The sequence below is a fragment of the Gammaproteobacteria bacterium genome, from assembly GCA_013696315.1.
Taxonomy (GTDB): Bacteria; Pseudomonadota; Gammaproteobacteria; order JACCYU01; family JACCYU01; genus JACCYU01.
Genome location: JACCYU010000092.1, coordinates 1 through 57,671, shown reverse-complemented (window position 1 = coordinate 57,671; position 57,671 = coordinate 1). Strand labels below are relative to the sequence as shown.

The 57,671-nt window shown below is 60.5% G+C and carries 38 protein-coding genes and 5 pseudogenes (1 of these 43 running past the window's edge); 29 read left to right on the top strand and 14 right to left on the bottom strand.

What is annotated here, in order from left to right; all coding sequences use genetic code 11:
* The 4 genes from H0V34_05375 to H0V34_05360 all read right to left on the bottom strand — a co-directional run.
* On the bottom strand, window positions 1-2,683 hold the 5' portion of the coding sequence (locus H0V34_05375) for an aconitate hydratase (GenBank protein MBA2491150.1). Its footprint begins 122 nt before the window's first position; only the first 2,683 of its 2,805 coding nucleotides appear in the window; its start codon is at window positions 2,681-2,683; its stop codon lies beyond the left edge, outside the window.
* A gap of 132 nt (window positions 2,684-2,815) precedes the next feature.
* Entirely contained in the window at window positions 2,816-3,427 is a 612-nt protein-coding gene (gene hflD / locus H0V34_05370; protein ID MBA2491149.1) for a high frequency lysogenization protein HflD, read from the bottom strand.
* 6 nt (window positions 3,428-3,433) lie between these two features.
* On the bottom strand, window positions 3,434-4,630 hold the full coding sequence (gene mnmA, locus H0V34_05365; GenBank protein ID MBA2491148.1) for a tRNA 2-thiouridine(34) synthase MnmA: 1,197 nt from the start codon (window positions 4,628-4,630) through the stop codon (window positions 3,434-3,436).
* Between the two features lie 2 nt (window positions 4,631-4,632).
* A complete protein-coding gene (locus H0V34_05360; GenBank protein ID MBA2491147.1) occupies window positions 4,633-5,079 on the bottom strand; it encodes an NUDIX hydrolase in 447 nt (148 codons plus the stop codon).
* Between the two features lie 321 nt (window positions 5,080-5,400).
* Between H0V34_05360 and clpS the strand changes: the two genes are divergently transcribed.
* Both clpS and clpA read left to right on the top strand, forming a co-directional pair.
* Window positions 5,401-5,724 (top strand): ATP-dependent Clp protease adapter ClpS, encoded by a 324-nt coding sequence (clpS, locus tag H0V34_05355; GenBank protein MBA2491146.1) that lies wholly within the window; start codon window positions 5,401-5,403, stop codon window positions 5,722-5,724.
* Between the two features lie 26 nt (window positions 5,725-5,750).
* On the top strand, window positions 5,751-8,006 hold the full coding sequence (clpA, locus tag H0V34_05350; GenBank protein ID MBA2491145.1) for an ATP-dependent Clp protease ATP-binding subunit ClpA: 2,256 nt from the start codon (window positions 5,751-5,753) through the stop codon (window positions 8,004-8,006).
* 31 nt (window positions 8,007-8,037) lie between these two features.
* On the opposite strand, the gene infA is transcribed toward clpA, so the two are convergent.
* The gene (infA, locus tag H0V34_05345) at window positions 8,038-8,259 is read right to left on the bottom strand and encodes a translation initiation factor IF-1 (protein ID MBA2491144.1); all 222 of its coding nucleotides are present in this window, start codon (window positions 8,257-8,259) and stop codon (window positions 8,038-8,040) included.
* 160 nt (window positions 8,260-8,419) lie between these two features.
* Between infA and fabD the strand changes: the two genes are divergently transcribed.
* The 12 genes and pseudogenes from fabD to lpdA all read left to right on the top strand — a co-directional run bounded on the left by fabD (window position 8,420) and on the right by lpdA (window position 22,053).
* Window positions 8,420-9,421 (top strand): ACP S-malonyltransferase, encoded by a 1,002-nt coding sequence (fabD, locus tag H0V34_05340; protein MBA2491143.1) that lies wholly within the window; start codon window positions 8,420-8,422, stop codon window positions 9,419-9,421.
* Window positions 9,422-9,428: 7 nt separating this feature from the next.
* Window positions 9,429-10,172, top strand: a complete 744-nt coding sequence (gene fabG, locus H0V34_05335; protein MBA2491142.1) for a 3-oxoacyl-ACP reductase FabG — start codon at window positions 9,429-9,431, stop codon at window positions 10,170-10,172.
* Window positions 10,173-10,555: 383 nt separating this feature from the next.
* Entirely contained in the window at window positions 10,556-10,792 is a 237-nt protein-coding gene (gene acpP, locus H0V34_05330) for an acyl carrier protein (protein MBA2491141.1), read from the top strand.
* A gap of 70 nt (window positions 10,793-10,862) precedes the next feature.
* Window positions 10,863-12,104, top strand: a complete 1,242-nt coding sequence (gene fabF, locus H0V34_05325) for a beta-ketoacyl-ACP synthase II (GenBank protein MBA2491140.1) — start codon at window positions 10,863-10,865, stop codon at window positions 12,102-12,104.
* 137 nt (window positions 12,105-12,241) lie between these two features.
* Window positions 12,242-13,045 carry an aminodeoxychorismate lyase gene (pabC, locus tag H0V34_05320; GenBank protein MBA2491139.1) on the top strand — a complete coding sequence of 268 codons (804 nt, stop codon included), beginning with the start codon at window positions 12,242-12,244 and terminating at the stop codon, window positions 13,043-13,045.
* The gene (mltG, locus tag H0V34_05315; GenBank protein ID MBA2491138.1) at window positions 13,042-14,067 is read left to right on the top strand and encodes an endolytic transglycosylase MltG; all 1,026 of its coding nucleotides are present in this window, start codon (window positions 13,042-13,044) and stop codon (window positions 14,065-14,067) included. The genes pabC and mltG overlap by 4 nt, the downstream gene beginning before the upstream one ends.
* On the top strand, window positions 14,064-14,687 hold the full coding sequence (locus H0V34_05310; protein ID MBA2491137.1) for a dTMP kinase: 624 nt from the start codon (window positions 14,064-14,066) through the stop codon (window positions 14,685-14,687). Before mltG ends, H0V34_05310 begins: the two co-directional genes overlap by 4 nt.
* Window positions 14,684-15,682: a DNA polymerase III subunit delta' gene (locus H0V34_05305; GenBank protein MBA2491136.1), complete on the top strand. Its 999-nt coding sequence runs from the start codon at window positions 14,684-14,686 to the stop codon at window positions 15,680-15,682. Before H0V34_05310 ends, H0V34_05305 begins: the two co-directional genes overlap by 4 nt.
* A 10-nt stretch (window positions 15,683-15,692) precedes the next feature.
* Window positions 15,693-16,037: pseudogene (locus H0V34_05300) on the top strand (PilZ domain-containing protein).
* Window positions 16,038-16,186: 149 nt separating this feature from the next.
* Window positions 16,187-19,036 carry a 2-oxoglutarate dehydrogenase E1 component gene (locus H0V34_05295; GenBank protein MBA2491135.1) on the top strand — a complete coding sequence of 950 codons (2,850 nt, stop codon included), beginning with the start codon at window positions 16,187-16,189 and terminating at the stop codon, window positions 19,034-19,036.
* A gap of 181 nt (window positions 19,037-19,217) precedes the next feature.
* On the top strand, window positions 19,218-20,564 hold the full coding sequence (gene odhB / locus H0V34_05290) for a 2-oxoglutarate dehydrogenase complex dihydrolipoyllysine-residue succinyltransferase (GenBank protein MBA2491134.1): 1,347 nt from the start codon (window positions 19,218-19,220) through the stop codon (window positions 20,562-20,564).
* 64 nt (window positions 20,565-20,628) lie between these two features.
* A complete protein-coding gene (gene lpdA, locus H0V34_05285) occupies window positions 20,629-22,053 on the top strand; it encodes a dihydrolipoyl dehydrogenase (protein MBA2491133.1) in 1,425 nt (474 codons plus the stop codon).
* A 95-nt stretch (window positions 22,054-22,148) separates the two neighbouring features.
* On the opposite strand, the gene H0V34_05280 is transcribed toward lpdA, so the two are convergent.
* The 5 genes from H0V34_05280 to H0V34_05260 form a co-directional block, all read right to left on the bottom strand.
* Window positions 22,149-23,039: a sulfotransferase gene (locus H0V34_05280; protein ID MBA2491132.1), complete on the bottom strand. Its 891-nt coding sequence runs from the start codon at window positions 23,037-23,039 to the stop codon at window positions 22,149-22,151.
* 86 nt (window positions 23,040-23,125) lie between these two features.
* On the bottom strand, window positions 23,126-25,135 hold the full coding sequence (locus H0V34_05275; GenBank protein MBA2491131.1) for an enoyl-CoA hydratase/isomerase family protein: 2,010 nt from the start codon (window positions 25,133-25,135) through the stop codon (window positions 23,126-23,128).
* Window positions 25,132-26,448: an acetyl-CoA C-acetyltransferase gene (locus tag H0V34_05270; GenBank protein MBA2491130.1), complete on the bottom strand. Its 1,317-nt coding sequence runs from the start codon at window positions 26,446-26,448 to the stop codon at window positions 25,132-25,134. The genes H0V34_05275 and H0V34_05270 overlap by 4 nt, the downstream gene beginning before the upstream one ends.
* An 89-nt stretch (window positions 26,449-26,537) precedes the next feature.
* Complete coding sequence (locus H0V34_05265; protein MBA2491129.1) at window positions 26,538-27,419, bottom strand: hypothetical protein; 882 nt, start codon at window positions 27,417-27,419, stop codon at window positions 26,538-26,540.
* Between the two features lie 127 nt (window positions 27,420-27,546).
* Complete coding sequence (locus H0V34_05260) at window positions 27,547-28,680, bottom strand: aminotransferase class V-fold PLP-dependent enzyme (GenBank protein MBA2491128.1); 1,134 nt, start codon at window positions 28,678-28,680, stop codon at window positions 27,547-27,549.
* 131 nt (window positions 28,681-28,811) lie between these two features.
* On the opposite strand from H0V34_05260, the gene H0V34_05255 reads away from it, so the two are divergent.
* The gene (locus H0V34_05255) at window positions 28,812-30,170 is read left to right on the top strand and encodes an adenosylmethionine--8-amino-7-oxononanoate transaminase (protein ID MBA2491127.1); all 1,359 of its coding nucleotides are present in this window, start codon (window positions 28,812-28,814) and stop codon (window positions 30,168-30,170) included.
* A 95-nt stretch (window positions 30,171-30,265) separates the two neighbouring features.
* Window positions 30,266-30,457 (top strand): hemin uptake protein HemP, encoded by a 192-nt coding sequence (locus H0V34_05250; GenBank protein MBA2491126.1) that lies wholly within the window; start codon window positions 30,266-30,268, stop codon window positions 30,455-30,457.
* 86 nt (window positions 30,458-30,543) lie between these two features.
* Here H0V34_05250 and H0V34_05245 read toward each other — a convergent pair whose 3' ends face one another.
* The 3 genes and pseudogenes from H0V34_05245 to H0V34_05235 form a co-directional block, all read right to left on the bottom strand.
* The gene (locus H0V34_05245; GenBank protein ID MBA2491125.1) at window positions 30,544-33,693 is read right to left on the bottom strand and encodes an efflux RND transporter permease subunit; all 3,150 of its coding nucleotides are present in this window, start codon (window positions 33,691-33,693) and stop codon (window positions 30,544-30,546) included.
* Window positions 33,694-33,780: 87 nt separating this feature from the next.
* Window positions 33,781-34,968, bottom strand: a complete 1,188-nt coding sequence (locus H0V34_05240) for an efflux RND transporter periplasmic adaptor subunit (protein ID MBA2491124.1) — start codon at window positions 34,966-34,968, stop codon at window positions 33,781-33,783.
* 34 nt (window positions 34,969-35,002) lie between these two features.
* Window positions 35,003-35,749: pseudogene (locus tag H0V34_05235) on the bottom strand (TetR/AcrR family transcriptional regulator).
* 529 nt (window positions 35,750-36,278) lie between these two features.
* Between H0V34_05235 and H0V34_05230 the strand changes: the two are divergent.
* The 13 genes and pseudogenes from H0V34_05230 to H0V34_05170 all read left to right on the top strand — a co-directional run bounded on the left by H0V34_05230 (window position 36,279) and on the right by H0V34_05170 (window position 55,842).
* On the top strand, window positions 36,279-37,001 hold the full coding sequence (locus H0V34_05230; protein ID MBA2491123.1) for a hypothetical protein: 723 nt from the start codon (window positions 36,279-36,281) through the stop codon (window positions 36,999-37,001).
* The gene (locus tag H0V34_05225; GenBank protein ID MBA2491122.1) at window positions 36,976-37,545 is read left to right on the top strand and encodes a DUF1788 domain-containing protein; all 570 of its coding nucleotides are present in this window, start codon (window positions 36,976-36,978) and stop codon (window positions 37,543-37,545) included. Before H0V34_05230 ends, H0V34_05225 begins: the two co-directional genes overlap by 26 nt.
* A pseudogene (brxC, locus tag H0V34_05220) lies at window positions 37,542-40,984 on the top strand (BREX system P-loop protein BrxC). The gene H0V34_05225 and the pseudogene brxC overlap by 4 nt, the downstream one beginning before the upstream one ends.
* Window positions 40,985-41,012: 28 nt before the next feature.
* A complete protein-coding gene (locus H0V34_05215) occupies window positions 41,013-41,234 on the top strand; it encodes a type II toxin-antitoxin system HicB family antitoxin (protein ID MBA2491121.1) in 222 nt (73 codons plus the stop codon).
* A 290-nt stretch (window positions 41,235-41,524) separates the two neighbouring features.
* A pseudogene (locus H0V34_05210) lies at window positions 41,525-44,928 on the top strand (N-6 DNA methylase).
* Window positions 44,925-47,722: pseudogene (locus tag H0V34_05205) on the top strand (AAA family ATPase). Before H0V34_05210 ends, H0V34_05205 begins: the two co-directional pseudogenes overlap by 4 nt.
* A 1-nt stretch (window position 47,723) precedes the next feature.
* Window positions 47,724-48,986, top strand: a complete 1,263-nt coding sequence (locus tag H0V34_05200) for a putative DNA binding domain-containing protein (protein ID MBA2491120.1) — start codon at window positions 47,724-47,726, stop codon at window positions 48,984-48,986.
* Window positions 48,976-51,351, top strand: coding sequence for a BREX-1 system phosphatase PglZ type B (gene pglZ / locus H0V34_05195; protein MBA2491119.1), 2,376 nt, complete (start codon window positions 48,976-48,978; stop codon window positions 51,349-51,351). Before H0V34_05200 ends, pglZ begins: the two co-directional genes overlap by 11 nt.
* 2 nt (window positions 51,352-51,353) lie before the next feature.
* Window positions 51,354-53,399 (top strand): protease Lon-related BREX system protein BrxL, encoded by a 2,046-nt coding sequence (gene brxL, locus H0V34_05190; GenBank protein ID MBA2491118.1) that lies wholly within the window; start codon window positions 51,354-51,356, stop codon window positions 53,397-53,399.
* Between the two features lie 466 nt (window positions 53,400-53,865).
* Window positions 53,866-54,381, top strand: a complete 516-nt coding sequence (locus H0V34_05185; protein MBA2491117.1) for a hypothetical protein — start codon at window positions 53,866-53,868, stop codon at window positions 54,379-54,381.
* Window positions 54,382-54,385: 4 nt separating this feature from the next.
* Window positions 54,386-54,730 carry a hypothetical protein gene (locus tag H0V34_05180; protein ID MBA2491116.1) on the top strand — a complete coding sequence of 115 codons (345 nt, stop codon included), beginning with the start codon at window positions 54,386-54,388 and terminating at the stop codon, window positions 54,728-54,730.
* Window positions 54,731-54,855: 125 nt separating this feature from the next.
* Window positions 54,856-55,572, top strand: a complete 717-nt coding sequence (locus tag H0V34_05175) for a hypothetical protein (protein ID MBA2491115.1) — start codon at window positions 54,856-54,858, stop codon at window positions 55,570-55,572.
* Between the two features lie 111 nt (window positions 55,573-55,683).
* Window positions 55,684-55,842: a YqaE/Pmp3 family membrane protein gene (locus H0V34_05170; GenBank protein MBA2491114.1), complete on the top strand. Its 159-nt coding sequence runs from the start codon at window positions 55,684-55,686 to the stop codon at window positions 55,840-55,842.
* Window positions 55,843-55,929: 87 nt separating this feature from the next.
* Here the strand turns inward: H0V34_05170 and glgA are convergent, their stop codons facing one another.
* Window positions 55,930-57,378 carry a glycogen synthase GlgA gene (glgA, locus tag H0V34_05165; GenBank protein ID MBA2491113.1) on the bottom strand — a complete coding sequence of 483 codons (1,449 nt, stop codon included), beginning with the start codon at window positions 57,376-57,378 and terminating at the stop codon, window positions 55,930-55,932.
* Window positions 57,379-57,671 lie beyond the last annotated feature (293 nt).

Sequence of the window (57,671 nt, the reverse complement as noted above, 5' to 3'; positions counted from 1 at the left end):
TGCTGGCGATCACCTTGACCGTCTTCGCCGTGCCGTGGCTTAAGCCCTCGATTGCAAACGTTTCGCGGCCGGTAAGCCCAAGACTCCCGGCGGTCTCGCTGTCCTGGAACTGCAGCGGCAGAATGCCCATGCCGACCAGGTTGGAACGGTGGATGCGCTCGTAGCTCTCGGCGATCACGGCGCGTACGCCCAGCAGCAACGGACCTTTGGCCGCCCAGTCGCGCGACGAGCCCGAGCCATATTCCTTGCCCGCCAGCACCACCAGCGGTACGCCCTCCTGTTCGTAACGAACGGCCGCCTCAAAGATGCTGAGCACCTCATCGGACGGGTAGTGCGTGGTCCAGCCGCCTTCAGTGTCCGGCGCCAGTTTGTTGCGCAGGCGCACGTTGGCGAAGGTGCCGCGCATCATGATTTCGTGATTGCCGCGGCGTGACCCGTAGGAGTTGAAGTCCGCGGGCTTCACCCCGCGCTCCTGTAAGTATTTGCCGGCCGGGCTGTCTTTCTTGATCGAACCGGCGGGCGAGATATGATCCGTGGTAATGCTGTCGCCAAGCATCGCCAGCACGCGCGCGCCGCTGATATCCGCAATGTCTTGCGGTTCCTTGTCCATGCCCTCGAAGTACGGCGGATTCTGTACGTACGTGGACTTGTCATCCCAGTCGAACTGTTCCGTATCGGGGATGTCCAGCGCATTCCAGCGGCTATCGCCGGCGAACACCTCGCCGTACGATTTGTGAAACATGTTGTCGTCGATGTTGGCCAGCACCGCCTCCTGGATTTCCTTAGCGCTCGGCCAGATGTCTTTCATGTACACGGGCTTGCCGTCCTTGCCTTTTCCCAGCGGCTGCTTGTAGAGGTCGATGTCCATGGTGCCGGCCAGCGCGTAGGCGACGACCAGCGGCGGCGACGCCAGATAATTCATCTGCACGTGCGGGTGAATGCGGCCCTCGAAGTTGCGGTTGCCGGACAACACTGCAGCGCAGACGATGCCGGCGTCCTCGATGGCTTGTTCGATGCTTTCGGGCAGCGGACCGGAGTTGCCGATACATGTGGTGCAACCGTAGCCGACCAGATAAAAGCCGATCGACTCGAGTTCCTTGAGCAGGCCCGATTTGGTGAGATATTCCGTGACGACCTTGGACCCGGGTGCGAGGCTGGTCTTGACCCAGGGTTTGCGGTTGAGGCCAAGTGCCCGCGCCTTCTTGGCCAGCAGACCGGCCGCGATCATGACCGAGGGATTGGAGGTGTTGGTGCAGGACGTAATGGCGGCGATGGCGATGGCGCCGTGGTCGAGTTCGCACTCGGTGCCATCCTCCAGTTTCACCCGGGTCGGCTTGCTGGGTCGGCCTTTAGAATCCGCAGCGGCGGAATGCACCTCTTCGCGCGGCGCCTCACTCTTCCTGGAGGAACTGCCATATGCCGGGGAATCGCTGGCGGGAAATGATTCTTCGGAGGCCTCGTCGACCGCATCGTCGTCATCGGATTCGACGTGCGCGATATAGTCGCTCAGTGACGCACGGAACGACTCTTTTGCCGACGACAAGGCCACGCGATCCTGCGGACGCTTGGGGCCCGCGATGCTCGGCTCCACGGCGCCCAAATCCAGCTCCAGCACGTCGCTGTAGTCCGCTTGCGTGTCGCCCGTCTCGCGGAACATGCCCTGTTCGCGGGCGTAGGCTTCGACCAGGGTGATCTGCTCCGGATTGCGGCCGGAGAGCTTCAAATACACCAGCGTCTCCTTGTCGATGGGGAAAATGCCGCAGGTAGCGCCATACTCGGGCGCCATATTGCCGATGGTGGCGCGGTCGGCCAGCGGCAGATGATCGAGCCCGTCGCCGAAGAATTCCACGAATTTACCCACCACGCCGCGCTTGCGCAGCATCTGCGTCACGGTCAGCACCAGATCGGTCGCGGTTGCGCCCTCGGCGAGTTTGCCGGTGAACTTGAAGCCCACAACTTGAGGAATCAGCATCGAAACGGGCTGTCCCAGCATGGCGGCTTCCGCTTCGATGCCGCCCACGCCCCAGCCGAGCACGCCCAGCCCGTTGATCATGGTGGTGTGGGAATCGGTGCCGACCAGCGTGTCGGGATACGCCTCCAGCACACCGTCGTGCTCGCAGGTAAACACCACTCGCGCCAAGTATTCGAGATTCACCTGATGGACGATGCCCGTGTTCGGCGGCACCACCTGGAAGTTCGAAAACGCCTGCTTGCCCCAGCGCAGAAAGGCGTAACGCTCCCGATTGCGCCCGAACTCCACCTTGGCATTGAGATCCATGGAGTCCGCCTTGCCGTAATGGTCGACCATCACGGAATGATCGATCACCAGCTCGGCTGGCGACAGTGGATTAATGCGTGCCGGGTCGCCGCCCAGCTCCCGCATCGCATCGCGCATGGCGGCCAGATCGACCACCGCCGGCACGCCGGTAAAATCCTGCATTAACACGCGCGCGGGTCGATACGCGATTTCCTGATCCGGCTCGGCCTTGGCGTCCCAGTTGAGCACCGCCTCGATATGTTTTTTGGTGACGCTGACGCCGTCTTCATGGCGCAGAAGATTTTCCAGCAGAATTTTCTGCGAGTATGGCAGCCGCGCCACGTTTTGCAGTTGTGCGATCTTGTTTATCCGGTACTCTTTGCCGTCGACCTTCAGAACGGTCTGGGTATCGAAGCTGTTGCTCATGGCCAATGATTCTCGTTGTTGTCCGCGCGTTGCGGTAAGGAAATAACAAGCCGATGTATCCCATCATTATCCTCAAATCCGCGCGCCTGTGGTAGCTCACGCTCACAGTAGATAACTCATGGGAGATCACAATCATGCACGCGGGCTCGCCGACTCCAGTTCGCGAAGCAGCGCATTGCGCCCGAACACAATCCGCCAGCGGTTGCCGCCGGCCTGCCGCCACAGCACGGCCGCGCGGATGCCGGCCAGCAGCAGCACGCGAATGCGGCTGGCGTTGTCGGGATTCGCAAGATACGACTGCTCACCCTTGACGATAATACGCGGCCGCAACCGGCTGATCGATCGCTGATAGGTGTCCGCAAGCTGGCTGATTACATTGATGTGCGTGGGCCCGAAATGCGCCAGTTGTTCGCGCGCCCGCTCCAGCCCCTCTCTCAGTGTGGCGGTCATCGACGCATCGCGAGAAAGTTTCTTCTCCAAAGAAAGCAGATTCACCACGTACCGCGTGCGCTCCAGTTGTGGTTTTTTGTCAATCTCGGTCAGTTGCGCGCGCAGCACTGCCAGCCCGGAGCGGATGCCCTCGGGTGCGCCGTAAACATCGGCATAGTTCGGGGCGTCGAGCTTGAAGAGACTGCCGACGCTGGCGTCAAAAGGCCGCGGCTCGGCGTTTCCGTGCCAGGCGATCTGGTGGACGAGATCCACGCTCTGATAAAGGCCGGCCAACGCGATTAAGCGATTCTTCACCGTGGTTCAGTCACTTACCGTGATCAGAACGCTCCGCGGTAGCGGCCCGATTCGCGATTCGCCAGCTATGCCGCGACGCCGCTCTGCGGGGGCCGAGCGCGGGTAGTCGGCGTTCGATCGCTGCGCGATGATGCCGCCGCCGAGGCATCGATTACCGCGGTAGAATACGACGGACTGGCCGGGTGTCACCGCGCGCTGCGGTTGTTCGAAACTCACCTGTACGTGATTTTGTGCACCGGTCAGCACACAGGTCTGATCCTGCTGCCGGTAGCGGATTTTAGCCGTACAGCGTAGCGGCAGAGCAGGCCCTGCGTCAGCGACCCAGTGCACTTGATTGGCCGTTAGTGTGTTGCTGAAAAGTCGCTCGTGATCATGGCCTTGCGCGACGATCAGCTGATTGGTCTCAGGATGTTTCTCCACCACGTACCAGGGTGATTCGGGCGTCCCGCGCCGCCCGCCTATGCCTAAGCCCTGGCGCTGACCTATCGTGTAGAACATCAGCCCTTGGTGCGCGCCGAGGGTGCGCCCGTCAGTGTCCACCACATCGCCAGGTTGCGCGGGCAGGAAGCGCGCCAGAAATTCGCCGAAACGCCGCTCGCCGATAAAGCACAAACCGGTGCTGTCTTTCTTGTCGTGCGTGACGAGTCCGGCCTGCTCGGCGATCGCCCTGACATCGCGCTTGCGCAGGTTGGCGAGCGGAAACAGCGCGCTAGCGAGCTGCCGCTGCCCCAGCATATAAAGAAAATATGTCTGGTCTTTCGCCTCATCGCGCGCCTTGACCAGATGCCGCCCGGTAGCCGTTTTTTCGATGCCCGTGTAGTGGCCGGTTGCAACTACTTCGGCGCCCAGCGCCTGCGCGTGCTCCAGAAACGCCTTGAACTTGATTTCGCGATTGCACAACACGTCTGGATTGGGCGTACGACCGGCACGGAATTCGTCCAGACACAGGCTGAACACTCTTTCCCAGTATTCGAACGAAAAATTAATCCGGTGCAATCGGATACCGAGCCGCTCGCAGACCGCGGTTGCATCTGCCAGGTCTTGCGCGGCGACACAGTGGCCACTCGCATCGTCCTCTTCCCAGTTCTTCATAAACAGGGCTTCGACGGCATAACCCTGCTGTAACAGCAGCAGCGCGGCCACCGACGAATCCACTCCGCCGGACATGCCGACAATGACCTGAGGCTTGCGATGCGTGGGCATGGCTAAACGATGTCGGACACGATAGACAATGAGTGACGCGCGCCGGAACGGTAATCGTCCACGCAGCGCAACACCATCGGACTGCGCAGGCGGTGCTTAGCACTTGCGAGCTGTGACGCCGTCATCCACACGCTCTTTATTATGCCCGCGTCCAGTTTGCGGTCGGGATCGTGCGCGGTGACTTCGCCGCTGAAAGCCACACGCAGAAAAGTGTGGCCACCGCCCGGCTGTCGCCAGCGATAAACGCCCACCAGCGCGCTGGGTCGGAAATGCCAGGCCGTCTCCTCCAGGGTTTCGCGGATCACCGCGTCGATAAGGGTTTCACCCTCATCGAGGTGCCCGGCCGGCTGATTCAACACACGGTTGCCGTCGACGACTTCGTCAACCAGCAGAAATTGGCCATCGCGTTCGATAATCGCGGCGACGGTTACATGAGGCGCCCAGTCCATGGGCGAAAATGTAACATATTGGAAAACGCACCGTGGCCGGACTTGCGCCTCGATCTTGTGGGTTGAACACATGGGTTGAAAAGCGGGCGACGCGTCGCAATCTCAGGTGTCCACTGGCGCTCTAGACCATGAGGCCACCAGGCGTATGTTTGTTTCCATCGGTGACCGCCCATGCCACCATAAACTTTCTCATTGGCCATGGTCGAAACTGATCGCGCAAGGCCGAGGAGTCCATGTTTCGGTCATGCGGACACCATACGGGGCGTATATACTATCTCATGTGGTTGAGCGAATTTCAGGTAGCAAACGAACTCATGCCAGATGAACGACGACGAACGGAAATCGCGTGAAAATGGCGAACTGGCCGTCGAGGAAACGCGACCCAGGACCAAAAAACCGCCGCTCTACAAAGTGGTGTTGATCAACGATGATTACACCCCCATGGAATTTGTCGTGCATGTGCTGGAAAGTTTTTTCAAATTGGACGCGGAGACCGCGGTGCGAATCATGTTGCACGTGCATACCAGCGGCAAAGGCGTGTGCGGGGTGTTCACGCGCGACATTGCGGAGACCAAGGTCGCGCAGGTCAACGATTACGCCCGCGCCAATCAGCATCCACTTTTGTGTGCCATGGAGGAGGCCTGATCTGACATGTTAAACCCGGGTGCATCATGCTGAACAAAGAACTTGAATTTACTCTCAACGTGGCGTTCAAGCTGGCGCGCGAGCGGCGTCATGAATTCATGACTGTCGAGAACCTGCTGCTGGCGCTACTGGATAATCCAACGGCCGTCGGCGTGCTGCGCGCGTGCGGGGTCAATTTGGTCAGCTTAAGTAAACAGCTGGCGGAATATATCGAGGAAAACACGCCGCTCCTGCCGGTCAATGACACCCGCGATACACAGACGACCCTAGGTTTTAATCGCGTGTTGCAACGCGCCGTGTTTCACGTGCAGTCGTCCGGCAAGAAAGAGGTCAACGGCGCCAACGTGCTGGTGGCGATTTTCGGCGAACAGGAATCCCACGCTGTGTTCCTGCTCAATCAGCACGACGTCGCGCGTCTGGACGTCGTCAATTACATCTCGCATGGGATTTCGAAGGTGCCCGAGGAGCAGGATGAAGAGAGCGGGGCGGGTCTGGAGCAGGAGGGCGGCGACGAGGCGGGCGGCAAGAAGCCGCTGGAAAGCTTTGCGAGCAACCTCAATGACATGGCGCGTCGCGGCAAGATCGACCCGCTTATCGGTCGGGATTTCGAAATCGAACGCACCGTGCAGATACTCTGTCGTCGGCGCAAGAACAACCCGTTGTTCGTGGGTGAGGCAGGCGTCGGCAAAACCGCCATAGCAGAAGGTCTCGCAAAGCGAATTGTGGACCGCGAAGTACCGGAAATTCTCGAGAAAAGCACAATTTACGCGCTTGATTTGGGCGCGCTCGTGGCGGGCACGAAGTATCGCGGAGATTTCGAAAAGCGCCTCAAGGCGGTACTGGCGCAGCTCAAGCGCCAGCCCGGGTCGATTTTGTTTATCGACGAGATTCACACCATCATCGGCGCCGGTTCCGCTTCCGGTGGCGTGATGGATGCGTCTAATCTCATCAAACCGGTACTCGCATCGGGTGATCTGAAGTGTATCGGTTCGACTACGTATCAGGAATACCGGGGCGTGTTCGAGAAAGACCGCGCGCTGGCGCGGCGTTTCCAGAAAATCGACATCAGCGAACCGTCGGTGGATGAAACCTATCGGATTCTGAAGGGCCTGAAGACGCGCTTCGAAGAGCATCATGAAGTTCGCTACACGGATAAGGCCCTGCAGGCGGCGGCCGATCTGGCGTCGCGATATATCAACGATCGCCATCTGCCCGACAAGGCCATCGACGTGATCGACGAGGCCGGCGCGCACCTGCGCCTCAAGCCGGCGTCCGCGCGCAAGAAAACCGTATCCGTGCGCGACGTGGAAAACATCATCGCCAAGATGGCGCGGATTCCGCCCAAAAGCGTGTCCGCCTCCGATGTGGAAACGCTCAAGAGCCTGGAGCGCAACCTCAAAGTTGTTGTGTTCGGCCAGAACGACGCCATCGAGTCGTTGTCCTCGGCCATCAAGATGTCGCGCTCAGGGCTGGGAGACACGCAGAAACCAATAGGCTCGTTCCTGTTCACTGGACCTACTGGTGTGGGCAAGACCGAAGTCACGCGGCAGTTGGCGATGATCATGGGTATCGAATTAATCCGTTTCGACATGTCCGAGTACATGGAGCGCCACACGGTGTCGCGCCTGATCGGTGCGCCGCCCGGCTATGTCGGTTTCGATCAAGGCGGGTTGCTCACCGATTCAGTGCTGAAGTCGCCGCATGCGGTGCTGCTGCTCGACGAGATCGAGAAGGCGCACCCAGATGTATTCAATCTGCTGTTGCAGGTGATGGATCACGGTACCTTGACCGATACCAACGGACGCAAGGTGGATTTTCGCAATATTATCGTTGTGATGACCACCAATGCCGGCGCGGAAGCGATCAGCCGTCCGAGCGTGGGCTTTACCACGCAGGATCACTCGTCCGACGCCATGGAAGTGCTGCGCCGCAGTTTCACGCCGGAATTCCGCAATCGCCTTGACGCGATCATCCAGTTCAAGTCGCTGGATCAGCGCACCATCGCGAACGTGGTGGACAAGTTCATCATCCAGCTGGAAGCGCAACTAGAAGAGAAAAAGGTCAGTTTGATCGTGGATGATGCAGCCCGTAGCTGGCTCGCGAAACGTGGCTACGATCCGAAGATGGGCGCGCGGCCCATGGCGCGTGTCATTCAGGAGCACATCAAGAAACCGCTCGCCGAGGACATCCTGTTCGGGCGGCTGATGCGTGGCGGAGAAGTGCGGGTCAGCGTGAGCGAAGGTGAACTGGTGCTGGAGTTTGCCGAGGAAACGGTGCTATGAGTCCCCGGGTGGAGAACGCGAAGCGGTCGCGCTATCCGCGTCCGCGATACGTGATGCGGCCCTTGCTCAGGTCATAAGGGGTTAGTTGCACCGTTACCTTATCGCCGGTCAGAATGCGTATATAATGCTTGCGCATGCGCCCGGAAATATGCGCGGTAACGACATGACCATTCTCCAGCTCTACACGGAACATCGTATTGGGCAGGGTTTCGATGACAGTGCCCTCCATTTCAATGTGATCTTCTTTCGGCATAAATTCTCGGGTTGTATCCAACGGGTCGTGTCAAACGCAGGATCGGCCATTATCGGCAATTGGTCTGCCAAGACAAGCTTTTTCGCGCTGAGTGGCGCGGCTTGAATTCGAACCCGTCCGATACACTTATGCCGGGCATTATCCTCAAACAATGTCAAATATGAGTTCGCTACCGACCGTTTCACAAGATTCAAAAGCCGATGCTGCCGATACGACGCTGCTTGGCGGCGTTTTCCCGGGGCAGGGCGCCCAGTCGATCGGCATGTTGAATGCGTTGGCGCAGGCTTATCCGATTGTGCGCGAGACTTTCGCGGAATTGTCGGACAGTCTTTCGTTCGATTTGTGGTCGCTGGTCACGGATGGCCCTGCAAGTGAACTCAATCGCACAGAGAACACACAGCCCGTAATGCTCGCCGCCGGCGTAGCCGTATGGCGGGCATGGCGGGCCGCGGGTGGCAGGGCGCCAGTCATCATGGCCGGCCACAGTTTTGGCGAGTATACCGCGCTGGTCTGCGGCGGAGCGCTGGACTTTCGGGAGGCCGCCATTCTGGTCAGAGAGCGCGGGCGCCTCATGCAGGCAGCGGTAAAGGAACGTGACGGCGCCATGGCCGCCGTGCTGGGCCTCGATGATGCGGAGGTCGCCGACATATGCGCGCAAGCGGCCGAAGATCTGATCGTAGCACCCGTCAATTTCAACGCGCCCGGCCAGGTCGTGATTGCCGGCGACAGCGCGGCAGTCTCGCGCGCGATGTCGCTCGCCACGGCATTGGGGGCCAGAAGAGTGCTGCGGCTCGCAGTCAGCGTGCCCGCGCACTGCAGTCTGATGATGCCTGCAGCACAAGCGCTGGCGCCGCGCCTGGCCAAAGCGCAACTGCGCTCGCCCGACATACCCGTACTGCATAATGTGGACGTTCGCCATCACGATGACGCCGACACTATCCGTGTCATGCTGGCCCGTCAGCTTTACAGCCCGGTACGCTGGGTGGAGACGATCAGGTCATTCGCGACACGCGGTGTCAGTGGCGTGCTCGAGTTCGGGCCGGGCAAAGTCCTGAGCGGCCTCAACAAACGCATAGATAAGTCGCTGCAATGTGCCTGCATATATGACCCGCAAAGCCTGGAACAGGCGCTGGTTCTAAGTCGCGCCGCGCGTGCATGCTGATACGCACATGACGTTAGCTAATCAGATCGCGCTGGTAACCGGCGCCAGCCGCGGCATCGGCCAGGCGATCGCGCGCTCGCTGGGCGCGCACGGCGCGATCGTGATCGGCACCGCAACATCGGCTGAAGGCGCAGACGCCATCAACCAATATCTTGCGAAACAGGATATTAGAGGCGCGGGGATGCGACTGGATGTCCGCGAGTCGGCAAACATCGAGACTGTCATTGGGAACATCAACACCCAGTTCGGTGCGGTGGGCATTCTGGTTAACAATGCCGGTATTACTCGCGACAGTCTTCTGATGCGCATGAAAGATGCGGACTGGGACGCCGTCATGAGCACGAATCTGAGCGCGGCCTATCGGTTGTGCAAAGCCTGTCTGCGTGGCATGATGCGCGCCCGCACGGGCCGCATCGTCAACATTGCCTCGGTGGTTGGCATTACCGGTAACGCGGGACAAGCCAATTACGCGGCAGCCAAGGCAGGCATCATTGGCTTTTCCAAGTCGCTAGCCCGCGAGACCGGCGGGCGAGGGATAACGGTTAATACCGTCGCGCCCGGTTTTATCGATACCGACATGACGCGCGCGATGCCGGAGGCGCGGCGCAATGCACTGCAACAGCAGATTCCGCTCGGCCGGCTCGGCGATGTAGACGATGTCGCGCAAGCCGTGCTGTTTCTGGCCTCGCCGGCAGCCGCGTACATCACGGGAGAAACACTCAACGTGAATGGTGGGTTGTACATGCCATGAGCGATAGCATGGTGTTTACATTGCGCGAAAACATGATGACGTTGTTCCAGTTGCGCCACAACGTTTTGATATTACGAAGAGTTCATCGTTGAAGTGCGGCTTGCGGGCAGGCGCGAAGACGGGTCGAGATTTGCGCCGACGAGTGGATTGGTCGATCCGTTTTCACTAGAATAACGCGCGTTGCAGTTCTCGCAGACGTTACTGACGGGCACAGGTCGAGTTTAAGCAAACGCAGAGTCTCTTTGAAGTGGCACCACAAATATCGACCCGCACAACGGCGAAACGGCATCATGTCCGACCATGCGTCCGCGCAAGCTAATCAATTATCAGCGAGTGCGGCCAAGCGCCGTGCATACACTCATGCAGGAGAGGATCAGTAAACTATGAACAAAATCCAGGAGCGCGTTAAGGCGATTGTCGTCGAGCAATTGGGTGTCAATGAAGAAGATGTTACGGACAGCGCCTCTTTTGTCGACGACCTTGGGGCCGACTCGCTCGATACGGTTGAACTGGTAATGGCGCTGGAGGAGGAGTTCGAGTGCGAAATACCGGACGAAGAAGCCGAGAAAATTACCACGGTTCAGCAGGCGATCGATTACATCAACGCGCACACTGAATAAGTCCTTAAGGTTTCAATGTGGTTTGTCCTATCGCTATCACCGTCCACGCACCGCAGGATACTGAATAGACATGTCCAGACGACGTGTCGTCATCACGGGGCTAGGCATCGTCTCCCCGGTCGGTTCAACCACTGAGTCAGCCTGGAAAAATATCGTTGCCGGCCGCAGTGGTATTAAGAGGATCGAGGTATTCGACGCCAGCAAGTTTTCAGTGCAGATCTCAGGGCCAGTCTGCGACTTTAACGCGGATGACTATATCGCGCCCAAAGAGCAGAAAAAAATGGATGCCTTCATCCATTATGGTATCGCTGCCGGCGTGCAGGCCATCAATGATGCCGGGCTCGAGGTCACGGAGGCAAACGACACGCGGATCGGCGTGGCAATCGGGTCGGGTATCGGCGGTCTGCCCGGCATCGAAAGAAACTACCTGGCCTTCATGAAAGGCGGCCCGCGCCGTATCTCGCCGTTTTTCGTACCGAGCAGCATCATCAACATGGCCTCCGGGCATCTGTCAATTATGTACGGCATGCGCGGGCCCAATATTTCGATCGTGTCAGCTTGCACGACGGGCACTCACAATATCGGCGACGCGGCCCGCATGATCGCCAATAACGACGCCGACGCGATGCTGGCCGGCGGCGCGGAGATGGCGACATGCCCACTCGGCATCGGCGGGTTCGCATCCGCCAGGGCGCTGTGCGCCAGCCATAACAATGATCCCGAGCGCGCCAGCCGCCCCTGGGATCTGTATCGTGACGGCTTCGTCCTGGGCGACGGGGCGGGGGTAATGGTGCTGGAAGAGTACGAGCAGGCGAGGGCGCGCGGCGCGAACATCTACTGCGAACTGGTTGGTTACGGGGTCAGCAGCGACGCTTATCACATGACGTCGCCCGCGCCGGGCGGCGCGGGTGCCGCCTTGTGCATGGCTAACGCACTGCGCGACGCCGGCATCAACCGGGAAGATGTGGATTACATCAACGCGCACGGTACGTCGACGCCGGCCGGTGATCGCGCCGAAACCGAGGGCGTAAAGAAAGCGTTCGGTGACCACGCCTACAAGCTCGCGTTAAGCTCCACGAAATCCATGATCGGACATCTGCTGGGCGCCGCCGGCGGCGTCGAAGCGGTTTTCTCGGTGCTCGCGATCAGGGATCAGATTGTCCCCCCGACCATCAATCTGGATACCCCTGATCCGGATTGCGATCTTGACTACGTTCCCAACACGGCGCGCGACAGCAAGCTTGCCGTGACCATGTCCAATTCATTCGGATTCGGGGGCACGAACGGCACGGTTGTATTCCGCAAGCTTTAATCCGCCTGTTACAGCAACGGCAAGGTTGAGCGTCAGCGATCAGGGCGCGGAAGATCGGTGCGCCCCGTCATTTTCGTTGCAGCCGCGGCATCGCCGCGCCTGAGACGCACTCGCACGGTACTGTGAAGGAGTACAGGATGGCGCTCGTCAATGGCTCGAACCAGCCCACAGTTCCGGTCGAGGATCGCGGCCTGCTGTACGGCGACGGGGTGTTCGAGACCATCGCGGTGCGGGATGCGGTTCCCGAACATCTGGACAGACATCTGCGGCGACTCCGCACCGGCTGCGGCCGGCTCGCGATCGATCCGCCCGCATTGTCACTGCTGGAGGCCGAGGCTTTGCTGCTGTGCGCGGGTGTCGAACGCGCGGTGCTTAAAATTATCATCACGCGAGGGCACGGCGGACGGGGCTATCGGCCGTCGGTCGAAACGCCGCCCACGCGTATTCTGATGATCAATCCCTGGCCGGAGCATTCGCCTGATTATCGTAACCACGGCATCGCGCTAACGCTCTGCCGTACGCGCCTGGCGCGCAATCCTTTGCTCGCGGGCATAAAACACCTGAATCGACTGGAGCAAGTCCTGGCGCGCGCTGAATGGCAGGACGAATATCAGGAGGGGTTACTGCTCGACACCGAAGGGCTGGTGGTCGAGGGGACCATGAGCAATGTTTTCGCGGTGCGCGCGGAAACATTGCACACGCCGGCTCTGGATTTTGCGGGTGTGGCCGGCATCATGCGCGAACGCATCATCGAGCACGCGACCCGCGCGCACACGCCGGTCACGATCGGCGAGCTTAGCCTGCCTGACCTAGCGCGCGCGGATGCCGTGTTTTTCTGCAATAGCCTCATCGGCATCTGGCCGGTGCGTCAGTTCGGTGCTTGCTTGTATTGCGCGCATCCGCTGGTGCGCGACTTCGTGCGCTGCCTGGACATCGCATGAAGCGAGGCGCGCTTGTTGCCACAATACTGGGTGTAATACTGTTCGGTGGCGCGATCATAGTCGCGGATGCCTATCTGTTCTTGAACCGACCGGCATTGGCGGCGGGCAGAACGGTTTTCTTCGATATTCCGGTCGGCGCCTCTTTCAATGAGATTGCGCAACGACTGGCGCGACGTGGTCTGCTCACACGCTACGCGTACTGGATTGGCATGGCCCGGCTACAGGGCAAGGCGCAGTCCCTCAAGGCGGGTGAATATCGCCTGCAAGGCCCCCTCACGCCCCAGAGGCTGCTGGATCATCTCGTAACCGGCACGACGCGCCAATTCAGCCTGACGCTCGTGGAAGGCTGGACATTCAAGCAGGTGATGGACGCGCTGGCGCGCCACCCGCGGATCGAAATGACGGTAAATGATCCCGCGGACGTGATGACAGCGCTGGGGGAGCCGGGCGCGCATCCGGAGGGCTGGTTTTTCCCCGACACTTATTATTTTCCACGCGGCACCACGGATATCGAATTCCTGCGCAGAAGTCATGAGAGCATGCGGCGGCAGCTTGCTGAATTATGGGACAAGCGCGATCCCGGCCTGCCGCTGAAAACGCCTTACGAAGCGCTGATTCTGGCCTCGATCGTGGAAAAGGAAACCGCGACGCGGGCGGAACGCCCAATAATCGCGGGTGTGTTTATCGCAAGGCTTGACATGGATATGCGTCTGCAAACCGACCCGACCATCGTTTACGGGCTAAGCGACAGTTATGGCGGCGACATTCGCTCGAGTGATTTGCGTGGGGATACGCCTTATAACACCTATATCCACAAGGGCCTCACGCCCACGCCCATCGCCATGCCCAGTGGCGCCTCGCTGGCCGCTGTGCTGCATCCGGCAACGACGGACGCCCTGTTCTTCGTTGCCAAACCCGACGGCAGTCATCATTTCTCCGCGACCTACGACGAACACCGCGCAGCGGTGATCGAGTATCAAGTTGGCGGCGACGCCAGCCGCTATGGGGCAGGCACGAAGTGAAAGCGCCTCGGTTCATCACTGTTGAAGGCATCGAGGGGGTAGGTAAGTCTACGCATATCAGTACCTTGTGTGAGCTTTTGCGCGTGCATGGTATCGACGTTGTCGCCACGCGCGAGCCTGGCGGCACCGAGCTGGGTGATCGTCTTCGCGGCTTATTGCTCGCTAACGGAATGCCGGCCATGGGTCCGGACACCGAACTGTTGCTGATCTTCGCGGCGCGCGCGCAGCATCTGAGTGAGGTCGTCTGGCCCGCGCTGGCGACGGGCCGCTGGGTCGTGAGCGACCGTTTTACCGATGCGACCTACGCCTATCAGGGCGCCGGCCGAGGCATTGCCGACCAACGCATCGCCGACCTGGAGCAGTGGGTGCAAAACGATTTCAGGCCGGATCACACCTTGCTGCTGCAAGCCGGGATCGAGACGGCGCGGTCGCGAATCCGATCGCGGGGGCCCGCGGACCGTTTCGAGCGTGAGGATGCGGATTTTTTTGTCCGCGTGCAGCAGGCGTACCTTGAGCGCGCGACGCGCGAGCCCCGACGATTCCATGTCATCGACGCCAATGGCGGCCTGGATGACGTTCGCCGCCGGATCGCCGGCGTGATAGAAACGTTATTCACGTGATTGCAGCGCTCCCGGAATCCTACCCCTGGCATGCGGCGCAGTGGGCGCAATATGCGCGCCGTGCGCAAGAGGCGACGCTCCCGCATGCCCTGCTGCTGAGCGGGCCGGCGGGTCTTGGCAAACTGAGTTTCGCGCACAGATTCGCGCGTTTTCTGCTGTGCGACGCACCTGTAGGGTCGAATGCCTGCTCGTGTTGTCGAGCGTGTCACCTGCTTTCCGTCGGCAATCATGCAGATTTTCTGCACACCGCGCCGGAAGGCGATAGTCAGCAGATCAGGATCGATCAGATACGCGCACTGAGCCATTTTGTCAGCCTGAGCCGTGACTCCGGACGTTACAAGGTCGCATTGATCTCGAATGCCGACACGATCAATCGCAACGCTGCCAACAGTTTGCTGAAGACGCTTGAAGAACCGCCGCCATTTTCAGTCATCCTGCTGGTGACCGCGCGGGCGGCGTCATTGCCCGCAACCTTGCTGAGCCGTTGTCAACGGATCGAGTTTAGGTGTCCGGCGCGCGCCATGGCGCTCGAATGGCTGGTAGCGAAGGCGCCCGACGTCGATGCCGAAACCTCCCTTGCGCTCGCGCGCGGCGCGCCGCTGGCCGCGCTGGCATGGAGCCGCAATGATCTGCTCAGCGCGCGGCGCGCCGTATTTTCCGATATCCAGTGCCTGGCTGAAGCGCGCGATACGCCGGTTAACGTGGCGGAACGCTGGCGTCAATACGCGCCCGAAATGATCGTGGCCTGGCTGCTGTCATGGCTGGTCGACGTAGTAAAAATACGGTCGAACGGTACGCTTGGCGGGTTAAATAACCCGGATGTCGTACAAAGCTTGCAGGCTGTCACCCAGCGCCTAGACTTGGGCGCCTCGTTCGCACTCTACGACGTATTGATCGATTATCGCCGGATGCGGCAGGTGCCGCTTAGCCCCCAGCTTGTGCTGGAGGATACGCTGATCGCCCTGACCGGCCTGTTCAACGCTACGAAGGCATGAGGAGACACGCATGACGGACAACAGTCGGGGCATTCTATCGTTGTCGATCCAGGACAAGCCATCCCTGGAGGCAGCATTCATGCCGTTTGTGAAGAACGGTGGTGTTTTCGTTCCCACCAAGAAAGTTTACAAGCTGGGCGAAGATGTTTTCATGCTCCTGACCCTGATCGATGATTAAGAACGCATACCGATAGCGGGGCGTGTTGTGTGGATTACGCCACAAGGTGCGCAGGGCAATCGCACGCCGGGCATCGGGATGCAGTTCAACGATCAGGACCACGGCGCAACCCGCAATCGCATTGAAGGATTACTGGCGGGCACGGCGCAAAGCGACAGTGTCGGGCAGATGATGTAGTTTTAGTTCGCGAGCGTGACTGGCATGAATTATTTGTACGACGGCATTGTTGTAAGAGTGTAACCTTGTGTTGTGATTAATCCCATCGTGCGTTAGCATTTAAGTGTCATTGAATTCAGACATATTTTGTCTTTGCGGCCGGGTTAATTATGACTGATACAGGACATTCCCACCTTTTCAGCGGGAATGCATCCTTCATTGAGGGCCTTTACGAGGCATATCTTGACGATCGAAACTCTGTTCATCCTCGATGGCAAGAGTATTTCGATCAGATCGCGAGTGCGGATTCGAATACGCCACGCGACGTCCCGCATGCACCAATCAGTCAAGCCTTCCGGCAAGTTGCGACAAAACATCAGAGCGTTGCAAATACCGCAAATGGCCGCGAGCATTCTGACTTTGACGCCAAGCAGGTTGCTGTACTGCAGTTAATTAACACCTACCGTTTCCGCGGTCACCGGCAGGCCGACCTCGATCCACTCGATCAATATGACCGGCCACCGGTCGCCGACCTGAATCCGGAGTTCCATGGCCTCACGTCAGCGGATATGGAAACCGTGTTCAACACCGGGTCGTTGTTCGGTCCCCGTCAGGCGACGTTGCGGGAGGTGCTCAATATTCTGAGCGTGACCTACTGCGGCACCATAGGCTCGGAATACATGTATCTGACCGAGACCGAGGAAAAGCGGTGGATTCAGCAGCGCCTAGAGCTCGCCGGAGGCGGTGCGGGCTTCGATGTGAACAGAAGAAAGGCCATTCTGGAGCGCCTCATCGCGGCCAACGGGCTGGAAGAGTATCTGCACAATAAATATGTCGGCCAGAAACGATTCTCGCTCGAGGGCGGCGAAAGCCTGATCCCGCTGCTGGACGCGATAATCAACCGCAGCGGTTGTGAACACAAGGTCAAGGAAGTCATCGTCGGCATGGCGCACCGCGGACGCTTAAACGTACAGGTCAATACCTTGGGCATCAAACCTCGTGATCTGTTCGAGGAATTCGAAGGCAAGGTCGATCCCGGCAACGGTTCGGGCGATGTCAAATACCACAAGGGGTTCTCCGCGGATTTGAGCACGCAGGGCGGGCCGGTCCATCTGGTCTTGGCGTTTAACCCGTCGCATCTCGAGATCATCAATCCGGTGGTCGAAGGCTCGGCGCGCGCCCGGCAGGAGCGTCGCGGCGACTACGAACGTAACGAGGTGTTGCCGGTGCTAATCCATGGCGACGCCGCGTTCGCGGGACAGGGCGTGGTGATGGAAACGCTGAATCTGTCGGAGACGCGCGGCTATTCGACCGGCGGCACCGTACATATCGTCATCAACAACCAGATCGGATTCACCACCAGCGACCCTCTGGACTCCCGATCCACGCTTTATTGCACGGATGTCGCCAAGATGGTGCAGGCGCCCATCTTTCACGTCAACGCGGATGATCCGGAAGCGGTCGTGTACGTCACCGAGCTGGCGCTTGATTTCCGCATGAAGTTCAACAAAGACGTGGTAATCGACATGGTTTGCTATCGTCGCTATGGCCATAGCGAAGCGGATGAACCCTCAGCAACGCAGCCAATTATGTATCAGCGCATCAAGGGTCACCCGCGCGTGACGGATATCTACGCCAATCTGCTGCTGCAGGATGAGGTTATCGGCGTTGATGAAGCCGACGAAATGCGGCGCCATTATCACGAAAAACTGGACGCCAACCAGATCGTATCCGGGCCGCATGCGGCCAAGGTAGACAGCGCCTATCTGGTCGACTTCCGGAATTTTTTCGATACGCACTGGACAGCCGCCGCCGATACCGCGATCAGCCGGCAGCGCATCGGTTCGTTAACAGCGAAAATGACGATAGTGCCCGATGACTTCAGGCTGCATCGGGCCGTGACTAAGTTACTGGATGCGCGTCGCAAGATGGGCGCTGGCAAGCAGGCCATGGACTGGGGATTCGCGGAAACGCTGGCCTACGCGTCATTACTGGAAGAAGGCTTTCAGGTGCGGCTGTCGGGGCAGGACAGCGCGCGCGGCACTTTTTTTCATCGGCACGCGGTCATCCATGATCAGGACAGCCGCCGTACGCATGTTCCTCTTCAGCACCTTTATAAACATCAGCCGCTGTTTCTGCCGATCAACTCGCTCCTGTCGGAAGCTGCCGTACTGGGTTTCGAGATGGGGTACAGCACCGCGGAGCCCGACGCGCTGGTGATCTGGGAAGCGCAGTACGGCGACTTCGCCAACGGCGCGCAGGTCATCATCGATCAGTTCATCAGTTCATCGGAATCGAAGTGGCGACGACTGAGTGGCATCGTCCTGTTCCTGCCCCACGGCTACGATGGTCAGGGCCCGGAACATTCCTCCGCCCGCCTGGAGCGTTACCTGCAGTTGTGCGCGGAGGACAACATCCAGGTCTGCGTGCCGAGTACGCCCGCGCAGATGTTCCACATGCTCAGGCGCCAGATCCTGCGACCATATCGCAAGCCGCTGATCGTATTGAGTCCTAAGAGTCTGTTGCGCCACAAGCTTTCGGCCTCGTCGCTAACGGATATCTCGGAGGCGGGCTGGCACAATGTGATCGACGAGATCGACGACATCGATCCTCGCCGGGTCAGGCGCCTGTTGCTGTGTAGCGGAAAAGTTTATTTCGACCTGCTGGAAGCACGGCGCGAACACGACCTGCGCGATACCGCGATCGTTCGCATCGAGCAGCAGTATCCGTTTCCGCTGGACGAGATCGCCGAGGTTCTGGAGCGCTACCCCAACGCGCGCAATGTGGTGTGGGTTCAAGAGGAACCGCGCAACCAGGGCGCTTGGAACTACATGCAGTCACGCCGGCATTTGAATGCCTGTCTCTCCTCCCGGCATAGCCTGGAATACGCGGGCCGACCTTACTCGGCTTCGCCTGCGGTCGGTTATCTTCACGTGCACCTTGCCCAGCAGAAACGGCTCGTTGCTGACGCCTTGCGGCTGGAGCGCATACAGGCGCAGAGGCAGGTGAGCAGCGCATAAGTGACAATTGGCGGCCGGTTGACTGAGGGTAGGTTGAGCGCTAGTCTCAAGCTAAGTCGCTATAAGCGTCCGTCCTTTTCTCAGGGCTCAAATCTATCTTGTCGCTAGGCCCACGTTCTGTCTTGCAGACTTCCGCCGCATGTCGTGGTGCGCGTAGTCGGTATGGCGCGGAGATTATCCGGTGTTAGTCGAAGTTAAAGTCCCGCAACTCGCCGAATCGATCACGGAAGCCACCTTGCTCGACTGGCAAAAGCAGCAGGGCGAGCGCGTGGCGCGTGGCGAAAACCTGATCGATATCGAAACCGATAAAGTGGTGCTGGAAATCACCGCGGCCGACAGCGGCATATTGAAGGAAATCCGCAAAACTGGCGGTGATGTGTCCAGCAACGAAGTGATCGCCATCATCGACACCGAAGCGGGTGCGGAAAATGATTCCTCTGCGGAAAACGGGCCGCCGGCGGCGGAATCGCAGCCATCCAGCAAGCAACGGACGCAGGCCGCTGCATCGATCGCACCGGGCGTCGAGGCGTCAACATCGGCCGCGGCGACCCCCAAGGATACCGTGAACGCCGCGCCAGGTAATGGCGCCAAGCGCGCGGCCAATGCCGGTCAGCCCGGGGATGACGAAGATGCCACTGCGCGCCTGGGGCCGGCGGTGCGCAAGCTGTTAACCGAAAACGCTCTGCATCCGAACGAGATAACGGCCACCGGCAAGGACGGGCGGCTCACGAAGGCGGATGTGCTGGCGCGCGTGCAATCGCGGAGTAGCGACGATAGTACCGCAGTTCAATCGGCGGACGTGCAGGAAGGCGTTCAAGGTGCCGCGTCACGCACGCAGCAGCGCGTGCCGATGACGCGGCTGCGCAAAAGGGTGGCGGAGCGTCTGCTCCAGGCCCAGCGCGACAACGCCATATTGACCACCTTCAACGAAGTTGACATGCGGCCGATCCTCAACCTGAGGGAGCGCTACCGCGACAGGTTCGAGAAAACGCATGGCGTACGCTTAGGGTTTACGGCGTTTTTCGTATTGGCCTCGATCGAGGCGCTCAGGCGCTTCCCCGTCGTCAACGCTTCGATTGACCAGAACGACCTTATCTATCACGGGTTTTTCGATATCGGTATTGCCGTCGGCTCCGCGCGCGGGCTGGTGGTGCCGATTCTGCGTGATGCCGATCGACTCAGCATGGCGGCGATCGAAAAGGCGGTGACGGACTTCGCTCGCAAGGCGAAAGACAATTCGCTGACCATTGAGGAGTTGACCGGCGGAACCTTCACCATCACCAACGGTGGCGTGTTCGGATCATTGCTCTCGACCCCGATCCTCAACCCGCCGCAGAGCGCGATTCTCGGCATGCACAAGATCGAGGAGCGACCCATCGCGATGGATGGAGAAATTGTCATCAGGCCGATGATGTATCTCGCGCTTTCTTACGATCACCGTATCATCGATGGCCGTGAGGCCGTGCAGTTCCTGGTCACGATCAAGGAGCAGCTGGAAGACCCGAGCCGTCTGCTGCTACAGATATAGTCCTTGAGTCTCGCGTACTGAGCATCGTCTCTAGCGCTAACCTTACAACCGCCTTTCATCGTCAATGGCACATAATCGTTACGACGTGGTCGTAATCGGCGCGGGACCGGCCGGGTATGTCGCGGCTATCCGCTGCGCCCAGCTCGGCCTCAATACCGCATGCGTGGACCAGTGGCGCGAACCGGAGGGCCGCGCGTCGTTAGGCGGCACCTGCCTTAACGTCGGCTGTATTCCCTCCAAGGCATTACTCGACTCCAGTCATTACTTTCATCTCCTCACGCACCAGGCGCAGGAACACGGGATAATCGCGAACGATGTCCGCATCGATGTCGCGGCCATGCAAAAGCGCAAGCAAAAGATCGTGCGGGGGCTGACCGGCGGCATCGACAGTCTCTTCAAGAAGAACCGCGTGAAGCGTTTCACCGGTCGTGGTGTTTTAAGCGGCGATCGGCAGGTTACGGTTAGCCCGATGAGCGATGGTGACGATGATTTGCAGCTCGAAGCGGACTCGGTGATCATCGCGACCGGCTCGGTGCCTGCCACGCTTGCGGCCGCCGCCATCGATCAGCAACAAGTGGTCGATTCCAGCGGCGCGCTCTCGTTCGAGCAAGTACCCGCGCGGCTGGGCGTCATTGGCGCGGGTGTGATCGGCCTGGAGCTTGGTAGCGTGTGGAACCGACTGGGGTCAAGAGTAGTCGTTCTGGAGGCGCTGGATACCTTTCTTCCGGCGGTCGATCGCGAAATCGCGGATGAAGCATTCAAGCTACTGAAACGGCAGGGGCTGGATCTCCGTATGGGCGCGAAGGTCACGGCTGCGCAGGTCGCCGATTCGGTTTCGGTCGGCTTCAAGGTCGGTGACGCAAACGATACGCTGGAAGTGGACAAGCTCATCGTGGCGATCGGCCGCAAACCCAACACCGAGGGGCTCAATGCGCAGGCGGCGGGGCTCAAGCTCGATGCCCGCGGATACATAGAGGTCGATGGGAACTGCCGCACCAACCTGGAAAATGTGTACGCGGTCGGGGACGTCGTGCGCGGCCCCATGCTGGCGCACAAGGGCTCGGAAGAAGGGGTGGCAGTAGCCGAGCGCATCGCCGGTCAGGCGGGGCACGTGAATTACGCGACAATTCCGTGGGTCATCTACACATGGCCCGAGATCGCGTGGGTAGGGAAAAGCGAGCAACAGCTCACGCAGGAGGGCATTGAATATCGTACCGGCGCTTTCCCATTCATCGCAAACGGTCGCGCACGCGGTGTCGGCGAGACCGGTGGCAAGGTCAAAGTCCTTGCTGACGCGAATACCGATCGTATCCTGGGCGCGCATATCCTGGGCCCGCAAGCGTCCGAGCTGATCGCCGAAGTCGTCACCGCGATGGAATTCGGCGCCAGCGCCGAAGACCTGGCGCGCACGGTGCACGCCCATCCGACCTTGTCAGAAGCCGTGCATGAAGCCGCCCTGGCGGTCGACGACCGCGCAATCCACTTCTGACCGAGCGTCGGCGTCTGCCGCAGCAATCGCGGTGGCGTTAATCGCAAGTGCTGCGGCGCGCTGCATTCACCATTTCCTCACGCGCCGGAACTTCGCTAGGCGTGAGATTCGCCGCGCTCGTACCGCTCAAGCACGCGGACACATCGCTGGTGCCACCGCGCTGGATACGGCGAAAACATCTCCTTGAGTCCAGCCAGCCCAGGCTCATGTAATCGCGCGAGCTCGTACTCGTAGACTGGCGCCAGGCCCACTTCTGTTGCCGGGTTAATCGCGTGCATCAGGTTGGGTGAAAAGTGTCTTTCCGACTTCTCCACGCCAAGAAATTCAAAGAGCCGCAACAATAAATCTCTGGGGTGCGCGATGATCTCCTCGTGAAAGCCAACAAAAAACTGATCGCGCGGAAAATGCGCTAACCAGTTGTTTAAGGTAGCGAGATAATCAGAACGCGTCATGCACCAGCGGGAGTTAAACCACCCGACCACATCCCGCGTCGGTATCTCGTCCAACCTTTTGCCGTGCACGCGGGGAAGGTCTTTGCGCGCCTGCGACCACGAGCGATCGATAGGATCGCGCAGCAGAAAAATTATCCTCATGTCGGGGTTGATGCGCTTTATCGCCGCGACCGCATCCGCGGAGAGCGTAGAATAAGCGGGCGTGATTTCGCCCGCCGCAAGCTTGCCCGACCGGGAGAACAGGGAAGCATACCAGCGGTCCGACCTGGGCAAGCCTAAGAACTTCGCGTCCCACATAAAACCGGCCATCGACCAGTCGCCGTGGCGCAACGAGGTCCTTGCGTGACGAATGCGTCCTCCGAGGTGGCTCTTGTAGCGCTTGCACCAGAAGGGCTGCACACGCAGCTCGTCGAAGTAATGTAGCTCTTTGATCGGCGGCAGCCAGATGCCCGCGTGCGCCTTCAGATTCTCGTATAACCACGTTGACCCGGCCCGCTGCGCCCCAATACAAAGAAAATTCGGTCGTCTATCCAATGGCATACTCGTGGTCACGCGACAGGAATCCAGATTGCGGCCGCGTCGTTTTCGCTGGTGTTGCGCATATTCACGGGGCGCGCGCGTCACCAGCGCGGATCGGCGGCGAATCGCTGGCCGTAGGAATCCTCCAGCGCCCGTAGTTCATCCCGCATGGCGTCACGGCCATAGGCATCGCGGTAGTGCAGCGGTCCACCACGAAACGGAGCGAAACCTGTACCGAACACGATGCCGGCGTCGAGCAGGTCGGTGTCTTCGACGACCCCTTCGCGCAGGCACGCTACCGTCTCATTGATAAGCCGCAGGATCAAGCGGTTTTCGAGGCGCTGGCGTTCGCCTGAGTAGCGCGCGCGGCGCGTGCGCAGAGGCTTGCCTGCCTTGTAGGCATAAAAACCCCGTCCGGTCTTGCGGCCCAATTGCGCCGCCGTTACTTTCTCCCGCAATGTTGCCGGCACGTCGAAATTGAATTCGCGCGCCATTCGCTCGGCCGCAGCGAGCACGACATCCAGACCGACGCTGTCCGCGAGTTCCACGGGTCCCATCGGCATGCCGAATTGTACTGCCGACTTATCGATCACCGCCGCGGGTATGCCTTCATCGAGCATGAGCATAGCCTCCAGCAGGTAAGGCGTTAACACACGATTGACCAGAAAACCGGGGCGATTGCTGGTCGGTAACGGCAGTTTATCGATATGCCGCGCGAAAGCGGCTGCTTTTGCTTGCGTAGCCGGAAAAGTCGCCGGGCCCAGAACGAGCTCGACCAGCGGCATGCGGACGACCGGGCTGAAGAAATGCAGGCCAATCAGCCGGCCGGGGTTAACTAGCGCCTGCGCCAGGGACTCGATGCTCAGGCTGGAGGTGTTGGTGGCAAGCAGGGCATCGGCTTTCATCCGCGGTTCGATCTCGCGGTAAAGCGCTTGCTTGGCCGCCTGATCCTCGATGATCGCTTCGATAACGATGTCGGCGCGCACCAACCCCACGCCTTTGTCGTCCGGTATCAGTCGATCGAGCACGGCGGAAAGCTGCCGCTGTGAGTGAAACTGTTTCGCTAGCAGTTCGCAGGCGCGTTCCATCATCGCGGCCAGGCGCCCGGTGCTGGTGTCCTGCACTGTGACGACAAAGTCGTGCGCCGCGATCCATGCGGCGATGTCTGCGCCCATGGTTCCGCCGCCGATCACGTGCACGTGGCGCGGGCGGAACGCCGACTTGTCACCCTGCGATTTCAGGCGGTTTTGCAGCCCGAACACTCGCAACAGATTGCGCGCGGTCGCCGTGGTACTCAGCCCGGCGACCGATTCGGCTTCACGCGTAAGCCAGGTGTCCATATTACCGCCATGCTTTTGCCACAGATCGAGCAGCGCGTAGGGCGCCGGATAATGATCCTGCCGGGCTTTGGCTGCGATGCGTCTGCGCAGATAGGTTCCAAGTACGAAGCGCGCCGGCTTGATATTGGCGAGCCGCGCGAGGCGGTGCGGTCGGCGCCGTGCCGGCCTCGTCGTCAGCAGCTGGCGCGCGGCGTGATGTAGATATCGCGACGGGACTGCGAGATCTACCAGGCCGATCCTGCACGCGTATTGCGCGTCCAGGGCCTTGCCAGTGAGCATCATGTCCAGCGCGGCCACCGCTCCCAGCAGACGGATCGACCGCAAGGTGCCGCCAAAGCCCGGATGGATGCCAAGCTTGATTTCGGGCAGCCCCAGGCGGGCGGAAGGATCATCCAGCGCGACCCGATAATCGCAGGCGAGCGCGAGTTCCAGCCCGCCACCAAGACAGAAACCGTTGATGACGGCGACGGTGGGGCAGGGCAGCGCCTCGATGCGGTTCATGATGCCCTGACCGCGGCGCACGATGGCATAAGCGTCGTCAGGCCCGCGGATGGTTTGGAATGCCTTGACGTCGGCGCCGGCAATGAATCCGCCGGGCTTGCCTGAACAGAACGCCACGCCGCGCGGCGCCGCTGCCGACAACGCTGTCAGGATTTGATCCAGCTCGTCGAAGACCGCGGCGTTCAGTACGTTGGCGGCAGCAATGGGGACATCCAGACAAAGCCACACGATGCCGGTGGCGTCCGTTTCCCGACGCCAATTCTCAGTCATGGCCGGACGTGCAAATTTTCGATCAGCATCGCGCCGCCCTGGCCGCCGCCGATACAAAGTGCCGCGACGCCCCGCGACGCCTTTTCACGCTGCAGAACGTGCATGAGGTGCAGCACCAGTCGCGCGCCGCTCGCGCCCACCGGATGGCCCAGACCGATGGCGCCGCCGTCGACATTCAGGCGTTCATGGGGAATCTCGCCGAGCGCGCGATCCAGACCGAGTTCCTGCTGGCTGTATGCGAGGTCGGCCGCTGCCGCCAGGCAGGCGAGCACCTGCGCGGCGAACGCCTCGTTGATTTCCCAGTAGTCGATATGCGTCGTCTCCAGTGCGTTGCGTGCCAGTACCGGCGCCATCGCATGCACGGGCCCCAGTCCCATCTGCGCCGGGTCCAGCCCCGCCCATTCACAATCCACGACGCGGGCTGGCGGGTTCAATCCATGGCGATTCACTGCCGCCTCGCTGGCCAGGATGAGCCACGCCGCGCCATCGGAAAGCTGCGCGCTGTTGCCGACCGTGACTTTTCCGAACGGCTTGTCGAACGCAGGCTTGAGCGCCGCCAGTTTGTCGATCGTCGTATCCGGGCGCACACCGTCATCGCGCTCACAGGCGTTGCCTTTGCGATCGTAGATCACCTCGATTTCTCGGAGCACGCCTGGCGTCTCCTGCGCTCGGTACAGCCGCCGATGACTCTCGCAGGCGTAATGGTCCATCTCTTCGCGGCTGATCCCAAATCGATACGCCAGATTTTCGGCCGTCTGACCCATCGATAAACCTGTGCCCGGATCAGACAGGCCCTTGAGCAGCCCCGAAACCGGCGCCAGGTTTGACGGACGCAAGGTCGAAATCAATTTCAGACGCTGTCGCGTACCTGCCGCACGCCATGCGGCCAGCCATTCGACCAGTTTATCCTGCAGCAGCAATGGCGCATGACTCATGGCCTCCACGCCACCGGCCAGAATCAGGTCAGCCCGACCGCTCGCGATATTACGGAACGCCGAATCGAAGGCCTGCAGACCGGAACCGCAATTGCGCTGCACGGTCCAGGCGGGCACTGCATTTCCGCATCCTGCCCGCAATGCGGCCACGCGAGCGATGTTCATTTCTTCCGCGCCGGGTGCGGCGCAACCCAGTATCACTTCATCGAGTGCGTCGGCCTCGAACGGTTGACGGAGCAGCAACGGGCGTGCGGTCTGCACGGCGAGTTCAGCGGCCTTGAACGGTCCGGGCCGATTGCGGAACTTGAGAAATGGCGAGCGGCTTCCGTCAATGATAAAGACCGGGCGCTCGAATTGGGAATGGGCGGTTGATGCCAAGATTCAGCCGGCATTCAAGGACAATGTTGCATGTGCGATTGAGCCGGAACAAGCCAATTCGATGGCGAGTAACAGCTTTACAATCAAACTCATCCTGTGATGCCGCTTGCCACGGTTTTGGCCATTAGCCCGCCGGCGCGGTCGCGATCGGCCGGCGCTCCGGTAGACGGATCTACTGTTCCGCTCAATTCGTCCGGACTTCGCTCGATCAATTCTTCCAGCGCCCAGGGAAGCTGGCGATATACCGCCAGTTCGTCGAAGTCGTACATCGGATATTTGATAATCTCGAAATAGGGAGAGTAATCGAAATCCCGGGGAGTGAACAGTTTGGCATTACGGTCCCGCAAGCTGCCGTGTTTGCCGACCGGCTCACGCGCGAGCGGCAGGATCGGAAATCTGACTGACTGAAACGCTTCCCCGATCATGGTCGAACACACAGTGCGGGTGGGCAGCCCCGTGTTGTGCGCGAACAGACTCGAACGCCAGCGACGCGGCAACAGGCCATACGGGAACAGGAAACGCGCCAGATCCAGCAACTGGCGCACGTCGTAGTCCAGACTGATGCAACCAATGCAATGACGAATCACCAGCTCGGCGTCGGTACGCGACAAGCCCTTGGGCCGGCAGATACGCAAATGATAATTTTGATAATAGCGCAGTGGCGTGACGACCGTGCCTTCGCCCAGCAGGGCTTCGATGACCAGTGGCTCCGCGGCATCGCCGGCGTAGTGGTAGGCGAGATATTCCCGCAGGTCGTAATCCTCTATATCGCGTAGTCGTCCGATGTAGAGCGCGGCGTGCGTCCACGAGCTGAGCGTAATATTCTTGATGCTGTTGCTAATGCGAGTGCGGCCCTCGACCAGCACCACGTCGGCGGGCCTGATTTCCACGCGCATGCGCTCGTAATTCGACAGGTGCGGCTCTCCTTCGCCCGACTCGGCGTTGAGCCAGTCGGTGACCATATTCCACATCCGCGTTTGAAGTCGTTTCAGCACCCGCTTCTCCGTAAGCCAATACGGGCATTGTAGCGCCCGCGCTTTTAGGCGCTTTGCCCGTCACGTCACACAATTCACAAGCAATCTTGGGGCCGCAGTTTCTCTACCCGCACGCATGGACCACCTGCCGCAACGTATTGAGCGCGCGATCCAGAAATTCGGGCGGGGTATAGAAATGCGGTGAGAATCGAATCCCGCCCGCGCGCCGCGCGCACAATATGCCTGCGGACTGCAGATACTCATAGATCGCGCGATTGTCCTTGTGGGGGTGCCGGAAGGTAATGATTCCTGCGCGTCGTTCCGACGCTCGGGGCGTGATCACTTCAAACCCTGCGTCCTGTAATGAATCGTAGAGATACAAGGTGTTTCTTGAAATGATTTCGTGAATCGACGACAAGCCCTCTTCCCGCAGCAGGCTCAAACTGGCGTGTAGTGCATGTATACCCATATTGTTCGCGCTGCCGGCCTCGAAGCGGCGCGCGCTGGCCGCGGGCTGCCAGTCCATGCGGTCGTAATCGTTATGATCTTCGACCATATGCCAGCCGAACTGGCTCAAACGCAGTTGTTCGCGACATTCCGGCTTACAGTAAAACAGCGCCACGCCCTCCGGCGCCAGCATCCACTTGTGCCCGTCGGCCATGACGAAATCCACGCCGCAGGTCTGAACGTCGAACGGCAGCGCGCCCAGGGTCTGAATCGCATCCACGCAAAAGAGCACGTTGCGTGCGCGGCACGCCTCGCCGAGCCTGTCCAGATCCATGCGCAAGCCGCTGGCGTATTGCACGGAACTCACCGCTAACAGGCGGGTATGTTTATCGACGTGCGCCAACAGCGCGTCTTCGGGTGTCACGCCCTGGTCAAGATCCGCCAGCCGTACTTCGACCCCGAAGTGTGGCTCCAGCGACTCCCAGACGATACGATTCGAAGGGAACTCCTGACGGCTGGCAACCACATTATCTCCAGACCGCCAGTCAATGCCGTACGCGACCATCGACAGCGCTTCCGACGTGTTTTTAAGGAGTGCGATCTCGTCCGCCGATGGGGCGTTGATCAGCCAGCGCAAAATCTCGCGCAACTCGCGCTCGACTTCCAGCCAGCGAAGGTAATGCCTGCTGCCAAGCCGCATGTTCTCATCCGCAAAGCGGGCAATGGCATCGATGGTGCGCCGCGGCCACGGCCCCACGCCGGCGTGATTCAAATGCACGATGTCCTCGGCTAACGGAAATTCTGGGTGCATGAGTCTGCCTGTGATGCTGAGTTCATCGCCTTAGCCTACGTGACCACGTCGCCTCGCACCACGAAATGTTGCACTCACGCTTTATCGTATGAGGGGTCAATTTCCACGGTGCGTTCGATATGATGTGCCGTATGACACGCGAAAAAACCAATGCGGCTTTGCGCGAGCGCGACCTGCGCGCTGTGTGGCACCCCTGCACGCAGATGAAGGATCACGAGCTACTGCCAATGATTCCGATCCGGCGCGGGCAGGGGGTGTGGCTGGAGGATTTCGACGGCAACCGCTATCTGGACGCGATAAGCTCATGGTGGGTGAATCTGTTTGGCCACGCCAATCCGCGGATCAACGCGGCTATGCGGGAACAGGCCGCTACGCTGGAACACGTTATTCTCGCAGGGTTTACGCATGAGCCGGTGATCGAGCTGTCCGAGCGTCTGATCGAGATTGCGCCGCCAGGTCTGTCCCGCTGTTTCTATGCCGACAGCGGATCAGCCGCGGTCGAGATCGCCCTGAAGATGAGTTTTCACTACTGGCGCAACTGCGGTCGGCTTCAGAAAACGCGCTTTATCAATCTCTCCGGCAGTTACCACGGCGAGACCCTGGGCGCGTTATCGGTCAGCGACATGGCGCTTTACAAGGAGACATACGCGCCGCTGTTGCTGGATGTCATCACCGTGCCCAGCCCGGATTGCTCCCGGCGGGATCCGGGCGAAGTTTGCGCGGCGTACACGCGTCGCATGTTCGCGCACATGGAAGCCGCGCTGGAGCGGCACGCGCACGAGGTCTGCGCGGTTATCGTCGAGCCGCTGGTGCAATGCGCGGGCGGGATGCGCATGTACGATCCCGTTTATCTGAGCTTGCTGCGCGACGCTTGCGACCGCCACCAGGTGCATCTGATCGCCGACGAAATTGCGGTCGGCTTCGGGCGCACGGGTACGATGTTCGCGTGCGAACTGGCCGACATCAGCCCCGATTTCCTGTGTTTGTCCAAGGGTCTGACCGGCGGCTATCTGCCCTTGTCGGCCGTGTTAACCATCGATGATGTGTATGACGCTTTCTATGACGACTATGCGAGTCTGCGCGCATTTCTGCACTCGCACTCGTACACCGGCAATCCGCTCGCGTGCGCCGCGGCGCTGGCGACGCTGAAGATATTCAGCGATGACGATATCATCGCTGGCAATCGGGCGCTGATCGCGACGATGGCAAAGGCGGTCGAGCCATTAAGGGATCATCCGCATGTGGGCGAGGTGCGCCAGACCGGCATGATCGCAGCGGCGGAAATGGTGCAAGACAAAGAGAGCGGACTGAGCTACCCGTGGCAGGAAAGGCGCGGACTCGGGGTCTATCGCTACGCGCTTTGCCACGGATTTCTGCTGAGGCCTTTGGGCAACGTGGTGTATTTCATGCCGCCGTATGTCATCGCGCCAGAAGAAATTCAGGCAATGGCAGCCGTCGCGGAGGCAGGTATCAACCAAGCGACCAGCTGAGTCGTTTTTGCGGCCACAGAATTTTTTTGCCCGGACCGCTTGCATTACTAATAATAACTATTATCATTAATATTACGCACACGGGAGATCAATCGATGCAAGACGTCAGCAAAGCGCCGTCCAGACTCAAATCGGAGAGTAATCGCGCTGGCTCCGACGCAACGTCGCGCGGGAGAGTCGATGTACTGGAACTGGTAGGAAATCATGGCCGCGTGACGATCAGCCATGCGGGCGAAGACTATATTTTACGCATCACGCGCAACGGAAAACTGATTTTGACGAAGTAGCAGTCGCGGTAACTCCTCCTTGCTACCCAGCCAGCGCCGCGGACGTTTGACGTTTCGGCAGCCAGCCCGGTTGCTTTTTTGAGAATTCAATGACTCACTGCCGGCGCACCGAGGCCCGCGGCCTGCTCGCGCGAGTGATCTTTCGCGAGCGATACATAAACCGCCGGCACCACGAACAGCGTGAACAAGGTGCCGATGGTCATGCCGCTGGCGATCACGAAGCCCATTGAGAATCGCGAAGCGGCGCCCGGACCTGAGGCGATCAATAGGGGCGCCATGGCCAGCACCAGCGAGGCAGTGGTCATCAGCACCGGCCGCAGGCGTATGGAAGACGCCTCCTCGATCGCCGCCTGTTTCGACCGGCCCTCGCGCTGCAATCGATTGGCGAATTCGACGATCAGGATCCCGTGTTTGGAGATCACGCCGATCAGGGTTACCAGGCCCACCTGCGTGTAAATGTTCAGGCTCACGCCGGGAAAGTTGGTGATCTGCATGCCATTCAGAATACCGACCACATTCAGCGCCAGCAGCGCGCCGCTGATGGACATAGGCACCGTGACCAGCATGATAATCGGATCGCGAAGCGACTCGAACTGCGCCGCCAGCACCAGGTAGATCACGATCAGCGCAAAGAAAAACGTCAGCATCAGCGCCGCGCCCTCGGTCTTGAACTGTCGCGACTGACCCGAGTAATCCACGGTGAAACCGGGCGGCAGGTTATCGGCGGCCGCCTGTTCCAGCACGCTCAAGGCCTCACCCAGCGACACGCCCGGTCGCGGGAGGCCGGAGATCGTCACGCTGTTCAACTGCTGAAAACGCTTGAGCTGCTGAGGTTCCACCGAATCCTTGAGCGATACCACCGTCGATAACGGCACCAGCTCGCCGCTGCCGGTGCGCGTGTAATATTGTTCGAGCTGCCCCGCGTTGAGGCGGTCTACCCTCTGCACCTGCGGGATAACCTCGTACGATCGATTCTCCAGCGAGAAGCGGTTGGCGAATCCACCGGACAGCATGGCCGCCATGTCGGCGCTTAAGTCTTGCATGTCGATGCCGAGCAGCGCCGCCTTGTCACGATCGATCAACACATCGGTGCGTGGCTTGTTGATCTTGAGATCGCTGTTGAGAAAGATAAACTTCTTGCTGTTCTGCGCGGCGCCCATTACCGCACCGGCGACCTCGTTCAGGCTCTCCACCGGCGCGGTGCCGCCGATGACGAACTCCACGGGGAACCCCCCGCCGCCACCAGTAGGCAACGCTGGGGGAACGAACGCGGCAACCTGCAGGCCGGCGATCTTACCGATGCGCGGATTGATCACCTCGTTAAGCACTTCCTGGCTGGAGCGTTGCCGCTCGGTCCAGGGCTTGAGCACGAAGCCGGCGATCGCCGTGTTGGTCGATACCGCCGCACCGCCGCCGCCCACGCCGTTCAGCAGAAACAGGTTTTCCATTTCGGGCAGATCTTCGGCGATCGTGTCCAGTTCGCGCGTATAGCTTTCCAGATACTCGATTGTCGAATAGGGATCGCTTTCCGAGAAAGTGAGGATAAAGCCTTGATCTTCCTCGGGCGCGAGCTCCGATTGCGTCGATACGAACAGGAAATAACATGACACGAACACGATCGCGCCGAACACGAGGATGCCCCAGCGGTCGCCCATCGAGCGGTGCAGGCTGCGCTGGTACGCCAGGCGCAGTTTTTCGAACTGCCGGTCCAGCCATGCAGCCAGTTTGTCGCTGCCCGTCGCCGCCTGACCATCGGCATGCGGTTTAAGGAGTCTGGCGCACATCATCGGCGACAAGGTCAGCGCGATCACGCCGGAAAGCAGCACCGCCCCGGCCAGAGTGAACGCGAACTCCACGAACAACGTGCCGGTCAAGCCGCCGATAAACCCGATCGGCAAATACACCGCAATCAGGGTGGTGGTCATCGCCACCACCGGCCACGCCAGTTCGCGCGCGCCGGTCAGCGCGGCATCGGCCGGGCTCATGCCTTCTTCGATGTGCCGGTGGATGTTCTCCAGCACGATGATGGCGTCGTCCACCACGATGCCTACCGCCAGCACCATCGCCAGCAGAGTCAGTAGATTGATGGTGAAACCCATCAGCAGCATCAGGAACAGCGCGCCGACCATGGACAGCGGCACGGTCACGGCCGGGATGATCACACTGCGCAGCGACCCCAGAAACAGAAAAATCACCACCACGACAATCAGCACCGCCTCGGCTAGGGTCTTGATCACCTCTTCGATGGCGTCCTGAATGTATTCCGTGCTGTCATACGGGATGGAAGCTCCCAGTCCCTGTGGCAGTTGGGGCACGATTTCGTTGTCCCAGACCTGGCGCACGGCCTGAATCACGTCCAGCGAATTCGCGTCGGGCGCTACCTCGATGCCCATGAAGGTCGCCGATTCTCCGTTGAAGCTGACGCTGGTCTGATAGCTCTCCGAGCCCAGGTCAACATTGGCGATATCCGACAGACGCACGATGGCGCCGTTCTCCGCGCGCACCGCCAGGTTGCGGAATTCCTCCGGTGTGCGCAGATCGGTACGCGCGGTCAGGTCAACCACCACCATCGAGCCTTTGGTGGAGCCCACCGCCGACAGCACGTTGTTGGCGCGCAGCGCCGCGTACACGTCGCTGGCGGTGATATTCATGGCGGTCATGCGGTCGGGCTTCAGCCAGACGCGCATGGCGAAGGTGCGGTCGCCCAGAATCCTCGCGCGCTGCACGCCGGGGATGGTCGCGAGCTTCGGCTCGACCACCCGCACCAGATAATCCGTGATCTGGTTGTTGTCCAGCACCTCGCTGAAGAACGACAGATACATGGCCGCGGTAGTATCGCCGATGGCGAGATCCACCACCGGATCCTCGGATTCTTCCGGCAGGTCGCGGCGCACGACCTGCACTTTGGCAACGATCTGCGTCAGCACCTCGTTGGGATCGGCGCCCAGGCGTACATAAGCCTGAATGGAACTGATGCTGGGCAGGCTGGTGGAAACGATGTAATCGATGCCGTCGGCGGACGCGACCTCACGCTCCATGGGCGTGGTAATGAAACCCTGCACCAGGTCGGCGTCCGCGCCAACGTAAGTGGTGTTGACGGTAATTACCGCGTTTTGCAGCTCGGGGTACTGGCGGACGTTGAGTTCCTGTGCGGCGCGCAATCCCAGCAGAAAAATGAACAGGTTCACGACCATGGCGAGCACGGGTCTGCGGATGAAGATGTCGGTGAAGGACATGGCCGGGGTTAGCTGATTCGCGGGAGAGAAATGTCCCGCTCCAGGCCTGTCATGGCGCGCGAGCGCTGCTTACGACAGGTTGGATCGTCAGCTATTCGGCGGAGTAGGCGAAACATCCGCTTCGGGCCTGATCTTGTTGTTGATATTAACGACTGCCTCGTTGCGCAGCTTCAGTAGCCCGCTGGTCGCTACTCTTTCGCCGGCCCGCAGGCCGTCCGTGACCGAAATCAGGTCGCCACGCCGCGCGCCGGTGCGTATGAAGCGCTGCACCACGGTAAGCCGCGGTGGTTGCTCGGTCGCCTGCGCGCTGCCAGCGGGCGCAGGTTCTCTATTGCCCGGCGGTGGCGATTGCGCGGGCACGCGAGCTTCACGAATGACATAAACGGAATTGCCATAAGGGTTAAAGTTAATGGCCGTTTGCGGCACGGTGAGCACCTCCTGTGGCGCTCCGAACGCCAGCTCTACCCGCGCGAACATGCCGGGGCGCAAATGGCCATCCGGATTATCAATGGTCGCCTGAATCATGAAATTGCGCGTGCTCTGCTCCACCCGCGGCTCGATCGCGGTGACGACGCCGTGAAATGGCTCGTCCGCGAAAGCACTTCCATGCGCGGTCACCAGCTGCCCGGCGGAGATGTCGGTCAGCCGCTGCTCCGGTAGCATGAAGTTGAGAAAAATCGGATCCAGTGATTGCAATGTAACGATCGCGCTGCCGGCCTCGACGTACTGTCCGAGATTCACCTGCCGGATGCCCAGCACCCCGGAGACTGGCGCCACTATCGTCTTCTGCTCAACCCGCGCGCGCTGCGCATCGAGGTTGGCGCGCGCCTGGTCGGCCTGGGTCTGGCGGATATCGACCTCGGCCCTGGAGACATTGTTCGATTCATAGAGACTGCGAACCCGTTCCAGTTCGATTTCGGCCAGGCGGGCGGCGGCCTCTAGCGCGTTGAGTTCAGCCACCTCGATGTCGGTATTCAGGCGCAGAATAATCTCGCCGGCCTTGACAGCGGAGCCATTTTTGAAGCTGATATCATCGACGATACCGCTGGCTTCGGTGGCGAGCTGGGCCCCGTTGACCGCAGCGAAGGTGCCCACCGTTTCAACCTCCCGCGGCCAGCGCCCCTGTTGTACCTGCGCGGACGAAATGGTCACCGGGGGTTCCGGCATGTTGTCGAACATGGCGTTCATCTGCTTGTCGCCATACCACTTGACGAACATCAGCCCGCCGAACACCAGCAGCGCCCCGACGGGCAGCAGAATGGAGCGGTAAGTCATGACAGGTACGCGAAGTGAAGGGGCGGGTGGCTGATCAATGCGCGGGCGCATCGTCGCGCATCACGCAGCTGTCATGAAACACTTCTTCGCAGACACGGGCGATGAAGGCATCCAGGGTGGCGTCATCTTCGGGGTCGAACAGCGGCCGCCAGCCATAGCCGTTCAGTAAGTGATGAACATTGCGCATCAGCAGGCGGTACGGATCGCGCACCTCGTATTGCTGCAACATGCCTTCGGCGTGCACCAGCGTATGCATGCCAAGACAGAGCGTCCACGGGCCCACCATCAATTCGGGAACAGTGAGCCCGCGCGCCGGCAGATCGCCCGACGCCATCGCATCCCGATAAATGTCGAACACGGCGGCGCTGATGAGTTTGCTGGCCGCCAGTGCCTGCGTGCGCCGCCGGGCCGAGGACGCGCGCCACACCACTTCGGTAACAACATACTGCGCCAGCCGAAAGTAATCCGGATAGCGGCGCGCGAAAATCATGTCGCCGACCGCGACCGCGAAAATACGTTCGCGTGACGGCGCCTGCCAGCGCGCCGCGCGTTCGAACAGTTCGGCACGGATGGCGGCCTTGTCTCAGGCCAGCGCGACCAGCAGGTCTTCCTTGGATTCGAAATGCTGATAGAGCGTGCCGGTCGCGTAATCGCAGGCCTCGGCCACCCGCGCCATCTGCAGGCCGAGCAGACCATCCTGCAGCATCAAAGCGCGCGCGCAATCGAGAAAGCGCTGTTCACGCTCGGCGATCTCGCGCTGGCGACGTTCCCGGGTGCCCATCAGCATTCGCATAGTGAAGAAGGCGCGGAGTATGAATCGGATTCAGGCGCCGATCAATACTCACAAAGCGTCAGCCGATCAAGCTGTCATAGACATTAGAGCAGAGCAAAGCGTCGAGGTATTTTCGTATCTCGGCGAGCTATGACGCCCCGCGCATGCTGCCTTGTTCGTATGCTGAATTGTGTCGCTCGCGATTGTTTGAGAATCGGGAGACCGTTGGGCTGAGGCAATGACTAGTTACTCTGCCGATGCCATGCTGCTTGGGCGTACGTGCGGGCGAAATCGTCATAAATACACCGGCACTTCTCCCGCAATCCAGCTGTTGATGTGTACAATTGTTACTCTTGTCTTCCGCCGGCTAGTTTGCCGGCGAATACTGATAACGTTTCTTATTGGTCTATAGTGTTCGATCGTGGGCGCAATATACGATCCGAATTTCGAAACCGGGATAGCCGGTCTCCCGCCGAACCGCGCCTTGCTTTGGGGATTCCGTTCTGGTGGCCGCGGCACTCACACCAGTCGGACGATCATGCTTGACGAGCTGTCGCGTCTGCTGGAAGCGGCTCCCGGCGAAGCCTCCCGTGAAGACTACGCGCATGCGGTTGTGGAGGACAATTGTCTGGGCAAGAGGACAGCGGCAACCCGCAAGCTCTCCCTCCAAAGGCTGACTGAGCTCTATGGGCTTGATGCTCGGATCATGCTTTTCCGCGTTCTGAGGGACCTCTGGGGCAGGCACGAAACCAGTCGCCCACTCCTTGCGCTCCTGCTCGCTCTCGCGCGCGACCCGCTGCTAAGAGCAACCACAAGGGCCATAATCGGCACTCCGTTTGGGCACGAGTTCGCACGGCAATCGATGAAGGATGCGCTTTCCGATGCTATTGGCGATCGCCTCAACGATGCGACGCTGGATAAAGTAGTGCGCAATGCCTCGTCGTCTTGGACCCAGTCCGGGCATCTGCTTGGACGCGGGCGTAAGACCAGACAGCGCGTCGAGGCAACGCCCGCGGCAAGTGCGTATGCGTTGTTGCTGGGTTTTGCCATGGGGCGGCGTGGGCGCTCGCTATTCGAGACGCCCTGGGCTGCCATGTTGGATGCCAGCCCCGAAGAGCTCATTGATGTTGCGGTTGATGCCAGGCGGCTTGGACTGCTCCATTTCAAGCAATCTGGCTCGGTCATTGACGTGTCGTTTCCGACCATGTTCACCGAGAAGGAGCGGGAGTTGATCCATGGGGCGCATCGACAGGTTGGCTGACCGCTACAAGAGCTACATTGCGCTTCCGTGGCAAAAGGACCTGGCGGGCGCGCAGCGTGCCATTTTCATCGTTTACGACAAAGCCGACGAGCGGCGGCTGCGGGCGCGGAAAGATCTGTTCGCGCTGGCGACCGCGGAGGCAGGGCATGGTTGGAGCGAGTGTGATCTGACTCGGGCATTTGCGGAGTGGATGGCCAATACGGAGTACCGAGACAGTTACTTCGAGTGCCCGGAAGATCTTGAGTTAAAGCTCGACGATGCCTTTCTTGAATACGTCGCCGGGCAGATGCGTGCCGCACTCACGGCGTCCGGCATTGACGATAACTCGGTTGTGGGGGTCTATGGTATCGCTTCTCTGTTCGGGTTCGTCCGCGTATCGGAGTTAATGAAGGAGATCGAGCGGGATATCAGAGGTCGTGTGGTTGTGTTCTTCCCTGGTGAGTACGAGAACAGCAACTATCGTTTGCTGGACGCGCGGGATGGATGGAACTACCTGGCAGTCCCGATTACGGTGCAAGAAGATCGAGGCGTGTACGAGGTATGAAAAACCGGGATATCTACCAGCGGGATCCCAGCAAGATCACTTTGCTCAACAATGGCGTCGCGGCCATGACCGACGCCCTGAGCGATGACGAGCGCCGCACGCTGCGCTTCGAACTCGAGTACTTCGTCTGTGAAGGTGAGTATCAACGCGGCCTGGTTCGCATTCTCGATTCGTACGTCAGCAATCAGGGCCACCCCGAGCAACCGGCAGCGTGGATCAGCGGATTCTTCGGCAGCGGCAAATCTCACCTGGCCAAAATGCTGCGCTTCCTGTGGACGGACTACACCTTCCCCGAAGATGGCGCCAGTGCCAGCGGTTTGGCTCGGCTTCCGAATGACGTCGAGGATCTGCTGAAGGAAATCTCGACACTGGGCAAGCGAGGCCACGGGTTGCATGCGGCGGCCGGAACCCTCGGCGCCGGCGCCGGTGACAGCGTTCGGCTCGCGCTTCTCGGGATTGTGTTCAAGTCCGCGGAACTCCCCGAGAGTTTCCCCCAGGCGCGCTTCTCCCTCTGGCTGAAGAAGAATGATATTTACGATCAGGTGCGCGCGGCGGTCGAGGCGGAAGGGCGCGAGTTCCGCCGTGAGCTGAATGATCTGTATGTCAGCCCCTTGATCACGAAAGCCTTGTTCGTTGCGGACTCGAACTTCGCAGCCAACGAGAAGGACGCCAGGGCTGCATTGCGTGCTCAGTTCCCGAAGCCGAAGGACATCACCACCGACGAGTTCGTCAACGCGCTACAGGACACGCTGTCGTCCAACGGCGAGATGCCTGGCGCCGTCATCATCCTCGATGAGGTGCAGCAGTACATCGGAGACGACTCCAGCCGATCCTACGTCGTTCAGGAGGTGGTTGAAGCCTGCAGCAAACGGTTCGGCGATCGCCTGCTCTTCCTGGGTACTGGACAAACCGCCCTTTCGGGCACGCCGGCGCTTCAACGTCTCCAGGGCCGTTCACGGTCAATGTGGAACTCTCCGACAACGATGTTGAAACGGTCACCCGGCGGGTTGTCCTGGCGAAGCGCCCGGACCGAGTGAACGACGTCAGATCGACTCTGGAAGCCAACTCAGGGGAACTCGACCGTCACTTGGTGAGCACCAAGATCGGACCCCGCGGCGAGGATAAGTCGATCCTGGTCGAGGACTATCCGTTGCTGCCCGTCCGCCGGCGCTTCTGGGAGCATACTCTGCGCGCGGTTGACCGCGCGGGCACTGCCGGACAGCTCCGCACGCAGCTTTGTATCGTCTACGACGCCATACGGCGCACCGCCGAGGAGCCAGTCGGTACGGTGGTGCCAGCGGATTTTCTATTCGAGGAGATCTCCGCCAACCTGCTTCAGTCCGGTGTTCTGCTCCGCGAGGTCAACGAGACCATCATCGCGCAGGACGACGGCACTCCCGACGGCCGCCTCAAGTCGCGGCTGTGCGCACTGGTGTTCCTTATCCGCAAGCTCCCGCGGGAAGCGGGTGCCGACATCGGGGTTCGCGCCACCGCCGATGCATTGGCGGATCTGCTGGTGAAGGATCTGGCGAAGGACGGCGCCACGCTGCGCGGTCAGGTACCGAAGCTGCTGGACGAGCTGGTGGCCGCTGGCACGCTGATCAAGCTGGACGATGAGTACAGTCTTCAGACGCGGGAAAGCAGCGAATGGGAAGCCGAGTTCCGCAACCGGCAAACCAAGCTCGTCAATGATCCCACTCGCATGAGCAGCAAACGCGCTCAGCTCCTTGGCTCCGCGGTACAGGATGCGGTGGGGTCCGTGAAGCTCCTGCATGGCAAGTGCAAGGAGCCCAGGAAGCTCGCGTTGCACTTCGGCACCGAACCTCCGCAGGAAACCGGCCACGAGGTTCCGGTCTGGATACGCGATGGCTGGGGCGCCGACGAGAAGAGCGTGGTCGCCGATGCACGTGCGGCGGGGGCCGACAGTCCCATCATCCACGTGTTTGTGCCCAAATCTCGCGCCGACGCGCTGGCCCGCGTCATCGCCGCCCAGAGCGCGGCGAAGGATACTTTAGAATACAAGGGAGTCCCCTCGACCCCCGAAGGTATCGAGGCCCGTCAGGGCATGGAGACTCGGCTAACCGAGGCAGCCAACAGCCTGCGGACACTCGTGGCCGAAGTCGTCGATGGGGCGAAGGTGTTCCAGGGTGGCGGTACCGAGCGATTGGAATCAACGCTGCTGGATAAGGTGAGGGAAGCCGCCGACGCATCTCTGGATCGGCTCTTCTATGAGTTCAAGGACGCCGACGACCACCGTTGGCCGAAAGTCATCGAGCGGGCCCGCAAGGGCGCCGAGCATCCCCTGGAGGCGCTGGACTACAGCGGCAAGACCGAAGATCATCCGGTCTGCTCGGCCGTGCTGTCGTTCGTCGGATCCGGGAAAAAGGGTAAGGATGTGCGCTCTCATTTCTCGGGCCCGCCCTATGGGTGGTCGCGAGATGCGGTCGACGCAGCGCTCATCAGCCTGTTTGGTACCGGGCATCTGCGCGCGACCGCAAACGGAACGCCGCTGAAGCCGGGGCAGCTGGATCAGGCGAAGGTGTCGAGTACCGACTTCCGCGTCGAGAGCGCGACCATCGACACCCGCGAGCGCCTCAAGGTGCGCAAATTGTTTCAGACGGCTGGGATTGCCTGCAAGCCGAACGACGAGGCGGCGGCTGCCGGCCAGTTCCTCGCAAAGCTCGCCGAGTTGGCTAACCGTGCCGGGGGCGAAGCCCCGCTGCCCGAACGCCCGGATACCAGCCACCTATTGGATCTGCAGTCGCGTGCCGGTAATGAGCAACTGCTCGGCATCCTCAACCGTCACGATGAACTCATCAAGAACATCGAAGAGTGGAGTAAGGCTCGCGACATGGCAGACAAGCGCCAGCCGGCTTACGAGCGCTTGCTGTCATTGGCCCGTCATGTCGATAGCCTGGATGCCGCGAAGGAGGCGAAGCCACAGATCGAGGCCATCGCGGCGAACCGCGGCCTGCTCGACGCGACGGATCGAGTGCCCGACCTCACCAAGGCGCTGGCGGATGCGCTCCGGATGGCCCTTGCGCAAGCGGAGAAGCGCTACGCCGAAATTTTTGAGGCGGAATGGCAGCGCCTTGCAAGTGCCGAGAGCTGGCACAAGATCGGGCAAGAGGAAGGGGATCGGATCCTTGGCCAGTTGCACATCGTCAAGATCACCAAGGGCGTGACGGGCACCGAGCAGGAAGTGCTCGAATCCCTAGAGCGTATTTCCCTAGCTGCATGGAGGACGCGCACGGCGGCACTCCCACAGCTCTTCGCAGACGCGCGCATCCAGGCCGACAAGCTCGTCGAGCCCAAAACACACCACGTCAAGCTCGGCAGCGCCACGCTCCGCACGCCCGATGAGGTCAACGCGTGGATCGTGAAGACCGAGCAGGAGTTGCTCGAACAGATCAGGCACGGGCCTGTGTTCGTCAATTGATGAGATCGAACGACAGAGGAGTACAGCCATGAACAGACAGCTAACGGCAATCATTGAACGGGAGGGCGACGGCTACGTCGCCTTGTGTCCGGACGTGGATGTCGCCAGCGAGGGCGCGACGGTGGACGAGGCGCGCAATAATCTCAAGGCGGCTCTGGAACTGTTTTTCGAGACCGCTTCCGCCACCGAGATTCAGCAGCGGCTGCACAGCGAAGTCTATGTGACCCACGTCGAGGTGGCCGTTGCGTAAGTTGCGGGTCCTTTCCGGCAGGATGTCCGCCAAATTCTGGCGGCTCGCGGTTTTCCCGAAAATGCCTCTGCACGATGGTAAGGTCATCCAGCAATGTAGCCATGTAGGGTGGATAAAGCCCGCCGGTTTTGCGGGCGTATCCACCAACCGCTGTGAATTCGGCGCTACGCGCCTTAATCCACCCTACAGAAGTTCATTCGCCTGAAAATAATGCGGGGGCGTTTTGCCGAATGATGTCGATCACCCCTTGGGCCGGCCTGCCGCGTGCCGAATTCGAGTGACCCAGAATCGTGGAAACGCTCTCGCCACACCTTCGCAGGCAACTCGAACGCACTGTTGTCCAAGCGCGCGACGTGGCTGAAGCGGGCGCCCGTGTAGCGTTGGAGGCGCTCGCCGTGCACCACCACGAGCCGTACGGGCATATGAGCTCGGAGCAGCGCACCCTGCGCCGGCGGTTGCGCGCCCACGCGCGCCAGCTCGGTGACCGGCTCGATGCGCGTTCGGGAAGCCAGGGCATCGATCACCAGGTGCACGAGTGCGCCTACGAGCACTGGCACGGAATGCTCTTTGCCCGCTTTCTCGCCGAGAGCGATTTGCTCATCGAACCGGACATGGGGGTCGCCATCACCCTGGCTGAATGTGAAGAGCTGGCGAAGAAAGAGGGCGTCGACCAATGGGCGCTGGCTGCGCGCTTTGCCAATCGGATGCTGCCGCAGGTGTTCCGCCCCGACCATCCGGTGTTCAAAGTCCAGCTCGCGCGGGAGCATCGATTGAAACTGGAAACGCTGGTTGAAGGCCTGCCGACCGATGTCTTTACTGCGACGGACTCGCTCGGCTGGGTTTACCAGTTCTGGCAGACCAGGAAGAAGGATGAGGTGAACGCCGCCGGCAACAAGATCGGCGCGGATGAACTGCCGGCGGTCACGCAACTGTTCACGGAGGATTACATGGTGGACTTTTTGCTCGATAACACGCTCGGCGCGTGGCACGCGGGCAAGGTTTTCGCCGCCAATCCCAATCTGGCCGAAAAGGCGCAGAGCGAGGACGAACTCCGCCAGGCCGTGTCGCTGCCGTGCTGGCCATGGAAATATCTCCGCTTCATCCAAGGTGAGGGCGGCAAGTGGACTCCCGCCGCCGGCACGTTTGACGGCTGGCCGAAGACGGCGAAGGAACTCAAGTGCCTCGACCCATGTATGGGCAGCGGACATTTCGTGGTGGCGATGTTTGAGCGGCTCGTCGCGCTGCGCATGGCGGAGGAACAGCTGGACGAGAAGGCAGCGGTGGCGGCGGTCATCCGCGACAACCTGTTCGGGCTAGAGCTTGACCCGCGCTGCACGCAGATCGGCGCGTTCAACCTGGCGCTGGCCGCGTGGCGGCGCGTGGGCCACTGCGCGCTGCCGGCTGAACCTGGCCTGCTCCGGTCTCGCGCCGAACACGCGCGAAGCCGAATGGCTCGCGATTGCCGGCGACAACCAGAAGCTCCAGCGCGGCATGGAGCGGCTTTACCGGCTGTTCACCAAGGCGGCGGTGCTGGGCAGCCTCATCAACCCGCGCGCCGGCGAGGGCGACCTGCTGGTGGCCGCGTTCCATGAACTCCAGCCGCTGCTGGAAAAGGCGCTGGCGCAGGAAGTCAGGGACGACACCGCGCACGAAATGGCCGTGACCGCGCGCGGCCTGGCCAAGGCGGCGGAAATTCTCGCCGGCCAGTTCACGCTCGTCGCCACCAACGTGCCTTACCTCGGTAGCCGAAAGCAGGACGACATCCTCAGGAACCACTTGGAGCAATATTTTCCCGCTAGCAAAGCCGACTTAGCCACAGCTTTCGTGGAGCGTTGCCTTACCTTCTGTCCAGACTCCGGCACGACCGCATTGGTCACGCCGCAGAATTGGTTGTTTCTTGGTATCTATTCGACGCTTCGAAAATCTCTGTTGAAGTATCAAACGTGGAATATCATCGCTCGGCTTGGGCCAAAGGGCTTTCAGACGCCAATGTGGGATTTCAATATACAACTGGGCGTCATATCAGCTGCACGGCCTCGCGACGGAGCAACGATGGCAGGGCTTGACGTGACGGAAGCAACGACGCCGGTCGAAAAATCATTAAGACTTAGCGACCAAAATTTATGTCCTCCGGTGATCGCCCGGCAAGCAGATCAGTTGTTGAATCCCGACGCTCGAATCGTGATTGATACCCAAATACGTTCGGCATTCCTGAACAAAGTCGCATCGTTCGCTTCAGGAATGTTGACCGGAGATGGAAATCGCTTTTTCCAATTTTTTGGGAGCCCACGAGCATCAAACCTGACTGGGAGTATCTGCAAAGCACCGTGGGTCTATCGGAATATTATGGCGGTCGATCCCAAGTCGTCTTTTGGCAACAAGGCACCGGCGAACTTTATGCCGCCGCCCAGAGCGTTAGGCACCTTAACACGGCCATTCAACGATGGCGAACTGGGCAAGAGGTGTGGGGAAAGAAAGGAATCATTGTTAGCCGCATGTCCGGGCTAGCCTCCACACTTTATCTCGGAGATCGCTTTGATGACAATGTCGGCGCGATATGCCCAAATGAGGAATCGGACCTTGCTGCGATTTGGTGTTACTGCTCATCACCGCAGTTTTCTCTGAATGTGCGTAGTGTCGATCAAGCACTCAAAGTTACAAATTCATCGCTCGTAAAAGTTCCCTTCGACCTGGCTTACTGGCAGAAGGTGGCGGCGGAGAAGTATCCGCACGGGTTGCCCAAGCCGTTTTCGAGCGACCCGACGCAGTGGTTGTTCAACGGCAGCCCAAAGGTTCAGGCCAGCCGTTGCAGGTGGTCGTGGCCCGGTTGCTCGGCTACCAGTGGCCGCGCCAGACCGGTTCAAGTTTTCCCGATTGCCCGGCGCTCGCCCCGGATGATTTGATCCATCAGGGGGATGCAGACGGTATTGTCTGCCTGCCGTCCGCGCGTGGTGAACGACCTGCGCACGAGCGCTTGTTGCATCTACTGGTAGCCGCCTGGGGCGACGAATGGGGCAACGACACGCTCTCGAAATTGCTTGCGGAGGCCGGCAGTAACAGTCTCGACGATTGGCTACGCAACCGGTTCTTCGAACAGCACTGCAAGCTGTTCCATCACCGCCCCTTCATATGGCACATCTGGGATGGCCGCAAGCGCGATGGCTTCCACGCCCTGGTCAACTACCATAAGCTGGCCGAGGGCAACGGCAAGGGCCGGCGCCTTCTGGAGTCCCTCACCTACAGCTATCTCGGCGACTGGATCGCGCGCCAGCAGGATGGTGTGAAGCGCGGTGAAGGTGGCGCGGAGGATCGCCTGGCCGCGGCGCTGGAATTGCAGAAACGCCTCATCGCCATAATAGAGGGCGAACCGCCTTTCGACATTTTCGTGCGCTGGAAGCCCATTGAGGAACAAGCCATCGGCTGGGCGCCGGACATCAACGACGGCGTGCGGTTGAACATTCGTCCCTTCATGGCCAAGGACATTCCGGGCGCCAAGAGAGGCGCCGGCATCCTGCGCGCTAAGCCGAACATCCACCGGAACAAGGACCGCGGCAAAGAACCTATACGCGACCAGGCGCAGTTCGCGTGGTTCTGGAACAACGGCAAATTCACCGGCGAGCGTGTCAACGACGTGCATCTCACTGTTGCCGAGAAACGCGCGGCCCGCGAACGGGCGGAGGATAAACAGCCATGACTGATCACACACAAAAAGATTGGCCCTACCCGGGATCGCGCTGGTGGAAGTTCGACTTTCATACGCATACACCGGCCTCCACCGATACTTACTGGGCGAAGAACGGTGGTGCTGTCGCACCTGAAGACTGGTTGTTGCGCTACATGGCCGCCGAGGTCGATTGCGTAGCGATCACCGACCACAACAGCGGCGCGTGGGTCGATGGCCTCAAGGCGGCCTACGACCAGATGAAGGGGCAAGACGATGCCGGGTCGCCGCCTGAGGGATTTCGGGAGTTGACGCTATTCCCAGGCGTCGAGCTTTCTGTTTCCAGCGGTTTCCATTTGCTCGCGATCTTTGATCCAGAATTAACGACCCGCACTATCACGGACCTACTGGCGACCGTCAGGTACCAAGGAACCGAGGGCGACAGCGACGGTGTTACCCGCTTGGGTCCGGCCGAGGTGGTGCAAGCAGTACTCGACGCAGGCGGGGTTGCCATACCCGCGCACGCCGACAAGGAAAAGGGATTGTTACGGGTTGCGAATGGCAGGCAACCGCATCTCGACGCCAACACCATTCGACAGGTGTTTGAAGTCAAGGACGTATTGGCGATGGAGTGGTGTGATTTGCGTTCACTCACCCCTACGGTATTCGACGAATGCCGTGGCAAGTGGGCGCGGGTGTTGGGTAGCGACTGTCACAGCTTCCAGGGTAACGGCGTTCCCGGCTCAGGCTATACCTGGGTCAAGATGGCGAGCCCCACGTTGGAAGGGCAGCGCCTCGCGCTTCTGGATGGCAACGGGATCTCGATCCGGCGGAGTGACGAAGGGGAGTTCGACCGGTTCCAGACGCCGGCACACTTCATCACCGGCATCGAGATCGAGTCTGCACGCTTTATGGGTAACGGCACCCAGGAGCGGCTTGCCTTCACGCCTTACTACAATGCGTTGATCGGAGGACGCGGTACGGGCAAGTCGACCATTGTGCATGCTCTGCGCCTAGCGTACCAGCGAGATGATGAGTTGCGTCGCCTCGGAGACGAGACAGAGCCCTCCCGCGAGTTCAAGAGTTTTTCTCAACCAGTTAAGGGGCGCGACGGGGATGGCGCGCTGCGAGAAAACACTGAAATCCGCGTGGCGCTGATGCGCGAGGGATTTACGCACCGACTGCGCTGGCGCCGGGACCCCCCAGGGGCGGTCGTCGAGGAACAAGACGACGATGGCGAGTGGCGAACATCGTCCAGCCAAGCGGTGCATGCGGAGCGCTTCCCGATCCGGTTATGTTCACAGAAGCAGATCGCGGCTATGGCTGGAGACAGCCGGCAGGCGTTGCTCGACGTGATTGACGAAGCGGCCAACATAGGAGAACTGCATCGAGCCTTTAGAGAGGCGAAGAACGCCTTTTTTTCACAGCGAGCAAGGTTGCGCGAACTGGACGGGAGATTAGCCGGACGGCCGGAGCTGGAACGCAAGCTCGCGGACCTGAATCGCAAGCTCGAAGCCTTGGCACAGTCCCATCACGCCGAGGTGCTGAAGGCCCACCAGCAAGCTCTTCGACAGCGCCGGGAGATCGATACAACTCTTGAGCAACTGCAAACGACACCCGGGGGCATCGAGGCTTTGGCGCAAGATCTACTGCTCGACGACTGGCCGGATGGCACCTTCGATGCCACGCGGGATCGCGAGGCCCTCGCGTGGCGGGTCGAGGCAGAGCGGACATTGGGCGAGGCCCGCGAGGCGCTCGGACGAGCCGCAGACACGCTCGCCGCGAAGGTCCGGGTGCTTGCCACTGACGGCCGGCTTGCAGAGTGGCGCCAGCGCGCTGACAAGGCGCAGACCGACTATGAGGCGCTTCAAGCCGCACTCGCAGCACAAGGCGTCGCCGATCCGCAAGCCTTCGGGCGATTGGTACAGGAGCGTCAACATCTTGAAGCACAACTGAAACAGCTCGATCAGCTACGCCAGGATCGGGAACGCCTGGAAGCTGAAAGCGAGGCCCAGTGGCAACGCGTGTTTGACACGCGCAGGGACACGACGCAGGCGCGTGCCCAATTTGTAGTGGCCACGTTGGAGACCAATAACTTCGTGCGTATGAAGGTGGTTGGATTTGGCTTCGATGCGCGCAGCATCGAGCGCAGTTTGCGCGATCTGCTTGATGCGCAGGACGACCGCTTCGAAAACGACATCTTGCGGTTCGATGACGGCGAGCCTGCGGGCGGGTTGGCGTTCGAGTTAGCGGACGCCCCAGATCGGGAGGTCGTATTGCAAAGCATCAAGCAGCGGATGATTGAGCTTGATACTGACTTCGGCGGGCATTTCCAGAATTACCTCCAGCGTAAGCTGAAAAACCCGAGTTTACCGATCACGCCCGCTGCTGGTTCCCAGAGGGCGACCTTCGCATCGAATACAGTCGCGGGGGAGACGGGCGTGACTGGTCGGCCATTACCCAGGGCTCGCAAGGCCAGCGTTCGGCAGCCCTGCTGGCGTTTCTGCTTGCGTTCGGCGATGAGCCGCTGATCCTCGACCAGCCCGAGGACGATCTGGACAACCATTTGATTTATCAGCTGATTGTACGCCAGATCCGCGAGAACAAGCAGCGCCGGCAACTGATCATCGTGACGCATAACCCTAACGTGGTGGTCAACGGGGATCCGGAGATGGTGCATGCCTTCGATTTCCGAGGCGGCCAGTGCCGAGTCGTCGAGCGCGGTGCATTGCAAGAGAAGACGGTCCGAGAGGAAGTCTGTCGGGTAATGGAAGGCGGTCGCGAGGCGTTCTCCCGCCGCTGGGCACGATTGGGGCGGGAGGTCTGACATGTTCGCGACACGCAGCGAACTGCTCGAAAAGATTCGACTGGGCGAAGACAGTTTCCTGGAACTGAAGGAGGTGCGTTTTGCCAGCGGTAAGATTCGTGGCCCTGGACAGAACGACCTTGCCGATCGGCTGGCTGCCTTCGCCAACAGCCGCGGCGGCGTGTTGGTATTGGGGGTGCATGACAAAACGCGCGAGGTACTGGGCATTCCCGTCGATCGGCTTGATGCCGTGGAAACGATGGTGCGCCAGGCGTGCGAGGACTCGATCAAGCCGCCTGCGGCACCGGTGATCGAGCGGCTTACGCTGCCAGACAGCGGAGGGACGGAGCAGCCTGTAATACGCATCGAAGTGCCGCCCAGTCTGTTCGTGCACCAAAGTCCGGCGGGATATTGTCATCGGGTTGGATCATCGAAGCGACCTATACCACCCGATCAACTGGCGCGACTTTTCCAGCAGCGCAGCCAAGCCCGTCTGATTCGTTTTGATGAAACGCCGGTGCCGCGGGCGACGCTTGCCGATCTCGAAGAGCCATTGTGGCGTCGCTTCGGCACGCTGCGCTCGACCGACGCGCCCGAACAGCTGCTCGCCAAGTTGGCAATGGCTTCGCAAGATGATGCTGACGTGTGGCGGCCCACCGTGGCCGGAGTGCTCATGGCTTGCCGGGAACCCGAGCGGTTCCTGCCCGGCGCCTTCGTTCAGGCCGTGGCCTACCGGGGGTCAGTGATTGCACCGCAAATCGAGTCGGCTTATCAGCGCGATGCCCGAAACATTACAGGTTCACTGGACCACCAGATCTTCGATGCTTGCGACTTCGTGCGAAAGAATATGCAGAGTGCGGCTCGAAAGCGCGCGGAGGGCGGGCGCGAGGACTTGCCGCAGTACGACATGCTCGCCGTCTTCGAGGCGGTGACCAACGCCGTCGCGCATCGCGACTATTCGATGGCGGGCAGCAAGGTGCGCCTGCGGTTGTTCGACGACAGGCTGGAGCTGTACACGCTGGGACTACTTGCCAACACCATGACGCCTGAGAGCCTGCCTTATCGGCAAGCCGCCCGTAACGAAGCCATTACTAGTCTACTCGCGCGCTGTCCGGTTGAGGGAGACGAGTTTGCAGCTCATCGCTCCCACATCATGGACAAACGCGGTGAAGGTGTGCCGATCATCTTGTCTCGCAGCGAACAACTGTCAGGAAAAGCCCCGGAATACCGTCTGGTCGACGAATCGGAACTCATGCTGACGATTTACGTTGCAGGTGTATCGTGAAGAAGGCGATACGGTGAGAACCCAAGCAGTCCACTCGAGTATTACCGTCGTTGAGTCTTTGGTTCGCTCGCTGGAGGGTGCAGTGAGGTACAACCCGAACGATGTTGTGCATCCGTACGCCGTCTTGTGGACGGATCAAGATGCTCAATGGCAGCCAGTCGTTCCCCAGCTTCGGCGGCTGCTGCCACAGCTTCTGACGTTTGGGGAGTACCAGCCTGAGCAGCGCATCGGCCCGGCGATCTGGTTACGCAGCGTGGTCGACCGTGCGCTCCCAGACGTCGCGATCCAAGAGGGAACAATACCGATTATCTACCTGCCCGGGGTCAGCCGGCAGGAACTCAGGGCCGTCCAGGAGTGCCCGGATAGCCTCAAGCCGCTGGTGGAGCTTCAATACCGAGGTGTGTGCTGGACCCAGAAGAACGGCAAGGACTGGAGCGTCGAGGCATTCCTGGTCGCCGAAGACGGCGGGCTTGGTCTGGATGTGGCGCGCGATGCAGCCACCCGTCGGTCGATGGTGGGCGCGCTTACCGAGCTGGCGACGACGTCGGTGGAAAGGCTCAAAGGCAAGCATCTCGAAGCAGAGGATTTCGATAAGCTCTTCTCCGATGACCCCGCAAAAGACTTGCTGCTCTGGCTGAGCGACCCGGACGCGGTGAAGTCCGGTTGGAACAGCGGACGCTGGAGCGCTTTCAAGTCGCGTTGCAAGGCGGACCTCAAGTTTGATCCGGACAAGGATGGCGAGCTGGTAGCAGCTGAGCTGCTCGGACAGAGGGCGGGCCCGTGGGGGCGCGTGTGGGAGCGTTTTGCCGAATCGCCGACGTTGTACCCGGGCGTGCCGGAGTTGTTGCGTAAGGCCATGCCCTTTCAGACGGATCTACTCTCCGATCCTTCACCTTGGCCGCAGCGCAACGAGGAAGCGGAGGCGAGTCTCCGACAAGCTCTCCTTGACCTCGAGAAAAAATCGCCAGCGGCCGCGCGCGCGCAGATTCTTTCGCTGGAGAAGACCCACGGTCTGAGACGTGGCTGGGTCTGGGCGAGGCTCGATCAGGCGCCGTTGGCGAACGCCCTCGCGCACTTGGCGGTGCTCGCTGCGCGCACGTCGAGCAAACTCGGCGGTGCAACAGCGGCCGATATGGCCAAGCTGTATGTCGATGCGGCATGGGAGGCGGACGCTGCGGCGCTTTCCACGATGGCCGCGGTGAAATGGTCCGCTGACGCCCAGGCTCTAAGCAAGGCGTTGAACGCCATATACCGTCCCTGGCTGGAGTCGGCGGCTGAGCACCTGCAAGAGTTGGCCGAAAAGGAACCCCTTCCTGGTTACGATGGGCAGGGGATGGAGGATGTACAAGTCGAATCCGGCGGGATGATCCAGTTCGCGGATGGGCTCCGCTTAGACGTTTCGCAAGGCCTGGCGGAGCGCATGCGGGCGAAGGGCTGGTCCGTGATGATGTCAACCCGCTGGGCCGGCCTGCCGACGGTCACGGCAACTGCGAAACCGGCAGTGTCTCCGGTGGCAGAGGACATCAAGGGATTATCCCTCGGCGAGGATTTTCTGCCCGCGACGGCAGACACTGAACAACCGCTGACCACGGATCGGTTCCGCAAGCTGCTGTCTGCGGCGGGCTATCAGTATGTTGGGGTGGATGAGACGGGCGACCCATCGGGTCGAGGTTGGACCGAGAACGAGGAACTCGACAAGCTGGGCCACTCATTGCAAGGGAAACTCGCCGGTCGAATTGAAGACCAGGTTGACTTACTGCTCGAACGCATCGAATCCCTTCTGGATGCCGGGTGGCGTGAAATCCGCGTGGTGACGGACCACGGCTGGCTGTGGCTTCCAGGTGGGCTGCCCAAGGTCGATCTCCCGAAATATCTCACGGCGAGCCGGTGGGCGCGCTGCGCCGCGATCAAGGGCGGATCGAAAGTCGGGGTACCGACCGTGCGGTGGCACTGGAATGCGCACGAACGTGTAGCCGTTGCGCCCGGTATCGCGTGTTTCTGTGCGGGTAACGAATACACCCACGGGGGCTTGAGTCTGCAGGAGAGTCTCGTGCCCGTCATCCGGGTCACCGCTGGCGCGAGTACTCCCAAGACGGCAGCGAAGGTGGCTGGCGTCTCCTGGGCCGGCCTGCGCTGCAGGGTGCAGATTGAGTCCGCTCAGCCTGGGCTGTCCGTCGATCTGCGAACGAAGGTCAACGACCCGGGCTCGAGCGTCAGCAACGTGCGACCAGTGGATGCCAAAGGTGCGGCAAGCCTTCTGGTTGCTGATGACGAGCTTGCAGGTACGCCGGCTGTCGTGGTCGTGCTCGATGCAAGCGGCCACGTGATTACTAAACAACCCACGATCATCGGGGGTGAGGATTGAAAGTGGTACTCGATCAACTCGATCGCTTGGCGGCGACGGCGTTTGAAGGCTACCTGGTACGTAAGGACCTGGTGCGCAAGTACAGCCGCCAGTATCCGGTGCCGACGTATGTGGTCGAGTTTCTTCTCGGGCGGTACTGCGCGAGCACGGACGAGCAGGAGATCGAGGAAGGGCTGACGATCGTCGAACGTCAGCTGGCTGACCGGACAGTGAGAACGGGCGAAGTGGAGCTCTTCAAGGCGAGAGCCCGCGACCTGGGCTCGATCAAGCTCATCGATATTGTCAGAGCGAAGCTTGACGCCAAGACGGACTCGTTCGTCGCCGAACTCCCCAGTCTCGCAATCAAAGACGTTCGCATCGACGACAGTCTGGTCAAGCAGCATGAGCGCATGCTCACTGATGGCTTTTATGCCGAAGTCACGCTGAGCTACGACGCTGCCATCGCACAAGAGAAAGGGGGCCGTCCTTTCGCAATCGACAGCCTTCGAGCCATTCAGCTGTCCAAGGCCGATGTACTGGATACGCTCAAACGCGGACGACACGACTTCACCAGCGAAGAATGGAAAAGTGTTCTGCTCCGCAGCGTTGGGCTCGAGCCAGCTGCGCTCTCGGAGCGGGCGCAGTTGGTGGCGCTTGTCCGGATGGTGCCGTTCGTAGAACGGAACTACAACATGGTCGAGCTGGGTCCCCGCGGGACGGGGAAGAGTCACCTGTTCCAGCAGATTTCTCCCTACGCCCATCTGATTTCGGGCGGCAAGGCGACGGTGGCCAAGATGTTCGTTCATATGGGAACAGGACAACGCGGCTTGGTTTGCCAGTACGACGTGGTCTGCTTCGATGAAATCTCGGGCGTGTCATTTGATCAGAAAGATGGCGTGAACATCCTCAAGGGATACATGGAATCCGGGGAGTTCTCCCGTGGCAAGGAGAGCATCAGGGCCGAGGGTATCGTCATGGTCGGCAACCTCAATGTGGAGGTCTCGCACCAGCAGCGGTTTGGGCACCTCCTAAGCCCGCTACCCCCAGAGATGCGGGACGACACGGCTTTCATGGACCGCATTCATGCCTATGTGCCGGGGTGGGACTTCCCGAAGTTGAGTCCGAACGAGCACTTCACGGACCACTTCGGTTTGGTCAGTGACTTTCTGTCCGAGTGCTGGAGTCGGCTGCGGACGGGCAGTCGGACTCCCGCGCTACAGGGCCGCGTGAACTATGGCGGGGCGCTTAGCGGACGGGACATCACGGCGGTCAACAAGACCGTAAGCGGCCTACTGAAATTGCTTTATCCAGACCCGGAGATGGTCATCCCGGACGATGAACTGGAGGCGATGGTCCGGGTTGCCCTCGAAATGCGTCGCCGGGTCAAGGAACAACAGAAGCGGGTGTTCAAGAGCGAGTTCCGCAACACGCATTTCAGTTACGCAATGGGCGAAGACGGCATCGAGAAGTTCGTTACGACCCCAGAGCTGCACAGCGACGAAGCCATTGAGCTCGACCCACTGCCGCCAGGGCAGGTGTGGGGCATCAGTCCGGGCGGCCTGGAGACGGGCGCCAGCCTCTACCGCATTGAGGCCACCGTCGGCCGGGGTAGCGGCGTCAAGATACTGAACGCCCCGGTCCCGCCGGCGTTCCGCGAGAGCGTGCGTTACGCCGAGCAGAACCTGTACACGCGGGCAAAGGAACTGGTTGGGGATAGGGATCCGCGTTCGCATGAGTTCTCCGTACAGCTGCGCGCGATAGACAACGACCGTACCGGGACTGCTCTTGGTCTGCCGGCATTGATGGCTCTTTGCAGCGGGCTGTTAGAAAAGAGCATGAAAGGTGGCCTGATCGTGGTTGGCGCATTGAACCTCGGTGGCTCGGTGGAGCCGTTAGCGAATGCCGTTGGCATCGTCGAGGTAGCCGTAGAGAAGGGGGCGGCTACGGTTCTGATGCCAGTCTCCGCTCGCAAGCAACTTGTTGAGCTTTCCGATGATATGGCAACGCGTGTCAACATCCCGTTCTACTCGGATACGCCGGACGCGCTATTGAAAGCGCTGCTTGAGTGATGGGGCAAATGGTTCAGCGTAATGTGGCCCGATAACAAAGTTGACTCCAAGAACTTCGAAATCGCGGTTCGGCCCGGAGAAACGCGAGACGCTTTACGCGGCCCTGCGGTGTGGTCGATACGGCGCTAATCACAGGCGTATTCATCGCGGTGTACGTGCGCATGGCCGGGGCGCATTCCCGGGCTGGCCGTGGACCGTACCGGGCTCGCATTGACCGGCATGATCGTGTTGCTGGCGAGCGGTGCGCTTGGCGTCGCGCAGTTACCGCACGCCCTGGAACTGCCGACCCTGCTGCTGCTGTTCGCGCTGATGATTCTCGGCGGACATTTCGCGGCCGCGCATTGTTTTGATTTCACAGGCGCGTTGCTCAGTCGTGTTGACGCCAGTCCTGTCGTGCTGGTCGGTGGCAAGCTGTCCGTGGTGCTGGTTAACGATATCGTGCTGTTCGCTTTTACGCCGCTGCTGTGTGTCGCGTTACGCGCGCGAGCTGGACCCGCGGCCGTTTCTGCTGGCGCTGGCGGGCAGCGCGAACGCGGGTTCGGCCGCCAGCCTGATCGGCAATCCGCAGAATATTCTGATCGGCGAGATCGGCCGGCTCGGTTTCTTCGACTATTTTCTCACCGCCGCCGTGCCGGCCATCGCCGCGCTGTTTATCGTCTTCGTGGTAATCGCGACCATTTGGCGTCAATCGCTGCGTGCGGCGAACGGCCAGGCTAGCGCCGATCCGCCGGTCGAGGTTCATCCTTGGCTGACCGCCAAGAGCTTTCTCGCCACCGCAGCGCTGATTCTGCTGGTGGTGTTTTTCGACGGGCAGCGTGAACTCGCGGCGGTTCTGATCCTGGGGCGCCGGATCACGACTCCGGTTTTGCTGCGACAGGTGGACTGGTCGCTGCTAGCGCTGATCGCGAGTCTGTTCACGGTCACGGCCGCGTTCACAAGCCTGCCGGCCGCACCCGGCCTGATCGACTGGCTGCAAGATTAATGAGTTGCTGCCTTACCGGTTGTCGCTGCTGACCCCGTTTTCCGTGATAGCGAGCAACACGATAGGCAACGTACCTGTCGTGGTGATGCTCCTGCAGGCGCTGGAGACCATCCCGGCGGACGTGCTGACGGCGCTGGCCGTGTTTACCACGCTTTCCGGCAATCTGCTGCTGACCGGCAGCCTCGCCAATATCATCGTCGTGGAACGCGCCGCCGCGCATGGCGTGCCCGGGGCTTCAGCGAATTGCGAAGATTGGAATTCCCATAACAACGCTTTCGATCGCGGTGGCTGCGCTATGGTTTTACGTCAACGGCTATCTGCGGTAATCGATGGAACGAAAACTGCTTGATTCAGCGGGTGTCGCATGCAGGTAACTCGCTGTATGCTGTCGCGTGTCGCGCTACGGAGAATCGAAACCAAAAAGCTCGCGGCGCATTTTCCCTTTAACTCAAATCTAATGAAGAGGCACAACTGATGGCAAATCAAACGAACACATACGCAGGCGAACACTATGAAGTCGTCAAGCGCATTTCCTGGGGTGCGATAATCGCGGGCACGCTGGTCGCGCTCGTGATCCAGATGACACTTTCCATGCTGGGGCTCGGCATCGGTCTGGGCGTAATGGATCCAAACGCCCAGGCGCTGAGCGGCGTCGGCATAGGTGCGGGCATCTGGCTTGTGGTAAGCACTCTTGTCTCCTTGTATATCGGCGGTTTCATGGCGGGCCGTCTTGCTGGCATACCGGCAAAAGGCGACGGCTTTCTCAACGGCATCGTCGTCTGGGCGCTGGCAACGCTGCTTACCCTGTATCTCGCTACATCAGTGGTTGGCGGCGCCATAAGCGGTGTAACCGGCATACTCGGACAGGGGTTGCAGGTGGCAGGGCAGAGTGTCAAGTCGGTCGCGCCGGAAGCCGCCGAAACGATCAAGAAAAATCCGGGTCAGGCACGGCAGGAAGCCAACCAGGCGATCGATCAGGCCCAGCAGCAATACCGTCAGATGCGCCGGCAGGCCGAGCAGGCGCTGTCGGGCGCGGGTAAGGAAGTCAAACAGACAACTAAGCAGGTCGCACCCATTGCTTCGGGGGCGGCGTTTGGCGGTTTCATCGCGCTGCTGCTCGGCGCGCTCGCGGCCGCGTTTGGGGGCATGAGTGGCGCGCCCAAGGATATGGCCGTCGGCGGGCGGCGCTAAACCTCATAGCGCCGGTAAACCCCTGCGACAACCGACGCGTAACCTGCCATGGATGGCGGTGCGTGTCGGAAATGAATCTGAATCCACCCGCACCCTGGAGATCCTGACACCATGGACATCGTCCGCATTATTTTCGCGATCCTGTTGCCACCGGTTGGCGTATTTTTACAGGTCGGTCTGGGCCTGCAATTCTGGATCAATATACTGCTGACCCTCCTGGGCTACATCCCCGGCATCATTCACGCGATCTGGATCATCGCAAAAAAATAAGATCCATCATCGCCGGGCGCGCATCTGGCGCGTCCGGCTGTAAGGATTACAATCGTGCGCCAGCGCGCGGCTGCGCGTCTTACCGCGTCAATCCGGGGAGACGCGTAACGCCTGCCCGTACACCGACACATAGTCGCCGGCGCTGCGTCGCCAGGAAAAATCCTGACGCATGCCGTTGCGGACGAGCGCGCGCCAGCGACGCGGCTTTGCGTACAGGGCGAGCGCCTGATCGATTGTGTCCAGCAAGGCAAGCGAGGTCGGCTCGTCGAATATAAATCCAGTCGCGGTACCCGAAGCCCACGTCTCGGCCGTCGTATCCGTAACCGTATCCTGCAACCCGCCGGTGCGGCGCACTATAGGTACGGTGCCGTATCGCTGGCTGTACATCTGGTTGAGACCGCAGGGCTCGAAGCGCGACGGCATGAGAAACACATCAGCGCCCCCCTCGATGCGATGCGCAAGTTGCTCGTTGTAACCGATACGCACGCTGACTATTTCCGGATGACGTTGCTGCCATTCGGCCAGCGCCATTTCGTATTCCGGCTGACCCGTGCCCAGCAGTACCATGCGCAGCGGCCGTTTCACGAGTTCCGGCAGCGCGCCCAGCAGCAGGTCGATGCCTTTCTGTTCCACCAGCCGCCCGATCATGCCGATCAGCATCGAATCCGCGCGCGGCGACAAACCTAACGCGTGCTCCAGCGCCTGCCGGTTTGCACGCTTGTCAGCCAGCGTGTCGCTATTGTAATTTTTAACCAGATACGGGTCGCGCGCCGGGTCCCATGCTTGCGCGTCGATGCCGTTCACGATGCCGGAGAGCACCGCGGCGCGACTGCGCAGCAGTCCATCCAGCCCGCAACCGAATTGCGGCGTCTGGATTTCGCGCGCGTAACCGGGACTCACGGCGGTGATGCGATCGCTGAAGGTCAACCCGCCTTTCATGAATGACAACTGCCCGTAAAACTCCAGCGCCGCCGGCGACCACAGCGCTTCCGGCAGATGCAGTCCTGCAAAAGTTGCGCGCGGAAACAGGCCCTGATATGAAAGGTTGTGAATGGTGTAGACCACGGCCGGGCGCCGCTTCTCGGACGCCAGCAGGGCCGGCGCCAGACCGCTCTGCCAGTCGTGACAATGCAGCACGTCCGGCCGCCATTCCGCTCCCGCGCGCCCCGTCGCGACCGCGGCCACCGCGCGGCAGAACAGCGCGAAGCGCTCCGCGTTATCCGGCCACGGCGCGCCGTCTTCGGCAAGGTACGGATTGCCCGGGCGATCGAACAGCGGCGCACGCACCAGCCAGACCTCGGTCCCGGAATCTGTCACCCAGCAGCGTTCGAGTGCGACGGTCTGATTCATCACTGACAGACGTGCGATTGGCTCCGTGCGCTCAACCGTGGCCAGCGCCTCCCCATACGCCGGCAGCATGATCTTCACATCATGTCCCAGCGCCTTCAGCGCTGCCGCCAGGCTCGCGCTCACGTCCGCAAGCCCACCGGTCTTGATCAGCGGGTACAGCTCACTGGTAGCAAACAATACTTTCATTTTTTCCGGATTTTTTCGGCGAGGAGCGCGTTCGTCGCCGTTTTTAGCCCCTTGATCGATGGCCACGGCCCCGGCTATTTTGCTTGACGATTTAACTATGCTATCCACATGCTATCGTTTGATTATTTTTATCGCGACCATCGTGGCGTTCCGCGCATCGCGCCGGCTACCCTTAAAGGAGCTTTGAATTTCATGAAACCAATGAGCTCGCCCCGCTACGTCAGCCGGCTCACCCGCGACACACTGGCGCTCATCCTGGCTGGCGGTCGCGGCTCGCGACTCAACCAGTTGAC

Bases quoted from the DNA above. Each gene is read 5' to 3' on its own strand.
- H0V34_05265 (MBA2491129.1), bottom strand. From the start codon at position 27,419: ATGTGGAATATGGTCACCGACTGGCTCAACGCCGAGTCGGGCGAAGGA.
- H0V34_05200 (MBA2491120.1), top strand. From the start codon at position 47,724: ATGTTCGCGACACGCAGCGAACTGCTCGAAAAGATTCGACTGGGCGAA.
- H0V34_05225 (MBA2491122.1), top strand. From the start codon at position 36,976: ATGGGGCGCATCGACAGGTTGGCTGACCGCTACAAGAGCTACATTGCG.
- H0V34_05295 (MBA2491135.1), top strand. From the start codon at position 16,187: ATGACTGATACAGGACATTCCCACCTTTTCAGCGGGAATGCATCCTTC.
- H0V34_05275 (MBA2491131.1), bottom strand. From the start codon at position 25,135: ATGACTGAGAATTGGCGTCGGGAAACGGACGCCACCGGCATCGTGTGG.
- H0V34_05170 (MBA2491114.1), top strand. From the start codon at position 55,684: ATGGACATCGTCCGCATTATTTTCGCGATCCTGTTGCCACCGGTTGGC.
- H0V34_05240 (MBA2491124.1), bottom strand. From the start codon at position 34,968: ATGACTTACCGCTCCATTCTGCTGCCCGTCGGGGCGCTGCTGGTGTTC.
- lpdA (MBA2491133.1), top strand. From the start codon at position 20,629: ATGGCACATAATCGTTACGACGTGGTCGTAATCGGCGCGGGACCGGCC.
- H0V34_05230 (MBA2491123.1), top strand. From the start codon at position 36,279: ATGCTTGACGAGCTGTCGCGTCTGCTGGAAGCGGCTCCCGGCGAAGCC.
- H0V34_05215 (MBA2491121.1), top strand. From the start codon at position 41,013: ATGAACAGACAGCTAACGGCAATCATTGAACGGGAGGGCGACGGCTAC.
- fabD (MBA2491143.1), top strand. From the start codon at position 8,420: ATGAGTTCGCTACCGACCGTTTCACAAGATTCAAAAGCCGATGCTGCC.
- H0V34_05260 (MBA2491128.1), bottom strand. From the start codon at position 28,680: ATGCACCCAGAATTTCCGTTAGCCGAGGACATCGTGCATTTGAATCAC.
- acpP (MBA2491141.1), top strand. From the start codon at position 10,556: ATGAACAAAATCCAGGAGCGCGTTAAGGCGATTGTCGTCGAGCAATTG.
- clpS (MBA2491146.1), top strand. From the start codon at position 5,401: ATGAACGACGACGAACGGAAATCGCGTGAAAATGGCGAACTGGCCGTC.
- mnmA (MBA2491148.1), bottom strand. From the start codon at position 4,630: ATGCCCACGCATCGCAAGCCTCAGGTCATTGTCGGCATGTCCGGCGGA.
- mltG (MBA2491138.1), top strand. From the start codon at position 13,042: ATGAAGCGAGGCGCGCTTGTTGCCACAATACTGGGTGTAATACTGTTC.
- fabF (MBA2491140.1), top strand. From the start codon at position 10,863: ATGTCCAGACGACGTGTCGTCATCACGGGGCTAGGCATCGTCTCCCCG.
- infA (MBA2491144.1), bottom strand. From the start codon at position 8,259: ATGCCGAAAGAAGATCACATTGAAATGGAGGGCACTGTCATCGAAACC.
- glgA (MBA2491113.1), bottom strand. From the start codon at position 57,378: ATGAAAGTATTGTTTGCTACCAGTGAGCTGTACCCGCTGATCAAGACC.
- H0V34_05360 (MBA2491147.1), bottom strand. From the start codon at position 5,079: ATGGACTGGGCGCCTCATGTAACCGTCGCCGCGATTATCGAACGCGAT.
- pabC (MBA2491139.1), top strand. From the start codon at position 12,242: ATGGCGCTCGTCAATGGCTCGAACCAGCCCACAGTTCCGGTCGAGGAT.
- fabG (MBA2491142.1), top strand. From the start codon at position 9,429: ATGACGTTAGCTAATCAGATCGCGCTGGTAACCGGCGCCAGCCGCGGC.
- H0V34_05175 (MBA2491115.1), top strand. From the start codon at position 54,856: ATGGCAAATCAAACGAACACATACGCAGGCGAACACTATGAAGTCGTC.
- H0V34_05255 (MBA2491127.1), top strand. From the start codon at position 28,812: ATGACACGCGAAAAAACCAATGCGGCTTTGCGCGAGCGCGACCTGCGC.
- clpA (MBA2491145.1), top strand. From the start codon at position 5,751: ATGCTGAACAAAGAACTTGAATTTACTCTCAACGTGGCGTTCAAGCTG.
- H0V34_05245 (MBA2491125.1), bottom strand. From the start codon at position 33,693: ATGTCCTTCACCGACATCTTCATCCGCAGACCCGTGCTCGCCATGGTC.
- H0V34_05250 (MBA2491126.1), top strand. From the start codon at position 30,266: ATGCAAGACGTCAGCAAAGCGCCGTCCAGACTCAAATCGGAGAGTAAT.